This window comes from Brevundimonas sp., from assembly GCF_013912065.1.
Taxonomy (GTDB): domain Bacteria; phylum Pseudomonadota; class Alphaproteobacteria; order Caulobacterales; family Caulobacteraceae; genus Brevundimonas.
Window position 1 is genome coordinate 168957 of sequence record NZ_JACESA010000004.1, and the last position, 55257, is coordinate 224213.

Genomic DNA, 55257 nt, shown 5'->3' on the forward strand with positions numbered 1-55257 from the left:
ACCTGTGGACCAAAGCCGGCGCGCGCGCGGCGAACACTCGCCCTTGCGGCGTCGGCCGCAGCCTCGGCGGCGGCGATGTCCGGGCTGGATGCGGCAGCGGCGGCCAGATAGGCGTCGAGATCTCCGTTAAGCTCCGGCAAGTCGGGCAGAGGCGCGAGGGCGGAGGGGGCGCGCCCCACCAGACGTCGATATTCGGCCCGGGCGCCCTCCAGGCTCGATTGGGCCAGGGCGAGGCCGGCGGTCGCCTGGACCCGCCGCGCCGTCGCCTCGGCATAGTCCGAACGCGCGATCTCGCCGGCCTCGAACCGCTCCGCCGCCTGCCGGGCGATCTCCGCCATCAGGCCCGCCTGTCTGCGCGCCGTCTCCAGCCCCTGCTCGGCCAGGCGGACATTGGCGTAGGCCTGGGCCACGGCGACCGTCAGTTCCGCCTCGGCCGCGCGCAGAATCTGTTCCGCCCGACGCCGGTCCGCGACCGCCCCGGCCACGCCGGCGTCGAGGGCGCCGCTCGCGAACAGGGGCTGCACGGCCTCGATCGCGGCCGTCGAGGGCGTGACATCCGCCGCGTCGAACCCGAAGAAGCCGTCGAGATCGTTGCGCCCCTGGGCCGCCATGGCGTTCAGCGATACGGTCGGGCCACGGGCCGCCCGTGCCTTGGACAGGCGCGCCCGGGCGGCGTCGCCGTCGGCCGATACCGCCGCGAGACGGGGATTGCCGGCACGCGCGGAGGCGACCGCCTGGCCAAGATCATCAGCGGCCGCAGACGCGGGCGCACCGATCGCGATCAGGCCTGCAAGGACCGCCAGAGCCTTCACCGGAACACGCTGCCCGACTTCAGGCCCAGCGCCTTGAACGCCATGGCCGCCGGGCAGAAGCCGGTGAAGGCCGCCTGCATCATGTTCAGCCCCGCGAAGACCGTCAGCCCTATCCACCAGGGATGAACGGTCAGGCTAAGCCCGACGCCGATCAAGACCACGAGACCCGCGAAAGCAAGGACGGCGCGATCGATATTCATGGGAACCTCCTCTTGAGAGACCGCCGTACCGTCGACGGACACCACTGCGGAGGTCCGGCCTCCGCGCCGCGACTTCATTCCTTGAGCTTGTGGGCGCCAATCAGATCGAGCGCCATCCTCTCGTAGAAGGGCACGCTCTCGCCTCGCTTGATCTTGGAGATGAAGTATTTCTCGAAGCCGACCTTGGCGAGGTGCACCCATTTGCCGCTGGCCGCCCAGTTGATGTTACGCGGCGGAATCTGGGGCTGTGCGAAGAAGGCGACACCGCCGTCGCCGAAATCGGCCAGACATATGGCGTTCCAGGTCGCCTCGTTCGTCGGCGGCCTGCCGGCGATTTCTTCCGCGAGATTGTGCGCGATCGCGGTGACCATGCTCTCGATCATGAAACCGGTCTTCGGCACGCCCACCGGGACGGGGGTCGGGCCGAGGGGCGGAATGGCGACGCAGACCCCCAGGGAATAGACATTGGTGAAGGTCGGGTTGCGCTGGTGCTTGTCGGCGAGGATGAAGCCGCGTGGATTGACCAGGCCGTCGACACCGCGAACGGCCTCCACGCCGCGGAACGCCGGCAACATCATCGAGAAGGCGAAAGGCAGATCGTGCGTGGCCTTGACGCCGCCGCCCTCGGCCATCTCCTCAACGTGCATGAGGCCGGACTCGACAGAGGTCACCCGGGCGTTCGTCACCCATTTGATTGAGCGCTGTCGCAGCTCGCTCTCCAGCAGGCCCTTGGTGTCGCCGACGCCGTCCAGCCCGAGATGACCGATGTAGGGCTCCGAGGTAACGAAGGTCATGGGAACCCTGTCGCGGACCTTGCGCCGTTTCAGCTCCGTGTCGAGGATCAGCGCGAACTCATAGGCTGGACCGAAGCAGGACGCCCCCTGAACGGCGCCGATGATCACCGGTCCCGGATTGGCGGCCAAGGCGTCAAAGGCGTCGCTGGCCGACTCGGCGTGATCGACGTGACAGACCGACTGGGTGAATCCCCCATGCGGACCGAGGCCTTCGATTTCATCAAAGGCCAAGTCAGGTCCGGTCGCGATCACCAGATAGTCGTACGAGAGCGCGTCTCCGTTGCCGAGGTCGATCTGGTTGTCGGCGGGTCGCACGCGAGCGGCGCCACAGGCCACGAAGCCGATGCCCCGCTTTTTCATGACCGGCGCCAGATCGACCTCGATCGCCTCCCGGTCGCGCCAGCCGACGGCGACCCAGGGGTTGGACGGGACGAAATGGAAGGTGGAGCCCTTGTTCACCACCATGACCTGGGCGCGGTCCTTCACAGCGCCCTTGATTTCGAACGCGGCAATGGACCCGCCGAGGCCGGCGCCGAGGATGACGATGCGGGGCTTGGCGGCGTGGTTCATGTTGGTCCTCCCGTTTTTCTAGGTCGGAGCGCCGCCGCGCCGCGACCAATGTGACTTGACCCATACCTATTATATATAATATATGCAACTGTATAAATAATAACCCGCAACAGCAGGAGCGCCCAGTGACCGAAGCCGCAGATATCCTGAACATTCCCGCGCCAGACGCTCTCGCGGCCCAGGAGGCCGGCGCGGTGCTGATCGTCGATGTGCGCGAACCGGCCGAGTTCGCCGTCGAACGCATCGCCGGCGCGCTCAACCTGCCTCTGTCCAGCTTCGACCCCTCCAGCCTTCTAGCCGTGGTCGATCCTGGAAAGGTCATCTTTCAGTGCGGCTCGGGCATGCGCTCCATGAAGGCCGTGCTCGCCTGCCGCCTGTCCGGCCTTCCGGCGGATCGACATCTCGCGGGCGGCATCAACGCCTGGAAGCTGGCCGGCCTGCCGACCCTTCAAACCGACCCGGCCACCGGCCGGCCGCTCTGAACCCCGCCCCGGGAACGTCGACATGAACCGCACCACCGTCCGCCTCGTCGCCGCGGCCCTGCTCGCCGCCTCCCCGCTCGCCGCCTGCGGCAAGGGACCGGAGCCGGAGAAGGAGGCCTCGCCCGCCCCCGCGGCGAATTCGGTCACGGTCGTTCATCGGATGATCCCGGACATGAAGCCCGTCGCCGGCGAGATCACCACCCGCGACATGGGCCAGGCCGTCGCCCGCACGGGCGGCACCTTGATTCAGTTGAACGTCCGCGAAGGCGACAGGGTGCGGGCCCGCCAGGTTCTCGGCGTCGTGCGCGACGCCCGTACGGGTTTCGAAACGGCCAGCTATGCGGCCCTGGCGCGCGCCGCCGAGGCCGAGGCCGAACGCGCCCAGGCGGATCTGAACCGCACGCGCGGCCTGTTCGAAAAGGGCGTCTACGCCCAGGCCAGGCTCGACCAGGTCGAGGCCGCCGCTCGCGCCGCGCGCGGCAATCTGGACGCCGCGCGCGCCCAGCGCGCCGCCAGCGCCGAAATGGGCGCCCAGGGCGCCATACTTTCCCCCAGCGCCGGACGCGTCCTGCGCGCGGACGTGCCGGTGGGGTCGGTGGTGATGCCGGGCCAGGCGGTCGCGGTCGTCACCTCGGGCCCGGTCGTCGTCCGCGTCCAGTTGCCGGAGGGCCAGGCCGGCGCGCTTCGCGTCGGAACCCGGGTTCAGATGACCCCCGACGGACCGGACCAGGCGGTGGTCGAGGCGCCGGTCATTCAGGTCTATCCCGCGATCGAGGCTGGCCAGATCGTGGCCGACATCGACGCCTCGGGCCTCGACGCCTCTCTGATCGGGCGGCGGATCGGCGTTCGCCTACCCGTCGGAGAGCGCGAAGCCATAGTGCTGCCGCGCCGCCTCGTCGCGACCCGGTTCGGCGTCGATTACGTCCGCCTCGCCAACGGCCAGGAGACGCCGGTCCAGACCGCGCCCGGCCCAGACCCCGACTCGATCGAGATACTCAGCGGACTGCGGGTCGGCGACCGCGTCGCCCCGCCTGCCGCGCCCGCCGCGACCCATCGATAGGAAGCTTCCGATGAACCTGGGACTGTCGGGCCGGCTGACCTCCGCCTTCATTCGTTCGCCGCTCACGCCGCTGATCCTGATGGCGGCCTTGGCCATGGGTCTGCTGGCTGTGATGAGCATCCCGCGCGAAGAGGAACCTCAGATCAGCGTGCCGATGATCGACATCATCGCGCCTGCGCCGGGCCTGGCGGCGCCGGACGCGGTCGAACTGGTCGGCAAGCCGCTGGAGGCCATCGTCAAGGCGATCCCGGACGTCGATCACGTCTACACCTTCGCCGACGACGATCAGGTGATGGTGGTCGCGCGCTTCAAGGTCGGCACCCATCCCGACAACGCCGTGGTCCGCGTCCACGAGAAGCTGCGCGCCAGCATGGACCGGCTTCCGCAGGGCGTGCCGGAGCCGATCGTCAAGGCCAAGGGCATCAACGACGTGCCGATGCTGACCCTCACGCTCTCGGCCGACGCCGCGCACCAGGACCGCTGGGACCAGGCCACCCTGCGCACCATCGCCGACCAGCTCCAGACCGAGGTTGTCAAGGTTCAGGACGTCGGCCAGACCTTCATCGTCGGCGGTCAGCCCGAGGAAATCCGCATCGCGCCGGACCCGGCCCGCCTGGCGTTGAACGGCGTGTCGCTCGGCGGCCTGATGGACACGGTCCGTCAAGCCAACCGCGCGTTTCCGGGCGGCTATGTCCGGCAGGACGGGGGAGTTCGATCGGTTATCGCCGGCCGAACCCTGTCGTCCGTCAACGACATCGAGCTTCTGGAAATCCCGACCGCGAGCGGCGGGGTCGTCACCGTGCGCGACGTGGCTCAGGTCACCCGCGGGCCGGCCGACGACCAGTCGCGCGTCTCGCGCTGGTCGCGCGACGCGAATGGCCGCTGGACCGAGGCCCCGGCCGCAACCCTGGCCATTTCCAAGCGTGAAGGCGCCAACGCCGTGGTGGTCGCCGAGGCCGTGCTGCAACGGGTTGAAAGCCTGAAGGGCGACCTGCTGCCCGACGGACTGAACGTCGCCGTGACGCGCGACTATGGCGAGACGGCCAACGAGAAAGCCAATGAGCTACTGTTCCACCTCGCCCTCGCCACGGCCTCCATCGTCGCCCTGATCGGCTTCGCCATCGGCTGGCGCGAAGCCGCCGTCACGGCGGTCGTGATCCCCACCACCATCCTGCTGACCCTCTTCGCGTCCAACCTGATGGGCTACACCATCAACCGCGTCAGTCTGTTCGCGCTGATCTTTTCGATCGGCATTCTCGTCGACGACGCCATCGTCGTGATCGAGAACATCGCACGCCACTGGGCCATGAAGGATGAGCGACCCCGTATCCAGGCAGCCATCGAGGCGGTCGCGGAGGTGGGCAACCCCACCGTTGTCGCCACCCTGACTGTGGTCGCCGCCCTCCTGCCCATGTTGTTCGTCTCGGGCCTGATGGGACCGTATATGGCGCCCATCCCGGTCAACGCCTCGGCGGCCATGATCTTCAGCTTCTTCGTCGCCATGGTCATCGCGCCATGGCTCATGGTCCGGTTCGCCCGCAAGGCGCTGGTCGGCGACCATGACGCCGGGAGCCACGGACATGACGAGGGCTGGCTGGGGCGCGCCTATCGCCGCGTCGCCGGCGGGATCATCGCGACGCGCCGGTCGGCGTGGACCTTCCTGATCGTAGTCGGCATGGCGACCCTGCTGGCCATGTCGATGTTCTACTTCAAGGCCGTCACGGTGAAGCTGCTGCCCTTCGACAACAAGTCGGAACTGATGCTGGTGGCGGATCTTCCCGAGGGCGCCAGCCTGGAGGAGACCCAGCGGGTTCTGGGCGAAGCCTCGGCGGTGGCGCGCCGGACCCCGGAAGTCGAAGCGATCGACAGCTATGCCGGGACGTCGTCGCCGTTCAATTTCAACGGCCTGGTTCGGCATTATTTCATGCGCAGCCAGCCCGAGCAGGGCGATCTCTCGATCACCCTGGCCGCGAAGGGCGCGCGCAAACGCGCCAGCCACGCCATCGCGCTCGACCTGCGCGAACGGCTCGCCGACCTGCCCCTTCCCGCCGGCACGGCCCTGAAGGTGGTCGAAGCCCCGCCGGGACCGCCGGTCATGGCCACGCTTCTCGCCGAGGTCTACGGCCCCGACGCCGCGACCCGGCGCGCGGTCGCCGACAAGCTGAAGCAGCTGTTCGGGTCGGTGCCCTTCATCGTCGACATCGACGACAGCTACGGCGTCGCCCGTCCGCGCCTGCGCCTGACGCCGGATCGGACCCAGATCGAACGATTCGGAGCCAGCGAACGGGATGTGCTGGATTCCATCGGCGCGGTGGTGGGCGGACAGACCATCGGATACGCCCACCGCGGCGAGGGACGCGACCCCTTGGCGATCACCGTCAGACTGCCGCAATCCGCCCGCACCTGGGACGAGGCCCTGGCCTCGACACCGGTCGCCGCCGCCGGCCCAGGCGGGCGTCTGGTCGCTCTCGGCGAACTGGTGACGGCTCGGAACGAGGCGGGATCGACCCATATCTATCGTCGCGACGGCCGGGACGTGGACATGGTGATGGCCGAACTGGCCGGCCAGTACGAAGCCCCCATCTACGGCATGCTGGCGGTCGACAAGGCGGTGCGGAACGCCGACTGGGGCGCCCTGCCCCGCCCCGAAATCCGACTGAACGGCCAACCCGAGGATGAAAGCCGCCCGTCGATCCTGTGGGACGGCGAATGGGAGATCACCTGGGTGACCTTCCGCGACATGGGCGCCGCCTTCATGGTGGCGATCCTGGGGATCTACGTCCTTGTGGTGGCGCAGTTCAAAAGCTTCCGCCTGCCCCTCGTCATCCTGACGCCCATCCCCCTGACCCTGGTCGGGATCGTGATCGGCCATATGCTGTTCGGGGCGCCCTTCACGGCGACGTCGATGATCGGCTTCATCGCCCTGGCGGGGATCATCGTCAGGAATTCCATCCTGCTGGTGGATTTCATCCGGCACAGCACGACCGAGGACAAATCGCTGCGCGAAACCTTGCTCGAGGCCGGGGCCATCCGGTTCAAACCCATCGTCCTGACCGCGCTGGCGGCGATGATCGGCGCGGCCGTGATCCTGTTCGATCCCATCTTCCAGGGCCTGGCCATCAGCCTGCTGTTCGGCCTCGCCTCTTCCACGCTTCTGACCGTTCTGGTGATCCCCGCGATCTATGTGGTGCTGCGCGATGACCACCCCAGCTGATCCACAAGCCAGCGTCGATCTCCTGAAGGCCATGGCCAGTCCGGTGCGGTGGATGATACTCACCAGACTGGCCGAGGGATCCTGTGTCGTCGGACCCTTGGTGGAGATGACTGGCGAAGCTCAGTCGAGCGTTTCGCAGCACCTGCACCGCCTGCGGGCCAGCGGCCTCGTCTCGTGCCGGAAACGCTCGACCTGGCGAGAATACGCCCTCGCGACCGGTGTCGATCGATTGATCGACGAGGTGCGCCGCCTGGAACGAACGCTCAATCCCCAGACATGAGTCTGGCGAATTGGGCGGCGTCGCCCTGACGCTTTGGTATTGTCGCCTCGTCCGAATTCTTGGCAAGCCGCTGCGTCAGCGACCGGGCGTCCTTGCAGAAGATTTCATACAGCATCGCCATGACGGCCTCGGCGCGGTCATCGGCGATGGAATAATAGATCGAGCGCGACTCGCGACGGGTCTTCACCAGTCCGGACTGACGCAGTTCGCCCAGTTGCTGGGACAGCCCGGGCTGGCGGATGCCGAGGTCCTGTTCCAACTGCCCCACCGACCGTTCTTCCTGCGAGATGTGGCAGAGGATCAGCAACCGGTTGGCGTTGGCGAGCTGACGCAGCAGATCCGCCGCCTGGGGCGCCTTTTCCTTCAACTGCTCCATGACCGCCGGGTCGACGGGGCTCATTTCCGACGCTCCCGATAGTACCAGAGCTCCCCGTCCGCGAGCGCCCCGTCCACAAGCGTCGAATCCAGGTCGACTGCGGCGGGCTCCAGCAGGGCCTGCCCTTCGCTCCAGCCTTCCGGCGTGGAGGCGCCCTCGCGATCGGACGCCTGCAGGGCCTGAACCAGCCGCAGCAGTTCGGCGACCGATCGACCGACCGTCATCGGATACCAGCTGAGGGCCCGGATCACGCCCTGGGGGTCGATCACGAAGGTCGCCCTCACCGTGGCGCTGTCCGGCGAAGCGGGGTCCAGCATGCCGAAGGCCTGGCCGATCACCATCGACGGATCCTCGATGATCGGAAACTCGACCTTGACGCCCAGCCGATCGTGAATGTCCTTCAACCAGGCCAGGTGCGAATAGAGACTGTCCACCGACAGGGCCATCAGATCGCACCCGATCGCCGAGAAGTCCGCCTGCCGCCGGGCCAGGCCGATAAACTCGCTCGTGCAGACCGGCGTGAAATCGGCCGGATGGGAAAACAGAACCAGCCAGCGGCCGCGGTAATCGCTGAGGCGCTTCTGACCCTGTGTGGTGCGCGCCGAAAAGTCCGGCGCGCGATCATTGATCCGCAGGGGGCGGGTCGTCGGATTTTCGGTCATTGAGCTGTCATCCATGACGCATGGCTAAACCGGGTCGCGACGGAACGCCACGCCCAAAATACACACTTGCACGATATATGAAAAAATATATGTAATAGATCCAATCAAGAGGGATTTACGCCATGCCGACCTCTACTCGGAATCTCGCCCAGAACCATGCGGCGGCGATCATCAACAAGGCCCTGAACTCTCCCGCCGATCGCTCGGTTATCCGGTCCTTCTTTGATGAATCAACGTTCACCGTAAGTCATGTGGTCCGCGATCCCGAGTCCACCGTCTGCGCCGTCATCGACAGCGTTCTGGACTATGATCCCGCATCCGGCCGCACCTCCACCGTCTCGGCTGACGCCCTGATCGATTACGTGAAATCGGAAGGTCTCGTGGTGCAATGGCTGCTGGAGACACATGCCCACGCCGACCACCTGTCCGCCGCCCCCTATCTCCAGGAACAACTCGGCGGCCAGTTGGCGATCGGCCACGAAATCCTCACCGTTCAGCAGGTGTTCGGCAAAATCTTCAACGAGGGGACCGCGTTCCGCCGCGACGGCAGCCAGTTCGACCTGCTTTTCAGCGACGGCGACCGCTTCCAGATCGGCGGGCTCGAGGCCACGGCGCTGCATGTGCCCGGCCACACGCCGGCCTGTCTGGCCTATGTGATCGGCGATGCGGTCTTTCCCGGCGACACGATGTTCATGCCGGATTACGGCACTGCCCGCTGCGACTTTCCCGGCGGCGACGCCCGCACCCTGTACCGGTCGATCCATCGCCTGACGTCTCTGCCGGATGCGGCGCGCGTCTTCCTGTGCCACGACTACAAGGCGCCGCCCGGCCGGACGGAATACGCCTGGGAGACCACGATCGGCGCCCAGCGCGCAGGCAATGTCCATGTACGAGACGGGATATCCGAAGACGAGTTCGTGGCCATGCGCACCCAGCGCGACGCCGCCCTGGCCATGCCCCGCCTCATCCTGCCCTCGGTCCAGGTGAACATGAACGGCGGCCGCCTGCCCGCGCCCGAGGACAACGGCGTCAGTTATCTGAAGGTACCGGTCAACCAGTTTTGACGGGCCTACCGACGATCCCCGCGGCGCCCAAGATAAAATCCTGATGGAGCTGACACTCGCCCAATATGGTCTCGGAGCCGGCGCCGGGTCGCTGGTCGGCTTCTCGCTAGGCCTGGTCGGCGGCGGCGGGTCGATCCTGGCCGTGCCGCTGATGGTCTATCTGGTGGGCATCAAGGAGCCTCACCTGGCGATCGGCACCAGCGCATTCGCCGTCGCCGCAAACGCCTTCGCCAACCTGTTGAACCACGCCCGGCACGGGGCCGTGAAATGGAAGATCGCGGGCCTGTTCTCTGTCGCGGGCGTCCTCGGAGCCTTTCTGGGTTCGACACTCGGCAAGGCCGTGGACGGTCAGAAGCTGCTGTCGCTGTTCGCCGTCCTGATGCTGGGGGTCGGCGTACTGATGCTGAGAGGCCGCTCGGCCGAGGGCGATCCCGACGTGGTTCTGACCCGAAGCAACGCGCCTAAACTCCTGGGAACCGGCGTCCTGACAGGGGTCATGTCCGGCTTCTTCGGGATCGGCGGCGGCTTCCTGATCACGCCCAGCCTGATGTTCTCCACCCGCATGCCGATCTACTACGCCGTCGGTTCGTCGCTGGTCGGCGTGACGACGGCGTTCAATTACGCCCTGGATGGCTGGATCGACTGGCCCCTGGCCGCCGTCTTCATCGGCGGCGGAGTTTTGGGCGGCCTGCTGGGCGCACGCCTGGCAAAAGCGCTGTCGGGTCATAAGGGTGTTCTGAACACCATTTTCGCCATGCTGATCTTCGTCGTCGCCTTCTATATGCTTTCACGATCAGGCCTGACCGTTGGTATCGGCCATCTCTTTGAAACGGTCCTCTAGGGCGGCGAAACGGCGCGCCCCCCTTCAATCCCCGTCTGCCTTGCCGCCCTCTTCACCTTTGACCCTCGCCACCCTCCGGTGCGCGCTCGGTGCAAACGTTTGAGGGTCGATCCGGCGATACGGGCTGGCAGCGTAACGTAAAAGGATCTTGCGGACCTTTTATGCAAATGCGTCGCAATACTCTTGTCCTGAGCGTAGTTCTTGGTAGGAGTCGCGGATGCAACCGATACTCCTCGCCCTGCTGGGGTCGCTGACCGGCGTCGCCGCCGTGACCTTGCTTTACCTCAAATGGCGAGGCGACATCCGCCTTCCGGCCCTGGTGGCCTCAGCCTGGATCGGTATCGCGGGGTCGATCCTGATGTGGGGGGCGGCCTACAAGCCCGATGTCGGCGTACCGTTCGCCATCCTGGTGATGACGCTAACGGGACTTGGCCTTGTGCTGAGAGGCGCCGACCTGAAGACCCTGGCGAGATTTCCCACTGTCCGGTCTGCGCCTTCGGAACGCCCGGCGTCGGGATCAAGGTCATGGTCGGGTGCGGCGGCGCGCGCGCTCGCGGCGGTCCTGGCGGCGCCTGTCGTCGGCATGACCCTGGGTCTTCTGGCCTGGGTCTGGGCGCCGGGGCACGATTCGAACCGTTTCGTCTGGGCGGTGGTCTGTTTCCTAGTGTCGTTCGCGGCCCTTCAGGTCTGGGGGCTCAGCGCCGCGCGGCCGTGGCGTACGCTCTGCCTGATCGCTCTGGTCGGTCTGACTGCGGCCGTTCCGGTCGGTCTGGGGCTTTAGAATGACCCGTCCGATCTGGCCCAAGTCGTCCGCCGGTTTCGTCCGCCGCCTGCTCGAAGGACACAAGATACTGGGGCTCGCCCTGGCCGGCGTCCTCTACCTGATCTGCCTGACCGGCTGGATCGGGGTCTATTATGTCGAGTTCGAGCGCTGGGAGCAGCCCAATCTGCCGGAGTTCAGCGTCGTGACGCCGCAGGCCGCCGCCCTGGCGGTCGCCGACGGCCGCCGCGCCATGCTGGCCGATCCACACCGGGGGCCGCTGGACACCGATCTTTATGTGGGCATGCCCAGCGAGGCCATGCCGCGCCTGATCGGCGGATATGGCCACGAGGCGCGGGCCTATGACGCCGCCGGCCGCTATGCGGGCGACGCGCGTCACGATCTGACGCATTTCCTGACCGAGCTTCACTACTATCTGCATCTGCCGGAGACCTTCGGCATGATCGTCGTCTGCGTCTTCGGCGTGGGGATGATGGCGCTGCTGATCGGCGGAGCCCTGTCGCATCCCAAGATGTTCCGCGAGGCTTTTTCGCTCAGACCGCGCAAACAGGGGCAGTTGCCGCGCGTCGATGTCCACAACCGGCTGGGCACCTGGACCCTGCCCTTCGCACTGGCCATCACCCTGACCGGAACCATGATCGGCCTGGCCCAGCTTGTAGCCCTGGCCCTGGGAATGCTCGCCTATGACGGGAATCCGCTGAAGGCCTATGAGCCGATCTTCGGCTCCCAGGCCGAGATCGAGGCGGCTACGGGCGGACAGGCGCTACAGGGGGACCCGGCGATCCTCAACGCCATCCGGCAAATGAGGGCGGCCCAGCCCGATCAGCCGATCAGTTTCATCGCCATTCATCAAGTCGGAACGCCACAGGAATCCATCGAGATCACGACCAAGCCGCCGCATCGGCTGGTCTATGGCGAAACCTGGCGGTTCAATGCGGCCGGCGACCTCGTCGGCAGCCATAATATGTCGGACGGTCCCGCCGGGCGTCAGGTCGCGGCCAGCCTCTACAGCCTGCATTTCGGCGACTTCGGCGGCCAGCCGGTAAAGCTCATCTATGCCCTGCTCGGCCTGGCTCTCACCGTGATGATCGCCGCGGGCATGGACATCTGGCTGATCAAGTCCGCGGGCAAGGGGCGTCCGCGCCCCGCCTTGCACCGACTGTGGATCGCCCTGGTCTATGGAGCGCCGGCCGGCATCGCGCTGACCTTCGCGATCTCCATGCCGACGGGCCTTGATCCCGTGGCCCTATTCTGGAGCCAGATGGTCTTCCTCGGCGCGGCGTCGCTGATCAGCATGCGGTTCAGCGACGCGCCCGCCCCCGCCGCGTCGCGCCTGATGCGACTGGTCCTGGGTTTCTCGGTGACGGCGATGCCGGTCAGCCATCTTCTTGTTCACGGCTCGACCACGACGGCGGCCTTGCAACTGAACATTCCGCTCGCCCTGATCGGCTTCCTGCTCGCGGCGACGGCGGTTCGGGGATGGCCCAGCCTGCGTATGGGGCGCGCCGTACCGGCGGAATAGCGGCTTTCCAGCCACAGCCCATTGCGAACCGTTCTTCCCCTACGGCGAAGCATTGACCACCTCGCGTATCTTCCAATAATGCGATGCATTATCATTTGTACTTCGCGAGACGCCCGCCATGCTCCGATCCCTCCTCCTCGCCACCGCCTCGGTTTCCCTGCTTGCCACGGCGGCTGCTCCCGCCAGTGCCCAAGACAGCGAATCCGAGCTCAGCGAAGTCGTGGTCATGGGCAAGCGGGTGATCCGCGAATCCGCCGGCGCCACCGGCCTTGACCTGTCGTTGCGCGAGACGCCGCAGTCGGTGACCGTGGTGGGCGCCGCCCAGATCAAACAGTTCAATCTGACCGACGTGAACCAGCTGCTGGCGACGCTGCCGGGGATCAATGTCGAGGCGGTCGAGACGGATCGGACCTATTACAATTCGCGCGGCTTCGACGTGGTGAACTTCCAGGTCGACGGCGTCGGGCAACCTCTGGACTGGGGCCTTCAGGCGGGCGCCCTGGACGTCGCCATTTATGACCGTGTCGAGGCTGTCCGCGGCGCCAACGGCCTGATGACGGGCACCGGCAATCCCTCGGCGACCATCAACTACATCCGCAAACGCCCGACGCAGGATTTCCAGGCCTCGGCCTCGGCGGGTTACGGCACGTGGGACAATATGCGCCTGACCGCCGACGTGTCCGGTCCGCTGACCGAGGACGGAACTGTGCGCGGCCGGGTAGTCTACGCCAACACCGACAGCGACTCCTACCTCAACTATTACGGCGTCAACCGGAACGTCTATTACGGCGTCCTGACCTGGGACGTGACGCCCAAGCTGAACGCCACCGCCGGCTTCTCGCGCCAGGACAATCTGGCGACGGGCGTGAACTGGGGCGCCCTGCCGCTGGTCTATTCGGACGGGACGCCAATCGACTACGATCCTTCGGAAACGACGGGCGCGCCCTGGACCTATTGGGACACCCACCACGACATCGGTTTCGGCGAACTGTCCTATGGCTTCGACAACGGCTGGACGATCAAGGGCGTCTATACGCATCGCGAATCCAACGAGGACGCCAAGCTGCTGTACGCCTACGGCAACCCCGATCCCGAAACCGGGCTTGGCGTCGGCGGCATGAGCGGCATCTATCCCTCACAGATCGAGCAGGACATGTTCGACGTGATCGCCAACGGCGATTTCGGCCTGTTCGGACGGCGCCACCAGGTCGTGCTGGGCTTCAATACCTCGACCAACGACAGCCTGAAATGGGAAGCCTTCGCCGACTTCTTCGACTATCCGGCCTATCAGGGCGCGCACGTCGTGGCCCCTGCCGAGCCCGCCTATCCCGAGTCCTATCTGGCCGAAGAGATCGAAGATCGACTGACCCGCGCCTATGGCGCCGTACACCTGAACCTCTCCGACAGCCTGACCGCCGTGGTCGGCGTCAACGCCATCGAGGTGAAGACCACCGGCTATTCCTACAGCGTCTCCCAGGACCGGGACGAGAACAAGGTCAGCCCCTATGTCGGGGTCGTCTATGACGTGAACGACAACGTCTCGCTTTACGCCAGCTATTCGGACCTGTTCGCCCCCCAGTCCGAGAGCGACATCGACCGCAACCGCCTCGCCGCCGCCGAAGGCCGCAGCTATGAGGCGGGCGTGAAGACCGAGTGGCTGGACCGCCGGCTTTACGCCACGGCGTCGATCTTCAAGTCCGAACAGGACGGTCTGGCCGAATACGCAGGATACATCCCCGACACGCTCGACTCCTACTACATCGGCGTCGACACCATCGTCGAAGGCTACGAGTTCGAGGTCGCGGGTCGGATCACCCCCGCCTGGACCATCGGCGGCGGCTTCACCGACCTGTCGATAGAGGACGGCGACGGCGCCGACACGCGGTTGTATGTGCCGCGCCGGACCCTGAAGCTGAACACGACCTACACCCTGCCCCAGTACGCCAATCTGACGTTCGGAGGCGCAGTGCGCTGGCAGAGCGACATCTCCACGACCGACCTGGGCGTGACCGTGACCCAGGACGCCTACGCCGTGGTCGATCTGCTGGCAGGGGTGGATCTGACCGAGCACGTCCGCGCCACCATCAACGCCAAGAACCTGTTCGACGAAGCCTACTATGGCAGCCTGCAGTGGAGCCAAGCCTTCTACGCCCCGCCCCGCAGCGTCATGCTGACCCTGGATTATCGCTTCTAAGGGCCGGGTTCGCGGAGCGCCTGCGGGCGCGAAGGCGGCATGAAATTCGCCGCCTTCATATCGCATATGAAAATTATTTCATTGACAGAACGAGCCGGCGCCCGTTTTCTGCGACCCAAGGGGCCGGCCACAGGCCCCAGGGTTTCAGGGAGGCGCGGCGTTGGAGCGCAAGGATTCAGGTTTCACCGTCGATCGCCGTGTCCTGCTGCAGGGTGCGGGCGGGGTCGCCGTGGCGTCCGCCCTCGCGGGCCCTACCCGGGCTGACACGGCCTCGGACCCGAACGCCGGGCCGCGCCAGAGCGTCAAGCTGGCCTTCGACTGGAAGTTCGCACTTGGCCACGCGGCCGACGTCGAAAAGGACTTCGGCTTCGGCCGCGATCAACGCACCTACGCCAAGACCGGCGGCTCAGAGTCAACGCCCATCGCTGTGGCCGCCCTGGCCGGTTTCGACGATACCTCCTGGCGGTCTGTCCAGATCCCCCACGATTGGGCCATCGACCTACCCTATGATCCCGGCCCCGGCGGCTTCGGGCCCGACCAAGAAGATCCGCGTGCGGCGCACGGCTATCACGCCCTGGGGCGCGACCACCCCGAGAACAGCGTCGGCTGGTATCGTCGCCCGCTGGACATCCCGGCCGACTGGGCCGGGCGCCGGCTGAGCCTGGAGTTCGACGGGGCCTTTCGCGAGGTCGTGGTCTTCCTGAACGGCATCATCGTCGACGAACATGCGGGCGGCTATTCGCCCTTCTCGGTGGACATCACCGACGTCGCCCGACCCGGCGAGACCAACTGGCTGGTCGTGAGGGTCGATGCGAGCCTGGGCGAAGGGTGGTTCTACGAAGGCGCGGGCCTGTATCGCCATGTGTGGCTGACGGCGACCGACCCGGTGCACGTCCCCCCGCACGGCGTCTTCATCCAGGCCGCGCCGCGCGACGCGGGCGCCGCCGCCAAGATCCAGATCGAGGCCCGCAACCAGTCGGATCAGCCGCGCCACGCCCTGATCCGCGCCGTCGTCCTGGCGCCGAACGGTCTGGAAATGGCCCGGCGCGAGACCCCGTTGACTCTGCCGGCCTGGAGCGAGGACGCGGTGGAACAGGACCTGGCCTGGGACGCCGCTCCGCTCTGGTCGCCGTCCGACCCTCGCCTTCATCGCCTCGTCGTCGAGGTAGAAGCTGATGGCCGGGTGACGGACCGGACCGAGACGCCGTTCGGGGTCCGGTCAGCCGTATTCGACCCACAGCGGGGTTTCCTGCTCAACGGGCAGCCGCTGAAACTGCTGGGCGCCTGTTGCCACCAGGATCACGCCGGCGTCGGCGCCGCCATTCCCGACCGGCTGCAGGCCTGGCGTGTCGAACAGCTTAAGGCCATGGGCTGCAACGCCTATCGCGCCTCGCACAATCCCGCGACGCCCGAACTGATGGACGCCTGCGACAGGCTGGGGATGCTGGTCATCGCCGAGACGCGGCGGATGTCGTCGGACGAGGAGTCGATGGCGGAACTGGCGACCCTGGTCCGCCGCGACCGCAACCGGCCCTCGGTCATCGCCTGGTCGATCGGTAATGAGGAACAGGCGATCCAGGGCAATGAGACCGGTGCGGCGATCGCCCGCACCATGAAGCGGCTGGTCAACCGGCTGGACCCGTCCCGCCCCATCACCGCCGCCAAGGATCAGGATTTCGACACCGGGGTGTCGCGCGTGGTCGACGTGCTGGGCTTCAACTATCGCACGCCGCAGATGGAGGCCTATCACGCTCGATTCCCAGACCAGCCGATCCTGGGCAGCGAGACCGGCAGCACGGTGACCACGCGCGGCGAATATGTGCTGGACCCCGCCCGCCACATCGTCCCCGCATATGACCGCGAACATCCCTGGTGGGCCTCGACCGCCGAGGACTGGTGGACCATCGCGGCGGACCGTCCCTATATCGCTGGCGGCTTCATCTGGACCGGCTTCGACTATCGCGGCGAACCGACGCCCTACAACCGCTGGCCTAGCGTCGGCTCATACTTCGGCGCCATGGATTCCTGCGGCTTCCCGAAGGACAATTACTGGTATTACCGCGCCTGGTGGCGGCCGGAGCCGCTGCTGCACCTGTTCCCGCACTGGAACTGGGAAGGCCGTGAAGGCGAGGATATCGAGGTTTGGGTCCATTCCAATCTCGACCGCGTCGAACTGCTGGTCAACGGGCGCTCGGTTGGGGTCAAGGACGTGGTTCGCAACCGCCACCTGGCCTGGACGGTCCCCTATGCGCCCGGCGTGATCGAAGCGCGCGGGTTCAAGAACGGTCGGCGGGTCGCCACCCAACGGCGCGAGACCGCCGGACCGCCCGCCGCCCTGCGGCTTTCAGTCGATCGGGACCGTTTGACGGCCGACGGCGAGGACGTGGCCATGATCGCCGCCAGCGTCGTCGACGCCCGTGGCCGCCCCTGCCCGCGCGCCGGCGATCTGGTGGTCTTCGAGGTGGCCGGCGACGCCCGGGTCATCGGCGTCGGCAACGGCGATCCCGTCAGCCACGAACCGGACCGCAGCGACCGCCGACATCTGTTCAACGGACTGGCCCAGGCCATCGTCCAGGCCGGTCGCCGCGGCGGCCCGATCACCATCACCGCCCAGGCGGACGGGCTGCGGCCCGCCGTCCTTCGACTCGACGCCCGCACAACCAAACAATCGACCTGAAAATCAGGCGAGCACAGGGGGAGGTTCTCATGACCGCCAATCGCAAGACCATCGCCGCAGCCAGCGTTTCCCTGGCCGCCCTTCTCGCCGCCGCGCCTGTCTGGGCCCAGGAGGCGCCCGCCGACGACGCGGCCACGGTGGACGAAGTCGTCGTCACCGGCATCCGCGCCTCGCTGCGCGACGCGATCGCGGTCAAGCGCCGGTCCGACCTTGTGGTCGAGGCCATCTCGTCTGAGGACATCGGCCAGCTGCCGAACGTAACCATCGCCGAGGAACTGGTGCGCCTGCCCGGCGTCAACGGCACGCGCGATCGCGGCAACCAGAGCCAGGCCTCGATCCGCGGCCTGGGCCCGCGTCTGGTGCTGGGCCTCGTCAATGGTCGCGAAGTCGCCTCGTCTGAGCCGGACCGCAACGTCCGCTGGGAAATCTATCCGTCCGAGGTAGTATCGGGCGTCGAGGTCTACAAGTCCCAGTCCGCCGACCTGATTTCCGGCGGCATCGCGGGCACCATCAACATCCGCACCATCCGCCCGCTGGACTATCGCGGCCCGGCCTTCGTCGGCACGGCCGGCGCGGTCTACTACGACGCGGGCGACGACCTGCCTGACTATGATCCGCTGGGCTATCGCTTCAGCGCCAGCGTCACCCATCCGATCACCGACACGCTCGGCGTCAACATCGGCGTGACCCATCAGGAACAGAAGAACGGCTATTCGACCTTCGAGGGCTGGGGCTGGAACGATGAGAACACCGGCGGCACGCCCGGCGACGTCGACGGCGACGGCGATCTGGACGCGACCTTCTGGGGCGCCCAGAGCCAGGTCAAACGCCTGACCGAGACCCGTAACGGCGTCAACGGCGCCCTGCAGTGGAAGCCGTCCGACCAGTTCGAACTGAACCTGGACGCCCTCTATTCGAAGATCGAGATCGACGAGGACCAGAACCAGATCTGGTACGGCAACAACGGCGCCTATGGAAACTGGGACGGCTCATCCGCCTGGGCCTACGGCGATCCGGCGGCCTCCTACACTATCATCGACGGCACGGTGGTGGCGGCGACCCTGCCCTACGCCTCGGTCACCAACGTCATCGCCAAATACACCGAAGACAAGACGCTGCTGGCCACTGGCCTGAACGGCAAGTGGACGTCGGGCCCCTGGACCGTGAGCGGCGACGTCGCCTATTCGAAGGCCGAGCGCGAGAACCTGTGGCGCGCCATCTTCACCGAACACTATCCGGACCTAGCAGGCGTCGACATGACGCCGGGCCAGACGCCGTCGGCTTTCGCCAGCTATGATACGTCCGACCCCAGCTATCAGCCGCTCTATGACTATGTCCCGGGCCAGGCGGACGGCGGCAAGCTGACCGACGAACTGACGTCGGCTCAGTTCGACGTGTCGCACTATGGCGGCGAGACGGGCGTGACCGAGGTCTCGTTCGGCGCCCGCCTCTCCGATCGCTCGAAGGCCTACGAACGGGTGTTCTGGACCCAAGCGCCGATCGTCGCCACGCTTCCGGCCGAGTTGCTGAGCAGTTTCACGGTCTCCGACTTGGACACCCCGGCCTTCCTGAACGGCGACTTCAACGCCTTGGCCCAGGCGGCCTACGGCGGCTTCGTCCAGCCCGCCGATGCGGTGGACGAAGCTTCCGGGTGGTCGGTCGACGAGACGGTCTTCGAGGCCTATGTGAAGGTCGACTTTGCCGGCGACTTCGCCGGCCTGCCCGTCACCGGCAATGTCGGCATGCGCGCGGTTCAGACCGAGACCACCAGCGAAGGCTATGAATCGGTCAACAGCGGCGAACTGACGCCAATCTCGATCGACAACGACTATTTCCAACTGCTGCCCAGCCTGAACCTGACCTTCGCCCTCGCCGAGAACCGGCAGCTGCGGTTCGGTCTGGCCCGGACGATGGCGCGTCCGCCGCTGGATGAATTGCGCGCAGGCCGGACGCTGTACAACACCACCCCGCCGCCGTCGGGATCGGCCGGCAACCCGCTGCTGAAGCCCTATATCGCCAACCAGGTCGACCTGTCCTACGAGTGGTATTTCGCGCCCGAAGCCCTGTTCGCGGCCGCCGCCTACTACAAGGATGTCGAGACACACATCGGCTACTTCACCCAGCCGGTCACCATCGACGGCGTGACCTATAACGTCACCGGTCCGTTCAACGGCGACGGCGGCGGCATCAGCGGGATCGAGCTGACCTTCCAGACTCCGTTCCGCTTCGTTCCGGCCCTTGAGAACTTCGGCATCTACGCCAACTTCGCCTATGTCGATTCCGACGTGAAGGAGTTCTCGCCGGCCAATAATCCACTGGAGTCCACTGGCCTGGCCCAGGAAACGGCGACGGTCGATCTCTGGTACTCCGACGGCAAGTTCGAAAGCCGTCTCGGCTACAAGTACCACAGCCCCTTCACCGTCATCAGCGGCTGGGACGGGTCCGCGCTGCGGACGCTGGATAGCGAAGCCACCCTGGACTTCAGCGCCTCCTACCAGGTGACTTCGAACCTCGGCGTGCGCTTCCAGGCCAGCAATCTGACCGACGAAGAAGTCCGGACCTACTACGACAACGACGAGAACCGTCTGGCCAGCGAAACCCGCTTCGGCCGCCGGTTTAGCCTGGACGCCACCTTCCGCTACTGATCCGCACCGCGCCTCGCATACACGGAATTGCTCATGAAGATCCGCCGCCTCCTCCTTCCCGCCTTCGCCGCCCTGCTGGCCTTGCCCGCGCAAGCCCAGCAGGCGGTCCGGCCGACGCCCTTCTATTTCGGCGCCGACCTGTCCTATGTGAACGAGATGGAGGATTGCGGCGCGATCTATCGCAAGGACGGCCAGGCCCGCGATCCCTACGCCCTGTTCGCCGAGCTCGGGACCAATCTGGTGCGGGTGCGGATCTGGAACGACGCCGAATGGACCGACTACAGCGATCTGGACGACGTGCGGGAAACCATCCGTCGCGCCCGGGCGGCTGGCATGGAGGTCCTGCTCGACTTCCACTATTCCGACGACTGGGCCGACGGCGACAAGCAGATCGTGCCAAAGGCCTGGCGCTCGATCCGCGACGACACCCCGGCCCTGTCGAAAGCCGTCTACGACTATACGTTCGAGACCCTGCGCGCCCTGGACGCCGAGGGGCTGATGCCGGACCAGGTTCAGGTCGGCAACGAGACCAATCCCGAAATGATGGGCGAGCTTGACTGGAAGACTACCCGGCCGGGCATCGACTGGGAGCGCAACGCCGCCCTGTTCAACGCCGGGATCAAGGCTGTGCGTGACGCGGGCGCCCAGGCCAGCATCCAGCCCCTGGTCATGCTGCACATCGCGCAGCCGGAGAATGTCGAACCCTGGTTCGCCGACGCCTGGAAACACGGAGTCACCGACTTCGACCTGATCGGCGTCAGCTATTATCGCAAATGGTCGACCCAGGGTCTGGACGGGCTGGAGCAGACCATCAACCGCCTGCGCCACCGTTATCCGGCCGAGGTCGTGGTGGTCGAGACCGCCTATCCGTTCACGACGGACTCGGCCGACGACTCGCCCAATCTGCTGGGCGAAGACTCGCTGCTGCCCGGCTATCCGGCCACCTACGAGGGCCAGCGCCAGTACATGCACGACCTGACCCAGAGGGTGAAGTTCGCCGGCGGCGTCGGCGTCGTCTACTGGGAGCCCGCCTGGGTCTCGACCCCCTGCTCGACCCGCTGGGGCCAGGGATCGAACTGGGAAAACGCGACCTATTTCGACTGGCGTCGGGGCAATGAGCCGACGCCGGCCGCCTCATTCGCCCAGGAGGTCTATCAGGAGCCCGCTCCGGTCACCCTGACCGTCCAGCGGCCTCAGGGCGCGACCGGCCCGCTGTGGCTGTGGGGCGATTTCCTGGGCTCAAATGACATGATCGTCCGACTGTCGCCCGATCCGTCGGATCCAACCCTCTATCGGTTTGACACGACCCTGCGGCCCGACTCGACCGTGCGTTTCCAGGTCTATGATCGACGCCCCTTCGACAAGGGCGTGATCGGCTCCGGCGACCTGATCGAGACGAAAGTCGAATCGGAGGGCCTGACAGCAGCCTATACGATCGATCGGTAATAGACGCGGCGTGTCTGCCTTGGGATTAAACGCCCGTGCCTACTGGCTTTTTCGCGAGCTGTGCAATAATATTGCCATCTCCCGACGAAGTTTCGATTTTCTAGACTGACGCGGCGGACGTGATATTCGTGATCGCGGCCGTCCTTACCGACCATCGAGGATATGGCCGACACGACCAACAAGCTGGGGCACAAGATCGGCGTGCGCGGCGGCCGCACGCGCCAGGCCATCCTCGACGCGACCCGCACCCTGCTGAACGAGCGACATTACGGTGAAATCCGCGTCGCCGACCTGGCCTCGGCCGCGGGCGTGTCTCCGTCGAACTTCTACACCTACTTCAAGACGGTCGAGGAACCGGTTCTGGCCCTGTGCGAGACGGCGGCGACCGATTTCCAGGGCCTCACCGCCCATTTCCAGGCCGACTGGCCCGGCGACAAGGCCTTCGCCATCGCCCGCGCCTTCATCCTCGACGTCATGGCCATCTGGCGCGACCACGGCCAAGTCCTGCGGGTCGAGCACATGCTGGCTGACAACGGCGATGGCGCCTTCGTCGAGAGCCGGGTCCGCCGCCTGCGTCGCCTGCACCTGGCCATCGAACGCCGCGTCGCCCAGTCCCACGCGGCCGGACTGCATCCGAAAGACTACAACCCCCGCCTGGCCTCCTACCAGATCGCCTCCATCGCGGAATCGACGGCCGCCAGCTTCGACCTGCTGCGCCGCGCCGACACGCCGGAAGCCATTCTCGACACGGCCGCCATCATCATCGTCAAGCTGACGACAGGGCGATAGAGGCCCTCAGAGTCCCAGTGGACCGTAGAGCCAGGTCATCCAGATGCCGATCGCCAGGAAGACCCCAAACGGCAGTTTCTCGGTCGCATCGACAGAGCGGCGCACCACCAGCAAGCCGAACACCAGGCTGAGCCCAGCGGCCGAGGCCCACAACAGCACGCTGGGCAGGCCGATCCAGCCGACCCAGGCCCCGGCGCCGGCGAATAGAAACGGGTCGCCCCCACCCAGGCCGTCGCGCTTGCGGATCGCCTTGTAGAGCCAGGCCACCAGCCACAAACCCGCGAAACCGACCATCGCGCCGATCAGATGCGCCGGCATGGCCTCCCGGTCCAGCAAGGCCGCAGCGATCAGGCCGGTCGCCGCAAGGGGCCAGGTCAGGATATCGGGCAGCCAGAAATTCTCGCCATCGATCACGGCGATCAGCAGCAGCTGCCACCCCAGAACGGCGGTCGCCCCCATCATCAGCCATGAACCGCCGGCCAGGCCAGCCCAGACGCCGACCGCCGCCGCGCCCAGTTCGATAAGCGGATAGCGGAGAGAAATGGCTGTCTCGCACCGGGCGCACCGGGCGCGCAGCACCAGCCAACTGACCACCGGGATCAGTTCCCAGGGCCGCAAGATCTCGCCGCATCCCATACAGTGCGAGCGGGCGAGCACGATGTCCTCGTCGCGCGGCAGGCGAACGCTGACGGCCGCCAGGAAACTGCCGATGATCAGGCCCAGAAGGCCCAGGACGACGGCGGCGATCACGGGGGTCATGGACGGGTCCGGGCGTCAGGCATGGGCCCGCTTAGCCGCCCCCGAGCGCGACCGCCACATGATAGGTCGCGAAGGACGCCAGATAGGCCAGGCCGAACATGTAGCTGATCATGATCCAGGTCCATTTCCACGAGTTGGTCTCGCGCTTGACGACGCCCAGGGTCGCCACGCACTGGGGCGCGAAGATATACCAGGCCAGGAAGGACAGGGCCGTGGCCAGCGACCAGTGCGCCGACAGGGTCGAGGCCAGCAGGCCCGTGGCGTTTTCGGCGTCGGCAATGGCGTAGGTGGTGCCCAGGGCCGCCACCGCAACCTCGCGGGCCGCCATGCCGGGGATCAAAGCGATGACCATCTGCCAGTTGAAGCCGATGGGGGCGAAGATCGGCTCCAGCGCCCGCCCGAGCATGCCGGCGAACGAATAGTCGATGTCCGGCAGGGTCGCGTTCGCGGGCGGATAGGGGAAGGTCGCCAGAACCCACAGGATGATCACCGCCGGCAGGATGATCCGCCCTGCGCGGTTCAGGAAAATCTCGGCCCGGAGCCACAGGTTGAAACCGACGCTCTTGATGTCCGGCAGTTTGTAGGTCGGCAATTCCATCATGAAGGGCTCGACGGCGCCCCTCCAGAAGATCTTGCGGATGACCAGAGACACCACCAGGGCGCTGACGATCCCGGCGGCGTAGAGGCCGAACATCACCAGGCCCTGCAGATTGGCGAAACCCCAGACCGTCTCGTTCGGAATGAAGGCGGCGATGATCAGCGTATAGACTGGGATCCGCGCCGAACAGGTCATCAGCGGCGCGACCAGGATGGTGGTCATGCGGTCCCGCTTGGAATCGATCACCCGCGCCGCCATCACTCCCGGAATGGCGCAGGCGAAGCTGGACAGCAGGGGGATGAAGGCGCGGCCGTGCAGCCCCGCCCCGCCCATGATCTTGTCCATAAGGAAGGCCGCCCTGGCCATATAGCCGAAGTCTTCCAGAGCGATGATGAACAGGAACAGGATCAGGATCTGCGGCAGGAAGACCAAAACGCTGCCGACGCCGGAGATGATCCCGTCCACGATCAGGCTCTGAACCAGACCCCAGACGCCCGTGTCGGGCAGGATCGACGCGACCAGCCCGCCGATCCAGCCCACCCCGCCCTCGATCCCATCCATCATAGGCGCGGCCCAGCTGAACACGGCCTGGAACATGACGAACAGCAGGGCCATCAGTATGATCATGCCGCCCACCGGATGCAGCAGGACGGCGTCGATCCGGCCGGTCAGGGTGTCGGGTCGCTCGGGCGGCCGCACGCAGGCCTTCATGATCCGCTCGGCCTCTTGGGCGGCGGCGCGCAGTTCGGCCGAGTCCGGGCTGCGCCAGTGGTTCTCGCCCAGCGCCGCGGCCTCGGCCTGGGTCTCGATCTCGGCGATCAGATCGTCGATCCCGCGCTTGCGGGTCGCGACCGTGGTGATGATCGGCACGCCCAGTTCGACGCGGAGCCGTTCCAGGTCGATACGCAGGCCCTGACGCTGGGCGATATCGTACATGTTCAGCGCCAGGACCATCGGCCGCCCGACGGCCTTCAGCTCCAGAACCAGGCGCAGGACCAGGCGCAGATTGGTGGCGTCGGCGACGCAGACCACGACGTCCGGCGGCGTCTCTCCGGCCAGACGGCCCAGGACGGCGTCGCGCGTGACCTCCTCGTCCGGACTGCGGGCGCGCAGCGAATAGGTTCCGGGCAGGTCCAGCACCGACAGGGTCCGGCCGGAGGCGGCGCGGATCAGCCCCTGCTTCCGTTCCACCGTGACCCCGGCGTAGTTGGCGACCTTCTGATGGGCGCCGGTCAGGGCGTTGAACAGGGCCGTCTTGCCGCTGTTGGGATTGCCGACCAGGGCGACGCGGGCGGTCTTCAGGGCCACGTCCATCAGGCGGCTTCCAGCTTGCCGTTATCCAACTGGATCGTCAGGCTGGCGGCCTCGTGGCGGCGCAGGGCCACGCGCATGTCGTCGATCTTCATGGCGATGGGATCGCGGCCGAACAGACCCTCGTGCAGCAGTTCGACCCTGGCGCCTTCGACAAAGCCCAGTTCCAGAAGACGGCGCTCCAGCTCGACCTCGTGATCCTGATGGTGGCAGTGGGCGCCCACCTGGATGATGACGCCGCGATCGCCGCGGCGGGCCTGGCTCAGCTTGATGTTCTCGGTCAATTCAATGCTCGCACGGGCGGACGCCGCCCCCGACGACTCCGCGCTTCTTTGACACTGATTATCAGGTGCGCGGGGGCCGCGTCCAGCAGGACAGCTTGACCAATTGCCTCACTCTATATTTCTCCTATCCCGCTACCCTCTTTCGAGAGAAACCGGAGCTCCGATGAAACGTCTCGCCCTCGCCGCCCCCCTGGTTCTGACGCTCGTCGCCTGTGGACCCAGCGACCCCGCTGGGGGACGACCAGAGGACGGCGGCGCAGCAGCGCCGGCCAAACCGTCCCGAGGCTTGTCGGACGCGGAAAAAACGGTCCTGCTGGCGTCCCTGCCCGCGCCGTATGATGCGGCCGATCTGGCTAACGGTCGCCGCGTCTTCGCTCGCTGCCGGTCGTGCCACACCATCGGCGAGGGTGGACCAGACATGGCGGGACCCAATCTTCACGGGGTGTTCGGGCGCAAGGCGGGGGACCGACCGCGCTACAATTATTCCAACGTCATGCGGACGGCGACCTTCACCTGGGACGCCGAAAAGCTGGATCACTGGCTGCAGAACCCGCGAACCTTCTTGCCGGGCAACAAGATGAGCTTCCCCGGCCTGCCCGACGCCACCGACCGCCGCGACGTCATCGCCTTCCTGAAGGTGGAGACGGGCTACAGGCCCGAGACGCCGGCCACGCCCGCCTCCTGATCCTCAGCCCTCCTCGATCGGCTTGGGTCCGCCCTCGCGCATCTCCTGGGCTTCCCATTCCTCGATCTTGCGGGCGGTCCATTCCGGCGACTTGGTGAAGCGCGCCAGGACGCCATAGATCACCGGCACCACGAACAGGGTCAGGACGGTGGCGAAGATGGCCCCGGCGAAGATGACTACGCCGATGGTCTGGCGGCTTCCCGCCCCCGCCCCCTGCCACAGCACCAGCGGCAGGGCGCCGAAGGCGGTGGCGATGGAGGTCATGATGATCGGCCGCAGGCGCAGCGATGCGGATTCGATGATGGCCTCGCGGATCGACCGGCCCTGGTCGCGCAGCTGGTTGGCGAATTCGACGATCAGGATGCCGTTCTTGGCCGCCACCCCGATCAGGATGATAAGGCCGATCTGGCTGTAGATGTTCAGGCTGGACCCCGCCATCAGCAGGCCGAACAGGCCGCCCGCCGCCGCCAGCGGCACCGTCAGCATGATGACGGCCGGGGTGATCCAGCTCTCGAACTGGGCCGCCAGCACCAGGAAGACCAGCAGCAGGGCCAGGCCGAAGGCCGCCAGGACGGCGCCACCGGCTTCCTGCTGATCGCGGGCCGCCCCGCCCCACTGGGTCACGACCGCGCCCTGGGGCTGTTTGGCCGCCTCGGCGCGCAGGAACTGGATGGCGTCGTCCAGGGTCGTGCCGGGGTTCAGGTCGGCTTGAAGCGTGATCGCCCGCTGACGATCCAGACGTCGACGGTCCGGGGTGTCGCCCGAGGTCTGGGTCGTCACCACCGCCGACAACGGCACCAGCTGCCCCGCGCCCGTCGGGACGTAAAGCGCTTCCAGATCAGCGACTTCTCGACGGTTGTCGCGATCGGTCTGCAGGATGACATCATACTCCTGCCCGCCCTTGATATAGGTCGTGGCGGTTCGTGAGCCGAACATGGTCTCCAGCGTGCGGCCAATCGACTGGGCCGAGACGCCCAGGGCCGCCGCCTTCTGCGGATCGACGTCGACCAGCAGACGCGGCGAGTTGGGTTCGTAGTTCAGGCGCGGACGCGAGAAACCGGTATTGGCCTGGGCCGCCGCCAGCAGGGGTTTCAGCCAATTGTAGATCTGTTGATAGTCGGTGCCGGTCGCGATCAGTTCGACGGAGTTGGAATTGCCTCCGCCGCGCTGGAAGGCGCCGGGCGTGGAGGCGTTGACCTGGGCGTCCGTCTGGCCGCGCAGCTTGCCGTTAAGCTCCTGGGCGATCTCGGCGGCCGTGCGATCACGCTTGGACCAGTCGGAGAGGACCAGCACGCCGTTGCCGGTATTGAAACTGCCGCCGCCGAAGCCGGGCGCCGACACCAGATAGGAATCCGCCTCGCCGCTGGCCTTGTAGTCGGCCAACAAAGGCTCAAGCCCCATCATGATCTTGCGGGTGTAGTCAAAGCCTGCGCCTTCCGGTCCGGCGACGCGGACGGAGACCCGGCCCCGGTCCTCGTCAGGCACCAGTTCGTTGGGCAGGACCAGGAATATCCCCGCCGCCCCCGCCGCGATCAGGGCGATCAGGGCCGCAACGCCGATCACGGCGATGCGCCGCCCCAGCAACATGTCCAGCGACCGGCCGTAGGAGGTCTTCAGCCGATCCATGCCCCAGTCGACCCGGCGCGCCAGCCAGCCGCCGCCATGCGCCGGCTTCAGGATCTTGGACGCCAGCATCGGCGACAGGCTCAGCGCCAGGAAGGCCGAGAAGGCCACGGCCGCCGCGATGGCCGCCGCCAGTTCGACGAACAGCCGCCCGACGTAACCCGGCAGGAACAGCAGGGGCGCGAACACCGACAACAGGACGATGGTCGTCGCCACCACGGCGAAGAAGACCTGGCGCGCGCCTCGCTCGGCGGCGACCAGCGGCGGCTCGCCGTGATCCAGACGGCGCTGGATGTTCTCGACCACGACGATGGCGTCGTCGACGACCAGGCCGATGGCCAGCACCAGGGCCAGCAGGGTCAGAAGGTTCAGCGAGAAACCCAGGGGCGCCAGAACGATGAAGGTCGCCAGCAGACAGATGGGCGCCACGATGGACGGGATCAGCGCCGCCCGCAGACTGCCCAGGAAGATGAAATTGACCAGGGCCACCAGGGCCATGGAGATGCCGATGGTGATCCACACCTCGTCGATGGCGTGGGACGTAAAGACCGAGTTGTCGGACCCGACCTCCAGCGTCACGCCGGGCGGCAGGCTGGGCTGGATTTCTTCGATCATCGCATGGACGCCGTCCGAGATGGCCAGGTCGTTCGACTGGGCCTGACGCGTCACGGCCAGGCCGATCTGGTCCATGCTGTTGCCTCGGAACAGCCGACGGTCCTCCTCCGGCGCCTCCTCGACGCGGGCGACGTCGCCCAGACGGGTCACATAGGTCGGTTGACCCTGGATGATGGCCGAAGAGCCGCTGCCGGAACCGGTGGCCACGGCGGCGGAGGTCGAGGCCGAGCCCCGCGTGCCGATGGGCAGCTGGCGGAAGTCCTCGGGCCGGGCGTAGGTGCGGGCCACGCGAACAGTGTAGTCCTTGTCCGTCGATTCCAGCGAACCGGCCGGCAGTTCGACGTTCTGGTTGGTCAAGGCCGTCTCGACGTCGGTGACGGTCAGATTGCGCGCAGCCAGGGCGGCCGGATCCAGCCAGATCCGCATCGAATAGCGTTGCTCGCCATAGATATTGACCTGGGCCACGCCCGGCACGGTCGCCATCCGGTCGACCAGATAGCGGTCAGCATAATCTGTTAGCTGCAGCCGGTTCATCGTCGTCGAGCGCAGGAAGACGATGATGATGGGCTGGCTGTCGGAATCGGCCTTGGCCACCTCGGGCGGATCGGCCTGGTCCGGCAGACGACCGACGACGCGACTGACCCGATCGCGCACGTCGTTGGCGGCGTCGTCGATATTGCGATCCAGCGAGAATTCGATGTTGACGTTCGAACGGCCGTCGCGGCTGACGGAGTTGATCCGCTCGATCCCTTGGATGCCGGCGACCTGCTGCTCGATCGGCTCGGTGATCCGGCTCTCGATCACCTCGGCGGAGGCGCCGGCGTAGCTGGTGTTGACCGAGACGATCGGCGGATCGACGTCCGGCAGTTCGCGCACCGGCAGGAAGAAGAAGGCCGCGGCGCCGATCACGCACAGGACGATGGCGGCGACCGCTGCGAAGACCGGGCGCCGGACCGAGACATCGGACAGCATCATTTGGCGGCGGCCTCTTGGCGCTGGGCTCCCTCACGTGGGGCTCCCCCTCGCTGAGCTCCCCCCGGCTGGGCTTCGGGCACGCTGATCGGCGCCCCCGGCTGAATCCGATTCAAGCCTGAGCCGACGATGCGGTCGCCGATGTCCACGCCTGACAGGATTTCGACGAAGCCGTTTTCGACGGCGCCGGTCTCGACCTCGACCCGCTGGGCCGTAGATCCGTCGGCGGCGCCGGCGATGCGATAGACGAAGGCCCCCGCCCCCTCGTACTGGACCGCCGCTTCCGGCGCGGCCGGAGCCTGGCGCTGCCCCTGCTGGACGGCGACGCGCAGCAGCATGCCCGGGCGGATACGCCCGCCGGGATTGGGGAATTCGGCGCGGGCCGTGGCCGCGCGCGTGGTCTCGTTGACGCGGGTGTCGATCAGGGCGATCCGCCCCTGGAACGGCGTGTCGCCATAGGCGTCCGCCGTCGCGGTGATCGGCGTCCCGGGCCGCAGCACATTGAGGTAACGCTCAGGCAGGGGGAAGTCGACGCGGATGGTCGAGGTGTCGTCCAGGGTGGCGATCACGGCGCCCGGATTGATCAGGGTGCCCGGCGTCACTGTCGTCAGCCCCAGGGTGCCGGCGAAGGGCGCGCGGATGACCCGGTCGCCGCGACGGGCCTGGGCCGCCTCCAGCGACGCCCGCGCCGTCTCCAACGCGGTCTCAGCCTGTTCCAGCAGCACCTGGGGCGCGATCCCTCGGTCGGCCAAGGCCTTGTAGCGATCGTATTCGCGCTGCGCCTGGGCGACATTGGCCCGCGCCTCGATGATGGCGGCGTCCTCTTCACGGGCCTGCAGTTCGACCAGGGGCGCACCCGCCGAAACCGTCTGACCGTCCGTGAACAGAACACGGGTGATCAACTCCGTCGTGGAGGAGGTGATATTGACCGACCTCTGGCCGCGCGCGACGCCCAGAACCCGGATCTGGTCCGAGAACTCCCGCTGTGACACCGTCGCCTGCGACACCTGCTGACCGCCCCGGCGCCCGGCGCCGCCCCCCTGCTCGTCGTCTGCGAAGGCGACCTTCAGAACGGCGGCGAGGACCATGAGCCCCAGCAGCACGGCTGCGGCGACAAGGAAGAAGTGGCGTTTCACGCTACGGACTTTCGATTCGGAGGACACGCACGCTTAGCGGCTTCTATCCCGCGCGCAACATTACCTATCCGTAACGCCGTCGATGCCGAATTCCGTCGCAAAAATTTTGGCTCAGAACCTGCGCCAGATCGCCACAACCGGTCCCTGGACGACCGGCGTCTCGCGCCCCGCGACCGTTTGACGCCAACCGGCCTGGAGGCTCCATCGGCCGAAATCGCGCACAACCGATCCTTCCACCGAAAGCCAGCGCGCGCCGCCGTCCGCAGCCCCGCCGAAGGCCTGTCCCAGCAGCAGCCAACGCCCGTCGAGCCGCGCCCCGACAGTGGCGTCTATACGGGTCTCATGGGGCAGGCCGTCGCGCAGGCGGCGCGCGACCTGAAGCTCGACGAACGACTGGTCCATGCCCCAGCGCGCGCCTGCGTCGCCCAGGGAGCGACCGACCGACAGCCGCGCCTCCCAGTCGTGTTCGCCGACCCCAGGCGCGGCATAGCCGGCGTTACGCCCCTCGCCCGCCCAGGCGTATCCGCCATACAGGCTGACGGCATTGTGATTGTCGCGCCAGACCTGCCAGGTGGCTCCGACCTCGATTGGGCCCCGTCCCTCGTAGTCGACGAAGGCGTCCCCGCCGTCCTGCCAGTCCGTCTTCAGCACAAGGGTCGCACGGTCCGTCAGACCGTATTCGGCGAACAGACCCAGGGACGTATCCCTGCGGTCGCCCGGCAGAGGCCGTTCGTCGCCGGCGGGGTCGAAGCCCGAGTCCCCACGCATGTCCTCGTATTTGACGATCGCCTGCCCCTGGCCCTTCGGCTGGGTCCAGGCGCCGGCGGACGCCTGACCGGCCTGGCCGACGGCCAGAACGGCCAGGGCTGTGCTCAGGCGTCGTAGCCAGGCGACTTGCGGTCCAGCTGACGCAGGGCGCCGGGCCAGGCCAGGGCGGAGATGAAGCCGATGCCCCGCCCCTGTTCCTTGGTCTCGGCCTGGGCCTCGTCCGGCGCCATCAGCACATGTTCGCGCCCGCCCGACAGGGCGGCGACCTGCTGTGCGCAGGCTCTCTCCAGGAAGAAGATGCCGATCCATGCCTGCGCCGCCGTTTCCCCGACCGCGAGAGTGCCGTGATTTCTCAACAGCATCAGCGGCTTGTCCCCCAGGTCGGCGACCAGACGTTCGCGTTCGTCATGGTTCAGGGCCAACCCCTCGTACCCATGATACGCAACCTGATGCTGTAGTAAACACGCGTTCTGGCTAATGGGCAGCAATCCATGCTGTTGGGCGGCCACCCCGACCCCGTTGACGGTGTGCAGGTGGATGACGAATTTCGCGTCCTCCCGGGCCGCATGGACCGCCGAATGGATGGTGAAGCCCGCCGGATTGATGAAGTTGGTCGTCTCCTGGACGATGTTCCCCTCCAGATCGACCTTGACCAGGGACGAGGCGGTGATCTCGTCGAAATAATAGCCGTAGGGATTGATCAGGAAATGATGCTCGGGTCCCGGCACGCGGGCCGAGATATGAGTGAAGATCATGTCGTCCCACCCATTCAGCGCCACGAGGCGGTAAAGGGCGGCCAGTTCGACACGCGCCTGCCATTCGGCTTCGGAGACGCGGGATTTCAACGCGGGATTGGCGCCGTCGGCCATGGGGTTCCTCCTGGATGTCAACAGGCCTCTGATGGGCTTTGTCAGACCGTCCTCCCGCACCGCCTCCCCGTCAAGCGGCCAAGCCCCCGGCAGCGCCGATGTTAACCGTCGCGTTTCAGAGTTCGTTAACCGCGTCTTCACGTCGCGCCCGGCACAATAGCCGGGTGAATTTGCCGCGTCCGGAGTCGCCGTGTCCGCTGTCGTCCAACTGAGGCCGCCCCTGCACGCCGGGACCGACCTTTCCGCCCTGGATCTCGTCGACCTGGCCCGCAGCAAGGCCCCGGACGACCGTCAGCGTCTTTTGATCGGCGTCATCGGCCTGTGCGAGGCCACCCCGCCCTCGGCGCCGCTTCCGGCCGCGCTCGGCGAAATCTTCCTGACCCTGGCCACCCAGGCCGAACACGACATCCGCCAGCAGCTTTCGGAACGCCTCGCCGGCGCCGAATGGGCTCCTCCGGCCCTGATCGAGATGCTGGCGCTGGACGAAATCGACATCGCCGCCCCGGTGATCGCCGCCAGCCCTCTGCTCAAGGACGCCGCCCTGATCCGGGTCCTGCTGGAAACCACGCTGGAACACCAGATCGCCGTGGCTCGCCGCCCCAATCTGTCGGGCGGCGTCGTGGACGCCATCCTCGATCGCGCCGATCCTGTCACCATGACCGCCCTGGCCTCCAACCGCAGCGCCGACATCGGCGAGGCGGCGATGCATCGGCTGGTCGAGCATTCGCGACGGATCGCCGGCCTGCGCGCGCCTCTGACCCGTCACCCGCGCCTCGACGAAGCCCTGGCCCAGGAATTGTATCAATGGGTCGGCCAGGCGCTGCGCCAATCGATCGGCGAAAGGTTCCAGATCGACGACCGTCTGCTCAACGCCGCCGTCCGGGAAGCGGCCGCAAGCGCAGCCTGCTCCGCCGCCTGGCGGCCCTTGCCCGCAGGCCGCAGGGCCGAGGATCGTGAACGCCAGGAGATGGAACGTCGCCTGATCGACAAACTGCAGGCTGCGGGCCAGTTACGGCCCGGCATATTGATCCGCGCCCTGCGGGAGCAGCGCCTGGGCTTGTTCGAACAGGCGTTGGCCCAGCTCGGGAACTTCACCCCGGCTCAGATTCGCGGCGCCGTCCATTCGCCGACCGCCGAGCCTCTCTACCTCGCTTGTCTCGCGGTCGGTCTGGACAAGGCGGTCTTCCCGTCCCTGCTGGTCGAGCTTCGCAAGCTGACCGACGGCCTGCCCGCCGACGGCGGCTGGACCTCCACGCCGATGAACAGTCATTCGGCGGCCCGCGCCTTCCGTCAGATGATGGAAAAACCCGCGACGGTTTGACTTCGCGGTCAAGCTGGGGCTCACGTGCGGCCGTGAACCAGATCCCGCCCGATCCCGTCCTGGCCTTCGTCGCCTCCGACCGCCCCGAGGCCCAGGCAGCCCGCCAGACGCTGATCGCACGCTACGGCGCGGCGCCCGAGCATGAGGCCGACGTCATCGTGGCCTTGGGCGGCGATGGACATATGCTGGAGACCCTGCACGCCAATCTGCGTCGCCGGACCCCGGTGTACGGCATGAACCGCGGCTCGGTCGGCTTCCTGATGAACGACTACGACGAGGACGATCTGGTCGCCCGCATCATCGGCGCCGAACGAACGGTCATCCATCCGCTGCAGATGGACGCCTGGACCGAGAGCGGCGAGGTCCATACCGGCCTCGCCATCAATGAGGTCTCTCTGCTGCGCCAGACCCGCCAGAGCGCCAAGCTGAAGATCACCGTCGACGGTCGCGTTCGGCTGGAGGAGCTGTCCTGCGACGGATGCCTGGTGGCGACGCCGGCCGGATCGACCGCCTATAATCTGTCGGCCCACGGCCCGATCATTCCGCTGGACGCCCGCATACTGGCGTTGACGCCGATCAGCGCCTTTCGTCCGCGGCGCTGGCGCGGCGCCCTGCTGTCCCACGGCGCGACCGTGCGGTTCGATGTGCTGGAGAGCGACAAACGCCCCGTCTCGGCCACCGCCGACAACTTCGAGGTCCGCCGCGTGGCGCGGGTCGAGGTGCGCGAACGACGCGACGTCGCCCTGACCATGCTGTTCGACGCCGGCCGCTCATTCGACGAACGCGTCATGGCCGAGCAGTTCGCCAACTGACGGCCGTCGAGACCTACACCGCTTCTTAAGGGGGTGGGGATAGGCTTGGCAGAACTTCCATGGAGACCGCCATGAGCGACCCGGCGCACGTCACTCCCCCCATGCCCGCCCTTCGTCCGAAGCTGGGCGGCGGCTTCGGCATCAACGCCGACGCCATCGCCCGGGCGGAAGAAGCGCTGAAGGCCATGTCCGCCCAGTTCGGCCAGTGGCTGAACGACGAGATCGTCAAGCTGGATCAGGCCCAGGCCGATATTCGCGACAAGGGCTGGACATCGCAGACGGCCGAGACCCTCTATTTCCGCGCCCACGACCTGAAAGGCCTGGGCACGACCTATGAATATCCGCTCGTGACCCGTATCGCCGGTTCGCTGTGCCGGCTGCTCGACGACGCCGCCGCCCGCCTGGACGCGCCCATGGTGGTGGTCGACGCCCATATCGACGCCATCCGCGCCGTGGTTCGCGACCAGGTCAAGACCGACGAGAATCCCACCGGCCGCATCCTCGCCGAATCCCTGGAAGCCAAGGTCGCCGAACACAAGGCGCGCTGAGCCGCTCTATATCCTGAATGTCGAAAGGCCCGCCGTCAGGCGGGCCTTTTTCTTGGCGAAGCCGCGAGATCAGGCGGCGTCGGCCGCTGCCCGCATCGGGCGCGCCGGCGCCTGGTCCAGGCGATCCATCAGATAGGCCAGATCGTCGCGCGGCACGTTCGGCCTTTGCGTCATGAACCGTTCCAGCATCCGCTGGCGGAAGGCGTCGCTCGCCGTATCCACCCCCTCGGCCGACAGGGCGCGCCAGGTGTCCACCCCCGCGCGGAAGGCCTGGAACAGACGCGGCGGCAGGCCGGCCCGGTCATAGATGGCCTTCAGCCCCAGCGGCCCCGCATCATGGATCATCAACCAGGCACGGTGGTGCGGCGTATTGGCCAGTTCGGCCAGCCCATGTTCGAGCATGGTCATTTGCCCTCGCGCCAGCCCGCGCAGAAGCAGTGAGGCGTTCAGCACCCTGCGCTGGTTCAACTGGGCCATGAAGCCCGGCAGATCCACGCTGGACGCCGCCTGCTCGACTAGGTCCACGGTGGCCCGCTCGCGCGCATACTGCGCCAGCCGGATGGCGGTCTCGGGCGCCACGGCGTGTCGCGACACCAGATGTTCGCGCACCGTCTCGCTGGCCAGTTCAATCAGCCGTTCGGTGATGTGCAGCGGCAGAACCTGACGATAGGCGACCGCCGTGACCACGTCGGCCGAAGCCGGGAAACGATCGACGATGACGCCCAGGGCGCGTTCCGACAGATCGGCGTTGTCGTTGGCCGCCAGGATGCGAACCGCCTGTTCTCCGCCCTCGTCGGCCAGTACCTGGGCGACGTCGCGCGACACGCTGGGCCGCCCGGCGACGGCGATCTGGCGAAGATTCGAACCCGCGCGAACGATCTCGATCAGATCCTCATCGCTGAGCGCCGGCGAGGCGCCGATGATGGGCAGGGCGATACTATCGACGTCCGCCGCCAGTCGACGGGCTACGTCATTGGGGATCAGATCCGACGCTTTCAGCGTAACCGCCATCGCCCGGCGCACCAGTTCGGCCGCGTCATTGGCTAGCAGCCGCACGATCTTCTGCGCCGCCTCACGTTCTCGATCGTCCAGCTCGACCCGATCCATATTGCGGCACAGCTTGTGCGCCGCCTCCGCGCGCTCGTCGTCATCCACAGCCTTGACCAGGCGTTGGATGTCCAGTTCGGTCAAGCGGGCGCGATGGAAGGTCATGGACGGCTCGTCAGGGAATCGGACTCGTCCGACACGGTGAACCTGCCATGCTTAACGGTCGGTTTACCATGGACCGAATTGCGGGACGTCAGCTCTTTTCGTCGCCGGTCGGGGAAAAGGCGCGCCCGAATCCGGCGCCCGCCGATCCGTCCTGACCCAGCAACAGGGCGAGAAGCCCCTGCTCCTGCTTCAGCCGGTCCATGCGCGCCGCCAGCATCTGGTCGCGATCGCTGAGCTCCGGCGCGGTCGATCGCCCCTCCCCCACGCCGGCTGCGGGCGCGCCATCGCCCGCCGTTTTCTGTAGATTGGCGTGGACCTCGGCGACCGTCGCGGCGCGCCCGTTCTTGTAGAAGATGCTGCGGTTAGCCCGCGCGGCTTCGGGAAACAGGGCCGCAGCGCTACCGCCCGGATTGCGATCCATCGCACTCATCAGACTGGCGGCGCCGGCCGGGCCCAGGAAATGGGCGGCGTACAGATCCCCTGCGCCCGGCTCCTTGCCGGTGCGGCCACGCAGATAGGCGGCGTTCGACGCCGTCAGTTCGGCCGCCATGGCCGAGGCCGCATGGGGATCGAATCTCAGGTCCAGCACCACATTGCGCGCCGATCCCTCGACCCGCCAGCGCCCGTCCGACCCGCGATGGATCAGGTCGGCGTATTGGCCGTAGCCGTGCTGCGCTCCGTGCTGTTTGACCGTGCCCAGCCAAGTCTGCTCGATGAACTGGAACAGGCCAGCGGCCGAGGAAGTCGGCGCCTTGGCCGACGGGTTCATCGCGCTTTCGCGTCGCGCCGTCTTGACCAGGAAGTCGTAATCGACGCCCACGTTGGTCGAGGCGCGCCGGATGGCCGCTTCCACGCCGCCTGAAGATGGAATCGCTCGGATGCCCATGACGGGAGGAGCCTCGTCGAACGTGGTTAATCAAGCGTTAATCGTTAACGCCGGTATTAACCGTATGGCGGGAACCGACCTTGGTCGAACGGCGAACCGCCGCCGCAAAGCCGCCACAACCTGCGCGCTCACTTTCGGTTACGGGCGCTGCGGGGGCGGTGAACGAGGGAGTGCCGTCATGATGATCCGTGCCGCCGGGGGACCCGGCGCCGTCAGCCCCATCGACTTCGGGGAACGCAGGAAGCCTTTGCCGCGCTGGATGTGGGCCGCCATAGGGCTGTCCGTTCTGGCCCACGTCGGCGCCGGAATGGTGCTCTATAATCAACGGTTCGAGTTGAAAGCGCCGGACGCCGCTCCTCCGGAGCCGCCCCCGACCCTCGTCACCCTGGACCTGCCGCGTCCGAAACCACTGCCGAAGGTCGAGACCACGGCGCCGCCCGCGCCGCAGACCCCGACCCACAAGCCGCCGGTCGTCTTCCCGACGACCGAGGCCTCGCCCTTCCCGGCGCCTGACGTTCCTGTCGTCGGGACCACCCCGGGTCTGATCGTCAGCACGGCGCCCCAAGGCGTTGAGAGCGGGACGGCGCCCACGCAAACCCCCGTCCGCGCGATCTCGGTCATCAATGATCCGACCTGGGCCGGCCGCCCTTCGGCGGCGCAGATGGCGCGCGCCTATCCGTCGCGCGCGGCCGAGAATGGCGTCTCGGGCGCCGCGAACCTGTCCTGCATCGTCCGGATAGACGGGGGCCTGACCGCCTGCCGCATCGCCGGCGAAACCCCCAGGGGGCAAGGATTCGGACGGGCGGCCATGAGCCTGACGCGCGACTTCCGCATGAACCCGCGCACCGTCGACGGCCGCGCGGTGGATGGAGCGACGGTGAACTTCACCGTCCGCTTCGCGATGGAGGGCTAGAAGCGTCGAGGATCGAGGGCGCGGGCTTCCGGCGACGGCGTCCGCCCCTCGATCGCATCGGCCACGACGGCCCCGACCATCGGCCCCAGCAGCCAGCCGTTGCGGCGCGGCGCCAGGGCCAGGTACAGCGCCGTCCCGTCCGGCGCCGGCCCCGCCATCGGCAGTCCGTCCGCCGAGGCGCCGCGAACGCCCGCGCGCCATTCGATCTCCAGCGGTTCGGGCGGGCGACCCAACACCCGCCAGGCCGCCTGGGTCAACCGCTCGCCGACGGCCTCGTCCGGCGCCGTGTCCCGACGTCCCGGCTCCATCGTCGCCCCTATCACCGCTCCGCCCGTCATCGGGGCCACATAGGCCCCCGGCCCGCGCACGACGTGCGCCGTCAGATCCCGCGCCGCCGAGCCGATCTGGCCACGGATCGGCTGGATCCCGTCCACCAGGCGCCGCGTCGCCACGGGCGTTCCCACCAGCGCCGCCTCGGCCCCCGTCGCCAGAACCACGGCCGACGCCTGCAAACTGCGTCCATCCAGCTCCACGGACCAGCCGCCTCGATTGGCGGCGATCCCGGTCGCCCGCCCCACGACCACGGCCTCGCCCAGAACGGCGCGCAGAGCCGCCAGTCCCTGTTCCGGCTCGATCTGATAATCCTCTTCGGTGATCAGCCGGTCGCCGTCGCGACGCGCGGCGAACCCCAGCCGTTTCAGCCGCGCCTCGACAGCGTCGACATCGCCCCCGCGCCATTCCGCCGGGCGCCGCGCCAGGGCCACGCCTGACGCCTCGGCGAAGGCCGGCCACCGGTCGCGACCGGCGCGGAACAGGGCGGCCCTGTCGGCCGAGACATCGTCGATCGCCGCCTCCATGGCCGGCGCCACCATGCCCGCCGCGACCTGCGAGGCGTTGGCTGTTCCGGGATCGACCACGGTCACCACATGACCGCGCCGCTTCAGCTCGAAGGCCGTACTCAAGCCCAGCACGCCGGCGCCGATGATCACGATGGAGGGGGAGGACATCACGACCTCCAGATCGACCCCCGTCGCCGGGAATGCAAGCCGCCGTGACGGGACGTTTCGTCCTATCCCCCACAGCAAAACGGCCCCGGAGTTTCCTCCGGGGCCGTTCCGTTATGCGACTTGGTGATTACCGATTACTCGATGATCTTGGCGACGACGCCGGCGCCGACGGTGCGGCCGCCTTCACGAATGGCGAAGCGCAGGCCCTGGTCCATGGCGATCGGGGTGATCAGTTCGACGTTCAGCTCGGCGTTGTCGCCGGGCATGATCATTTCGACGCCTTCCTTCAGGTGAACGATGCCGGTCACGTCGGTCGTGCGGAAGTAAAACTGCGGACGATAGTTCGTGAAGAACGGGGTGTGACGACCGCCTTCTTCCTTGGTCAGGATATAGGCTTCAGCCAGGAACTTGGTGTGCGGGGTGATCGAACCCGGCTTGCACAGAACCTGACCGCGCTCGACGTCTTCACGCTTGGTGCCGCGCAGCAGAACGCCGACGTTGTCGCCCGCTTGACCTTGGTCCAGCAGCTTGCGGAACATTTCGACGCCGGTGCAGGTCGTCTTCTGGACCGGACGGATGCCGACGATCTCGACTTCTTCACCGACCTTGACGATACCCTTTTCGACGCGGCCCGTGACCACGGTGCCGCGGCCCGAGATCGAGAAGACGTCTTCGACCGGCATCAGGAAGGGCAGGTCGACCGGACGTTCCGGCTGCGGGATATAGGCGTCGACGGTTTCCATCAGGGCCAGAACGCGCTGTTCGCCGATTTCCGGGTTCACGCCGTCGGTCGCGGCCTTGGCCGAGCCCTTGGTGATCGGAATATCGTCGCCCGGGAACTGGTACGACGAGAGCAGCTCGCGCACTTCCATCTCGACCAGCTCCAGCAGCTCTTCGTCGTCGACCAGGTCGACCTTGTTCATGAAGACCACCAGGGCCGGCACGCCGACCTGACGGGCCAGCAGGATGTGCTCGCGCGTCTGCGGCATCGGGCCGTCGGCGGCCGAAACCACCAGGATCGCGCCGTCCATCTGCGCCGCGCCGGTGATCATGTTCTTCACATAGTCGGCGTGGCCGGGGCAGTCGACGTGGGCGTAGTGACGGTTCGCCGTCTCATATTCCACGTGCGCCGTGTTGATCGTGATGCCGCGCGCCTTTTCTTCCGGCGCAGCGTCGATGTCCGCATAGGCCATCGCCTTCGCGCCGCCGGCCTTGGCCAGCGTCATCGTGATCGCCGCCGTCAGCGTCGTCTTGCCGTGGTCAACGTGACCAATCGTGCCGATGTTGCAGTGCGGCTTCGTGCGTTCGAACTTTTCCTTGGCCATGGCCAAACTCCTGATGGCCCGGGTTGAGGGGCGCGATGCTGATCAAAAAACCTGGAGCGGGTAGACGGGATCGAACCGACATCCTCAGCTTGGAAGGCTGCTGCACTACCATTGTGCTATACCCGCGCGGAGACTGCGGAAGTTCTTTGGGAACGCCGCAGCCGGTTCCTCTCCGTCGTCCTGATCCGCCGTATCCGTCAAGGCGCGTGGTGGGGGAAGAAGGACTCGAACCTTCGAAGCTTACGCAGGGGATTTACAGTCCCCCCCCTTTGCCACTCGGGACATTCCCCCAGCGCGCCTTGTCGAACCGCGGACCCCTCGTTCCGCCCATAATCAAGCGGGACGAAACAAAAGCCTTCGGCTTGTCGCCTCCTCTAGGATAGAGGGGGCGCCCAGACCCGAAAGCCCTTGGGGCTCCAAATCGGAGGGCGTCTTATAGTGTCGTCGAAAACAGAACGCAACGACCGTAAAAGCGGTAAAAAACCGGTCTTCGGAAACCGGCCTTCCGGGCCGCGTGAAAAGGGCCAAAAACCTGTTTCGCAAGGATTTTCCGCACGTGAAGACGCGCCCCGCGCGCCGCGTTCGGCGGATAGAAGCAAGGCGGACGCCGATAATTTTCTCTGGGGCCGTCACCCGGTGCTCGCCGCCCTGGCGAATCCCGCCCGTCGCGGCATGGGCCGTCTGCTGGCGACGGCGGATCGGGCCACAGAGATCGAGGACGGCAAACTGGCCCACGGGCACAAGATCGAAGTGGTCGACGCCCCGACCCTGACCCGGATGCTGCCCGCCGGCGCGGTCCATCAGGGCCTGGCCTTCAAGGTCCAGCCGCTGGAAGGCGTGTCGCTGGAAGAGCTCGCTGATCCGGCCGAGGGAATCATCGTCATGCTGGATCAACTGACCGATCCTCAGAACGTCGGCGCCATTTTCCGCTCCGCCCTGGCCTTCGGGGCGCGGGGAATCATCGTCCAGGACCGCCATGCTCCGGCCCTGGCCGGCGCCCTGGCCAAGGCGGCGGTCGGCGCCACCGAACGCCTGCCCCATGCGCGCGTGACCAATCTGTCGCGAGCTCTCGAACGGCTTGCCGATCTGGGCTGGCGCGCCGTCGGCCTGGATGGCGCAGGCGAACAGACGCTGGAAGAGGCGCTGGATCGGCAGCCGACGGTTCTGGTCATGGGATCCGAGGGCGACGGCATCCGGCGACTGGTGGCCGAACACTGCGACGTCCTGGCCAAGATCCCCATGCCGGGCGGCTTCGAGAGCCTGAACGTCTCCAACGCGGCTGCCGTCGCGCTTTATGAGGCCGCGCGCGCGCAACGCGGCTGACAGAAGGCCGCGCCGGCGTTAAGGAGCGGGCATGGAATTCTTCTCTTCTCCCGAATTCGCCAGCCAGGCCACGGCCCTGGGCCAGGTCCTGCTGATGGACCTGGTTCTCGCCGGCGACAACGCCGTCGCCGTGGGCCTCGCCGCCGCCGCCCTGCCCCAGGATCAGCGTAAGAAGGCCATTCTGATCGGCCTGGCCGCCGCCGTGGTGATGCGGATCGGTTTCGCCCTGATCACCGTCCAGCTTCTGGCCATGGTCGGCCTGCTGCTGGCCGGCGGCCTGTTGTTGCTCTGGGTTTGCTGGAAGATGTGGCGCGAACTGCAGGAGCAGCGCACGCACGATCAGGCCGAGGCGGAAAAAGAGCTCGAACTGGCCCTGAGCATCGAACACGGCTCCGGTCCTTCGCCCGAAGAACTGGGGATCAAGCGCAAGAGCTTCGGCGCGGCCCTGCTGCAGATCATGATCGCCGACATCACCATGTCGCTGGACAATGTGCTGGCCGTCGCCGGCGCGGCCCACGAACATCCGTGGATCATGGTCTTCGGCCTGGTCATGTCGATCGCCCTGATGGGGCTCGCCGCCAGCTACATCGCCAAGCTGCTGCATCGCTATCGCTGGATCGGCTATATCGGCCTGGTCGTGGTTCTGTACGTCGCCCTGCACATGATCTGGGACGGCGCGCGCCAGGTGGTGGTCCGGACCGGCAATATGGAACAGTTCAACGCCTCCGCCCCCGCCTTCGTCGAGATCAGTCCCAAAGAAGCCGCCCACCACATGGGTGGTCAGCGGAGCGAGGACAGCCACGCCCCCGCCGGCGCAGGACCGACGGTCCCGGCGAAGTGACCGTCGCCACGGTAAGCGTAGAGGAGGCCGCCGCGTGGCTCCAATCCGGCGAGGCCGTGCTGGTCGATGTACGCGAGCCGGATGAGTTCGCCGCCGCCCGCATCGACGGCGCGATCCTGGCGCCGCTCAGCCAGATGCCGGCCGCCTGGGAGGCGCTGGATCTGCCGGCGGATCGCAAGGTCGTCGTCATGTGCCTGAGGGGCGGCCGCAGCCATCAGGTCTGCGCCTTCGTCGGTCCGGCCGGGCCGGAGGGTCAGCCCCTGTTCAACCTGACCGGCGGCATCCAGGCCTGGCACGTCGCCGGCCTGCCGATCATTGAAGACGCGGACTAGGCGTTTCGACGACTGTCGACTGGAGCGTCAGTGGAGGCCGGCGCTATTCCGCGCCGCCGAAACGTTCGGACCATTCGGCGACCTGGGCGTCCTCGATCTTGGCGAAGAGCACGCCCTGGGCCGCTACGGCCTGTCCCACTGGCAGCCGGTTCAGCACATCCTCGTCCGCGCCCGGCCAGCTGAGGTCGGTCGAACCGACGGAGGCCGCGATCTTCTCGGCCGAGAAGGGCAGGATCGGCGCCGCCAGTCGCGCGAACAGGGCCACGAGGTTCAGGCCGGTGCGTACGCCCACGGCCGCCTGGTCGCGGTCGGTCTTCAAGGCCGTCCAGGGCGCCGCGACCTGCAGATATTCGTTGCCCAGCACCCAGACGGCGCGCAGGGCCTGGGCCGCCTTGCGGAATTCCATGGCCTCGAACTGTTCGGTGGCCTCGGCGATCCCCGCGCGGATATCGGCTTCCAGCTTCAGCTCGACCGGCCCGGCCTCGCCGCCGTCCGGCACGACGCCGTCGAACTTCGACTCGGCGAACTTGACGATCCGGTTGACGAAATTGCCCAGCACATCGGCCAGATCCTTGTTGGTCGAGGCCTGGAAATCCTCCCAGGTGAAGGCCGAGTCCGCGTGTTCGGGGCCATAGGCCGTCAGACGCCAGCGCCAGTAGTCGGCGGGCAACAGTTCCAGCGCCTGGTCCATGAAGACGCCGCGCTTCTGGCTGGTCGAGAACTTGCCGCCGTACCAGTTCAGCCAGTTGAAGGCCTTCAGCTGGTCCACCGTCTTCCACGGCTCGCCCGAGCCGATGATGGTGGCCGGGAAGCTGACGGTGTGGAAGGCGACATTGTCCTTGCCCATGAACTGGACATAGCGGACGTCCTCGGCCCCCTCGTCCAGACGCCACCAGTCGCGCCACGAACCACCGGTCGCCTCGGCCCATTCCTCGGTCGCGGCGATATATTCGATGGGGGCGTCGAACCAGACGTAGAAGACCTTGTCCTCCATACCCGGGCGGGGGAAGCCGTCCTTCAGCACAGGCACGCCCCAGGCCAGGTCGCGGGTGATGCCCCGGTCGATCAGCCCCTCGTCCAGGTGTTTGTAGGCGATGGACTTGGCCAGGAGCTGCCAACCGGTCTTGCCGTCGACCCAGGCGCGGATCTGGGGCTCGATCTTCGTCTGCAGCAGATAGAGGTGCCGCGTGTCGCGCACCTCGAGGTTCCGCGACCCCGACACCGATGAATAGGGATCGATCAGATCGGTCGGGTCCAGCAGGCGTCCGCAGTTGTCGCACTGGTCGCCCCGCGCGCCGACGTGGCCGCAGTGGGGGCAGGTCCCCTCGACATAGCGATCGGGCAGAAACCGGGCATCGTCGATCGAATAGATCATCCGATCGACCCGCTCTTCGATCAGGCCGTTCTTCTCCAGCGCCTCGGCGAAATGCTGGGTCAGGCGATGGTTCTGCGGGTTCGAGGACCGGCCGAACCAGTCGTAGCTGAGGCCGAAAGCCTGGCCGGCTTTCTTCTGAATCTCGTGCTGTTCATCGCAATAGGTCCGCACGTCCTGGCCGGCGGCGGCGGCCGCCAGCTCGGCCGGGGTGCCGTGCTCGTCGGTGGCGCAGATATAGAGGACCTCATGCCCCTGGGCCCGCTTGAACCGCGCCCAGACATCGGCCGGCAGCATGGACCCCGCCAGATTCCCCAGGTGCTTGATGCCGTTGATGTAGGGCAGCGCCGAGGTGATGAGGATGCGGGCCATGATCGTCCAGGAGTTCGGGGAAGCGCAGGGATATAGAGCGGCGAACCCACGGCGTCACCTCCCTGCCCCCCATGGGGCCGAAAACCCTAAGCCATACGCCGGGCCACTCGCACGAACCGTCCCGTCAGAAGGGCAGACGACGCCAGGCTGGCGATGATCACCGCCCAGACCAGGCCGTCGACGCCCATCCGATGGCCAAGAACCCAGCCCAAGGGCATCATCACCGCGCCATAGGCGGTGAAATGCATGATCGTCGGCCACCAGACGTCGCCGGCCGCCCGGTTGGCCTGGGCGGCCACCACCTGAATCCCGTCCGCGACGAAGAACAGGGTGGCCAGCACCAGGGCCGGGGCGGCGATGGCCAGCAGGCCGGGATCGCGATTATAGGCGCCGACGATCAGATGGGCGCTGGGCCAGACGCTCAGGGCCACGACGAAGGTCATGGCGGTCACCACTGTCAGGCCGACCAGACCGGCCCTCAACACCCCGCGTCCGTCGCCTGCGCCATAGCTGCGCCCCACCAGCACCGCCGTCGCCGACGACAGGCCCATGGGCAGCATGAAGACGATGGCTGACACGTTCAGCACCACCGCCCAGGCCGCCGTCTCCACCGCCCCGATCTGGGCTGCGAAGAAGGTGAAGCCCGAGAAGGCCCCGACCTCGATGAAATAGGAGGCGCCCGCGCCCAGACCGACCTTGACCTGTTCATGCGCCGCCTTGGGATCGCGTGCAGGTCGGTCGAACACCCCCAGCGCCCGCGCCTCCGGCAGACGCAGGATATAGACCACCAGAAACAGGGCCAGGGCCGCGCGCGCGCCGAAGGTCGCCCAGGCCGAGGCGAAAGCGCCATCGAAACCCACGCCCAGCAGGTCCGGCACCAACAGTAGATTCAGCGCGAGATTGACGCCGTTGGCGATCCACATGGCCCACATGCCCGGCTTGGGCCGTCCCAGGGCCTCGAGGAAGAACTGGCCCGTCACCGAGATCAGATAGAAGGGCATGGACAGGGCGAAGACGATCAAGGCCGGTCCGGCGCCTTCCGCCAGTCCGTCTTCCAGGCCCATCCTGCTCAGTCCCCACGGACCGACGGCGATCAGGGCGACCATGGAGACCAGGCCGATCTGCAGCGAATAGACCATGCCCCGCCGCAGCACCGCGCCGACGGCGTGCCTGCGCCCCTCGCCCAGCATCCGCGCCGTCATGACCTGAACGCCCAGCATCAGCCCGACCGCCGTCGTCACCACGATCGAGGTCGGCGCCCAGGCCAGGGAGTGGAAGGCCAACTCCCGGCTGGAGAAATTTCCCACCACTATGGCGTCGGTCAGCCCCATGGTCATGATGCCGATGCGCGCCAGCACCACCGGCCAGGCCAGGGCCAGCAGGTCACGGAAGGCGGAACGGGTCTTGAGGCTGAGCGCGATCATCGGACGCGGCACAGGCCACGCCGTCCCGTCGCGGTCAACTCCCAAAAACTTTGTGGATTTGGCCTACCAGGCGCCCAGTTCGCGCAATTGGCGCACCAGTTCTTCCGGCGCCTCGCCCGCGTCCAGTTCGGTCATGTCCGCCGGGGCGTCCTTGGGTTCGAAATAGCGCCAGCCCTGGAAAGGCCGGCGCGCCATCGGAGCGGTGCGGATCACCTTGGGCTCAAGCGTGATCTCGCATCGGCTCTGCTTGCCCTCGCCCAGGGTGGCGATGTCCAGCACGGGCTGACGGCAGACGATCACACCCTTGACCACCCAGTACAGCGATCCGCCGTCCTCGATCTCGGTCGCCCGTTTCGGCGTCATCCGCGTGTGGACCACCAGGGGACCGCCCCTCGCCGCGCGGGCTTCCAACCATTCGACGTCAGACACGCCGACGCACAGTTTGATCATGTGAAGCGGCATGACGGCGATCTAGGCGTTCGCCGTCACGACCGCCAGGACGGTCGCCTCGGTCACCTGATCGCCGACGGTCGCGACGCTTTCGACCACGCCGTCGAACGGCGCGGTCAGGGCGTGCTCCATCTTCATCGCCTCCAGCACCACCACCGGCTGGCCTTTCGTCACGGCGTCACCGACCTTGGCGGGGGCGGCGACGATCTTGCCGGGCATCGGGGCGCGCAATGAGCCGTCGGAGACCGCGCCGACCCCGACCGTGGCAGCGCGATAAGGGGTCACGCGGCGCGCCTCGCCATCGACGAACAGAACGAAGCCGTCATCAAGGGCCTGATAGCTGAACAATCGCTCGCCCGCCTGAACCTGGTCGAACCCGACATGCGCCACGCCGCCATCTGCCCCTTGCCACCCCGTCTCGACCGGCGTCACGGACGCGGAGACGCCAACGCCGTCGACCTGGGCCCAGACTGTCGTTTGCAACGGCGCGTTCAGACGCACCCCATAGGACAGCCCCGGTTGACCGCCCCACGGGCTGAATAAATCGGAGGACCGGGCCTCGCCCCCTTCCGCCGCCGCCTCCGCAATCAGGGTTAGGGCCGCCAGCGTAGCCTCGTCGGACGCGGCGGGCTGCAAGGCCGCCTCCTCCGCCGCAATGAAGCCCGTGTCTACATCCCCCGACACGAAACGCGGATGCTGCAGGCAGCGCTTCAGGAAGCCGGCGTTGGCCTTTACCGGCCAGACCTCGACCTCGCCCGCCGCCTCGGCCAACCGCGCCGCCGCGGCCTCGCGCGTGTCTTCATGGACGATCAGCTTGGCGATCATCGGGTCGTAGAACTGGCTGACCTCGCCGCCCTGCTCCACGCCCGTATCGACGCGGATTCCGTCCGGCATGACGAAATGGTCCAGACGACCGATGGACGGGAGGAAGCCGTTCGCCGGGTCCTCGGCATAGAGGCGCGCCTCCATGGCCCAGCCGTTCAATCGGATTTCGTCTTGTTTCAGCGGCAGGGGTTCGCCCGCCGCCACGCGGATCTGCCATTCGACCAGATCGACGCCGGTGACGCTCTCGGTCACTGGATGTTCGACCTGCAGCCGGGTGTTCATCTCCATGAACCAGATCCCGTCAGACTTCAGCCCATCCGAGGCGTCGGCGATGAATTCGATGGTCCCGGCGCCGACATAGTCGACCGCCTTGGCCGCCTTGATGGCCGCCTCGGTCACCGCCCCCCGCACCGCGTCGCTCATGCCCGGCGCCGGAGCCTCTTCGATCACCTTCTGGTGACGGCGTTGCAGCGAACAGTCGCGTTCGAACAGGTGGACGACATCACCGTGCCGATCCCCGAACACCTGGACCTCGATATGGCGCGGCCGGGTGATGTAGCGTTCGATCAGGACCCTGTCGTCGCCGAAGGCCGCCGCCCCTTCCCGCTTGGCGCTGGCCAGGCCGGCGGCGAAATCCTCCGGCGCATCGACCCGTTTCATGCCCTTCCCGCCGCCACCCGCGACCGCCTTGATCAGCACCGGATAGCCGATCCGCGCCGCCTCGGCCGCCAGGGTCTCTTCCGACTGATCGGCGCCCTGATAGCCCGGCGTCACCGGCACCCCGGCTTCGATCATCAGCTGTTTGGCCGCGTCCTTCAGCCCCATGGCCCGGATCGAAGCGGGGTTCGGCCCGATCCACACCAGACCCGCCGCTGTAACAGCTTCCGCGAAGTCCGCGTTCTCGCTCAGAAAACCATAGCCGGGATGGATCGCCTCGGCTCCCGCAGCCTTGGCGGCCGCCAGGACCTTGGCGCCGTCCAGGTAGGATTCGCGCGCCGCCGCCGGGCCGATCAGCACCGCCTCGTCGGCCTCGCGCACATGCAGGGCGTTGGCGTCGGCCTCGGAATAGACGGCGATGGTGCGGATTCCCATCCGCTTGGCGGTTCGGAAGACGCGACAGGCGATTTCGCCGCGATTGGCGACCAGGACAGACTTGAACATGTCCCGGTCTTAGCTGGATCGTGCGGGTCAGGCGAGAGGGCGCACGCCCACTCGCGTGCTGCCAAAGACGGGGGAGTTTCCGTCGCCCTCGCCTTCCGCTATCCCCCCTCCATGTCCCTGCGCCCCCTCTTCGTCACCCAGGTCTATGAAGCCTCTCTCGCGGAGAGCCGAGGCTGGGCGGAGTTGAATCAACAGCTGATCGACGTCGTCCGCATGATGGCCGAGGAGGACGCGGCCGGCCGACGCTGGTGCCGCGACAACGCCTATCGCGGCTACACCTCCTACGCCTCGTTGAACGACCTGCCCCTGCGTTTTCCGGAGTTCGCCGATCTGAAACGTCATCTGGACCGGCACGCCGTCGCCTACGCCAAGGCGCTGAACTTCGATCTGGCCAGAAAGCCCCGGCTGGACAATCTGTGGGTCAATATCCTGAAGCCCGGCGGCGGCCATACCGGCCATATCCACCCCCATGCCTTCCTGTCGGGCACCGTCTATGTTGAGGTTCCCGACGGCGCTTCGTCGCTGAAGCTGGAAGACCCGCGCCTGCCCTTCATGATGGCGCGCCCCTCGGTCTGCGACGACGCCTCCGAAGCCGAACGCCCGTTCGTCTACCTGACGCCGCGCGCGGGCACGGTCCTGATGTGGGAAAGCTGGCTGCGCCACGAGGTCCCGACCAATCAGGCCAAGTCCGACCGCATCTCGATCAGCTTCAACTACGCCTAAGCCTGGCGCGTCAGCGGCTCCCAAGCCGCCATGGCCGCATCGACCAGCTTCTGCAGATCCGTCTCGGTCACGCCCTCGCGCGCTTGCAGACTCATGCCCTGGTGCACGGCCACATAGAAACGGGCCATAGCCTCCAGGTCGGCGGCCTCTGAAATCTCTCTCTCCGCCTGACCGCGTTTCAGACGCTCCAGAAACGTCGTCAGGCCCGCCCCTCGCCGCGCGGCCATCTCGGCGCAGAGTTCGGCGCCCAGGTCGTCGGGCTGCGCCGCGCTCAGCGAGGCCATGCAGCCGGCTGGCTGCCCTGGCTGCGTCATGACGCGCGCCGCCTCCCGCAGCACCGCCTCCACGCTGCCCCGCGCCGTCGGCTGCTCGAGTTGGGCCCAGACGCGACCGCCCGAGGTGGCGATGTAGCGATCCATCGCCTCGCGATAGAGATCGGCCTTGCCGCCGAAAGCCGCATAGAGGCTGGGCGCGGCGATACCCATGGCCTGGGTCAGTTCCGCCACGGACGCGCCCGCATAGCCGCGCGCCCAGAACAGCTCCATGGCCTTCTGCAGAGCTTGATCGCGATCGAAACTGCGGGGGCGTCCACGTTCGGACACAGGTATTCTCCTTTTTTTTAGCGATCGATAGATAAGCCCCTTGCGGCGGCCGGACAACGCACCACCTTTTTTGTATCGATCACTACAAATAAGGTTCTCTCGCATGTCCCTTCCCCTTTCCGGCAAACGCGCCCTCGTCACTGGCGCCAGCCGAGGCATCGGCGCCGCCATCGCACGCAGGCTGGCCGCGGACGGCGCCGATGTGGCGATCACCTATGAGAAGTCCGCCGACAAGGCCGAGAGCCTGGCCGCCGAACTGCGCGCGCTGGGCCGCAAGGCCGTCGCCGTCCAGGCCGACGCAGGTTCGACGGAGGGCGCCAATGCCGCCGTGGACGGCGCGGTCGCGGGCCTGGGCGGGATCGACATCCTGGTCAACAACGCCGGGGTCGCGCGCATGGGCGATTTCGCCGAACAGCCGCTCGAGGACATCGACGCCCTGTTGAACGTCAATGTGCGCGGTGTCCTTCTGACCACACAGGCGGCGCTGAAACATATCCCTGACGGCGGCCGGATCATCACGATCGGCAGCAATGTCGGCCAACGCGTCCCCTTCGGCGGCCTGACCGTCTATTCGGCGTCCAAGTCGGCCCTCGAATCCTTCAATCGCGGCCTCGCCCGTGAACTGGGTCCGCGCGCCATCACGGTCAATATGGTCCGCCCCGGCCCGATCGATACCGACATGAACCCGGCCGACGGCCCGCTGGCCCCCGCCGTTTTGCCTTCGGTCGCCGTGGGCCGTTACGGGCGAGGCGAGGAAGTCGCCGCCGCCGTCGCCTTCCTGGCCAGCCCTGACGCCGGCTTTATCACCGGCGACGGCATCCTGGTGGACGGCGGCGCCAACGCCTGATCTGAAGGAACGAGGCGGCGGCGGTCAGTTCTCCGTCGCCGCCAGCGTATCCTCGACCCGGCCGTCGCCCTTCGGCGCCGTGACGCCCAGCATTCGGGCGATGAAGGGCTGGACGTCGACGCTGTCGAGATCGGTCAGACGACGGCCGGCGACCACGCCGGGCCCGTGGACGATGAAGAGGGCCTGCATCTCGGGCGCCTGGTTGTCATATCCGTGTGCGCCGCCGGGGCGAGCGACCGGCCGGTCGCGGGTCGCCGCCAGCCATCCGGTCTCGATCAGACAGACGATCTGGGCCACGCGCGGGTTGGAGCCGTACACCAGCCGCGCGGGGACGTCGGCCTTGTTCCAGCATTCCATATGGGGGTGGCGACCGACCAGTTTCTGCTGCACCTCGGTCTCGCGGCCCGGCGCGGCATCGGTGGTCAGGACCGCGCCGGAGTAGCCGATCCGCAGCGCGGCCGGGTCTATGATGTCGTCGATCCACACCACCCGGTCCGGCGAGGTCGCGGCCATGCCGTGGTCGGATGTCAGGACCAGCAGTGTGCGTTCAAAGAGCCCCCTCGCCTTCAGTCCCTCGACCAGCCGACCGATGGAGGCGTCGACCGAGGCCGCAGCGGCGCGGGTTTCACGCCCTTCGGGTCCGTAGCGGTGGCCGGCGGTGTCGACGATGTCGAAATAGAGGGTCTCCAGCTTCGGCCGCTCCGCCGCCGGCAGGTCCAGCCAGGACAGGACGCGGTCCACGCGGGCGTCGCCCGGCATCGACTGGTCGAAGGGAACCCACTGGCTGGGTCGAACCCCGTGGATCTCGACCTCGGAGCCTGGCCAGAACATGGTCCCGGTGCGGATTCCCGCCTTTTCCGCCGTGACCCAGATCGGCTCGGCCTGATCCCAGAAGCCGCTTTCCTTGCTGGCCATGGTGAAGACGCCCAGCTGAGCGTCGGTGAAGCGGTTGCCGACGATTCCGTGGTGGTCCGGATGCAGGCCCGTCACCAGCGTATAATGGTTGGGGAAGGTCACGCTTGGGAAGGACGGACGCATGGGGCCAAAGGCGCCCCCAGCCACAAGACCGTCCATGACCGGCGTCGCCCCCTGCCCCAGATAGTCCGGGCGGAAGCCGTCAATGGAGACCAGGATCACCAGATCCGGACGCCCCGTCTGAACCGGGGACGAGGAGACGGCCACCGGGGCGACCGGCGGAGTCTCTACCGCCGGAGCGGCGCAGGCGGCGGCGAACAGCGCGAGAGCCAGAGGCCAAGAGCGATGCAGGGGGCGGGACAAAGGCGAACTCCGAAGCGACACGGAACCATTGCCTAAACTTAATGGACGACAGCCGCGCGACGACTTGTGGGAACGGCGTTCTCGCGCCAAGCTTGCATCATGGAAACCGTCATCGAGATACAAGGCCTCACCAAGACCTATGGGACGGTGAAGGCCCTGGACGGCCTGACCCTCTCGATCCCACGCGGCGGGGTCTATGGCATTCTCGGCCCCAACGGCGCCGGCAAGTCGACCCTGTTCCGTACCCTGCTGGGCCTGATCAGACCGACCGAAGGCACGGCCACGGTCATGGGCGGGCGGATCGGCGATCCGGCGGCGACGCGCCGCATGGGCTCGATGATCGAGACCCCGCGCTTCCCTCCTTTCATGACCGCGCGCCAGGTTCTGGTCTGGCTAAGCCACGCCCACGGCGGCGTGCCGGCCGCCGAGATCGAGGCTTGGCTGACGCGCGTCGGCTTGGCCGAGGCGGCGAACCGCCGGGTGCGCGGCTTCTCGGTCGGCATGTTGCAGCGACTGGGCGTGGCGGCGGCCCTGATGACCAAGCCCGACCTCGTCATCCTCGATGAACCGACCAGCGGCATGGACCCGCCCGGCATCCAGGAGATGCGAGCCCTGATCCGCAGCCTGGCCGACAACGATGGTGTCACCGTCATTCTGGCCAGTCACCAGTTGCAAGAGGTCCAGCGCGTCTGCGACCGCGTCGCCATCTTCAATAAGGGCAAGGTGATCACCGAGGGCCGGGTCTCCGACCTCACCGCATCCGGCGAACGGCTGCGCTTGTCGGTCACGCCCCTGGCCAAGGCGATGGCGCTGCTGGGCGATCGGGCCAGCCTGGACGGCGACGCCCTGATGGCCGCCGTGCCGCGCGCCGAGGCCGCCGCCGTCATCCGCGCCCTGGTCGAGGGCGGCGTCGACATCGACGAAGCCCGCTGGGTCGGCGCCGATCTCGAGGACGTGTTCATGAGCGAAACCGGATGGACCGGCGTGAAGAGCGTTTCCGTTACGGGCGCTTCTGTTCAGGGAGGCGACTATGCTGGCTGACGCGCTCAAGTCCGAAGCCTATCGCCTGTCCAAGAACCGCGTCGCGGTGTTCTGCAGCGTGCTTCTGACACCCCTGTTGTTCGCCTTCGGGGGGCTGTTCTACCACATCATGGTCAAGTCCAAGGGCGACGCCCTCGCGGCCAAGGCCAACCTGCCCGCCGCCGTCGGAAACCAGCCGGTAAACCTCGCCGAGAGTTTCGAATTCGCCGCAAGCAACGGAGCCAACGGCGTCCTGCTGGTCTTCATGCTACTGGCGGCGGCGGCGGTCTACGCCGGCGACTATCGTTGGGAGACCTGGCGGTTGATCAGCGCCCGAAACGGCCGGCCCTGGCTGCTGCTGGGCAAGATCGGGGTGATGAAGGTTCTCGCCATGATCGCCATGCTGGCCATGCTGGTCGCCGCCTTCGCCTTCCATCTGTCCGAAGCCCTGGTGGCCGGTCGCCCGATAAGCTTCGACCTGTCCGACTTCGAGCTGGGCCGTTTCCTGCTGCTGTGGCTGCTGTCCTATATCCGCATCGTCCAGTACGGGCTGATCGCGCTGCTGGCGGCGGTGGTCAGTCGATCGCTGCTGGCCGCCCTGTTCGTGCCCTGGGCCCTGGGATTCGCCCAATCCATCCTCGGCGGACCGCTGCTGCCCCTGATCGGATGGGAGCCCAGCGACTGGGCCGCCCAGCTGCTGCTGCCGGGCCTCGCCTATGACAGCCTGAAGGCCGCTGTCGCTCCCGCCGGCCAGCCCCTGCCCGAAGGCGTGGTGCTGAAGGCTATCGTCAGCCTGATCCTATGGAGCCTCGTACCCGTCCTCGCGGCCATCGCCTGGTTCCAGCGTCAGGATTTGTCGAAGGAATGAACAGGCGGCGGAGGGCTTCGTTCGCCCTCAGCCACCAGCCAGTCGCGAAACGCGTCCACCGCCGTATCCCTGCGCCCCTCGGGTCGCAGGAAGGCGAACCAGGATGGTCGCTCCACAAAGCCGAAGGGCGCCGCCAGACGCCCCGCGATGACATCCGGCGCGACAAAGGCCCAGGGCGCGATGGCCACGCCCATGCCGGATACCGCGGCCTCGACCATCGAATGATTATGGGCGAACTCCCGCTCCACCGTCGCCGCGGGCAGGTTCAGACCCATTAGCTCGGCCCAGGCCGACCAGGCCCGCCGGAAGGTGGCCGAGCGTAGCCGGGGCGCCTCGCTCAGGGCGGAAAGCGTCGGCAAGGTCGCCATCAGATTCGGCGCGCCGACGGGGCCTTGATACTGAGGCATGAAGCGGGTGGCTTCGGCCCTTGGATGAAGTTCATCCGATTCGATGATGCGGATGGCGCCGTCGAACCGATCACGGCGATAGTCGACCGACTGGTAGGATTCCGACAGCCTAACCCGCACCTCCGGGTGCGCCTCCAGAAAGCCCGGCAGACGGGGGATCAACCATTTCAGCGCGAAGGTGCCCAGACAGGAAATCTCGATCTCGCGGGCCTCGCCCTGTCGCGTCGTCTGGACCGCATTGATTATGGAGCTGAAGGCGGGTGTCAGGCGCTCGGCCAGCTGAACGCCCGCGTCGGTCAACATAAGGGCGTGACGAGGGCCCGAAACCAGAACCACGCCCAAGGACGCTTGCAGGGCCGCGATCTGGCGGCTGACGGCGCCGTGGGTGACGCACAGTTCGGCGGCGGCGCGGGTCATGCTTCCATGACGGGCGAAGGCCTCGAAGGTGCGCAAGGCGTTCAGCGGAGGTAGCGCGGCGGACTTGATGTGACTTCCCCTCACAGACCTCCGCCCTCCTAATCGATTTCGACGTTCGAGGAAATCGGCTCCAACCCAGCCATGCCATTTCTCGATCCGCCCCCACGCCCGCCTCGCCGCACCCCATTGGACAAGATCGCCTACGGCCTGTGCATATTTCTCATCTGGATCCTGGCCCTAAGCGAAGTCTTCGCCCGCTAGAGACGCTTCTCCATGAAGACGTCGGCGCGGGCGTAGGGGGTCGGGCGGGCTGGCAGGTGGACGAAGCCGAAGCTTTCGTACAGGGCGATGGCGGGGGTCAGGGCGCTGTTGGTTTCGAGATAGAGCAGCGCCGCCCCCGCTTGCCGCGCGGCCTCCTCGCAGGCCTGAAGCAGACGCCGCGCCAGGCCCAGGCCGCGCGCGGCGGGCGTGACGGTCATCTTCGACACCTCGAAGCCGTCGGGGATACGGATCAGGGCGCAGCAACCGACCGCTTCCCCTTCCCGCTCGGCGATGAAGATTCGGCCGCCGTCCGCGATGAAGACCCCATGCGGATCGTCGATGGAGCGCCGGTCCTTGGCCTCGATGGCGAAGCCGCCTTCGGTCAGCCAGGCTTCGTTCAGCCGCGCCCAGGCGGCGGCGTGGTGGGGGCGGTAATCGACGATGGCGACGGACATGGCCGCCTCTTGCCCCATGTCTCGACAAAGCAAAAGGGCGGCCGGATCGCTCCGGGCGCCCTTTCGGCGTTCAGTCTTGTCGAAAACGCGAGGCTCAGGCCTCGCCGTCGCCTTCATAGGCCATGACCGGACCGGAGTCCTTGCCCTTGGCTTCGACGTCGCGATCGACGAACTCGATCACGGCCATCGGGGCGTTGTCGCCGTGGCGGAAGCCGGCCTTCATGAT

Annotated in this window: 49 protein-coding genes, 2 tRNA genes and 1 pseudogene (1 of these 52 cut by a window edge); 25 read left to right on the forward strand and 27 right to left on the reverse strand. The window is 67.0% G+C overall.

All coding sequences use genetic code 11. The features are described from left to right. The 3 genes from H2037_RS05220 to H2037_RS05230 form a co-directional block, all read right to left on the reverse strand. Positions 1-812: the 5' portion of a TolC family protein gene (locus H2037_RS05220; protein WP_292118631.1), read on the reverse strand. The gene continues 472 nt to the left of window position 1, outside the view; only the first 812 of its 1284 coding nucleotides appear in the window; its start codon is at positions 810-812; the stop codon falls past the left edge of the window. Further along, entirely contained in the window at positions 809-1012 is a 204-nt protein-coding gene (locus H2037_RS05225; RefSeq protein WP_292118637.1) for a DUF2892 domain-containing protein, read from the reverse strand. The genes H2037_RS05220 and H2037_RS05225 overlap by 4 nt, the downstream gene beginning before the upstream one ends. Before the next feature lie 74 nt (positions 1013-1086). Continuing rightward, on the reverse strand, positions 1087-2376 hold the full coding sequence (locus tag H2037_RS05230) for an FAD-dependent oxidoreductase (protein WP_292118640.1): 1290 nt from the start codon (positions 2374-2376) through the stop codon (positions 1087-1089). Positions 2377-2501: 125 nt separating this feature from the next. Here H2037_RS05230 and H2037_RS05235 point away from each other — a divergent pair, with 125 nt between their 5' ends. Genes H2037_RS05235 through H2037_RS05250 form a run of 4 tightly spaced genes read left to right on the forward strand, consistent with a single transcriptional unit; the run spans position 2502 to position 7412 of the window. Next, on the forward strand, positions 2502-2858 hold the full coding sequence (locus H2037_RS05235) for a rhodanese-like domain-containing protein (protein ID WP_292118643.1): 357 nt from the start codon (positions 2502-2504) through the stop codon (positions 2856-2858). 22 nt (positions 2859-2880) lie between these two features. Continuing rightward, complete coding sequence (locus H2037_RS05240; RefSeq protein ID WP_292118646.1) at positions 2881-3918, forward strand: efflux RND transporter periplasmic adaptor subunit; 1038 nt, start codon at positions 2881-2883, stop codon at positions 3916-3918. Between the two features lie 10 nt (positions 3919-3928). Next, positions 3929-7132: an efflux RND transporter permease subunit gene (locus tag H2037_RS05245; protein WP_292118649.1), complete on the forward strand. Its 3204-nt coding sequence runs from the start codon at positions 3929-3931 to the stop codon at positions 7130-7132. Then, entirely contained in the window at positions 7116-7412 is a 297-nt protein-coding gene (locus H2037_RS05250) for a metalloregulator ArsR/SmtB family transcription factor (RefSeq protein ID WP_292118651.1), read from the forward strand. The genes H2037_RS05245 and H2037_RS05250 overlap by 17 nt, the downstream gene beginning before the upstream one ends. On the opposite strand, the gene H2037_RS05255 is transcribed toward H2037_RS05250, so the two are convergent. After that, positions 7396-7812 carry a metalloregulator ArsR/SmtB family transcription factor gene (locus H2037_RS05255; protein ID WP_292118653.1) on the reverse strand — a complete coding sequence of 139 codons (417 nt, stop codon included), beginning with the start codon at positions 7810-7812 and terminating at the stop codon, positions 7396-7398. The two genes, H2037_RS05250 and H2037_RS05255, sit on opposite strands and share 17 nt — an antisense overlap. Then, positions 7809-8450, reverse strand: coding sequence for a peroxiredoxin (locus H2037_RS05260; protein WP_292118654.1), 642 nt, complete (start codon positions 8448-8450; stop codon positions 7809-7811). The genes H2037_RS05255 and H2037_RS05260 overlap by 4 nt, the downstream gene beginning before the upstream one ends. Before the next feature lie 122 nt (positions 8451-8572). Here H2037_RS05260 and H2037_RS05265 point away from each other — a divergent pair, with 122 nt between their 5' ends. The 9 genes from H2037_RS05265 (at position 8573) to H2037_RS05305 (ending at position 22409) form a co-directional block, all read left to right on the forward strand. Beyond that, a complete protein-coding gene (locus H2037_RS05265) occupies positions 8573-9514 on the forward strand; it encodes an MBL fold metallo-hydrolase (RefSeq protein ID WP_292118656.1) in 942 nt (313 codons plus the stop codon). 43 nt (positions 9515-9557) lie between these two features. Continuing rightward, complete coding sequence (locus tag H2037_RS05270; RefSeq protein ID WP_292118659.1) at positions 9558-10355, forward strand: sulfite exporter TauE/SafE family protein; 798 nt, start codon at positions 9558-9560, stop codon at positions 10353-10355. A gap of 217 nt (positions 10356-10572) precedes the next feature. Continuing rightward, the gene (locus tag H2037_RS05275) at positions 10573-11136 is read left to right on the forward strand and encodes a hypothetical protein (RefSeq protein WP_292118661.1); all 564 of its coding nucleotides are present in this window, start codon (positions 10573-10575) and stop codon (positions 11134-11136) included. A gap of 1 nt (position 11137) precedes the next feature. Beyond that, positions 11138-12658, forward strand: a complete 1521-nt coding sequence (locus tag H2037_RS05280; RefSeq protein WP_292118663.1) for a PepSY-associated TM helix domain-containing protein — start codon at positions 11138-11140, stop codon at positions 12656-12658. Positions 12659-12776: 118 nt separating this feature from the next. After that, complete coding sequence (locus H2037_RS05285) at positions 12777-14852, forward strand: TonB-dependent siderophore receptor (protein ID WP_292118667.1); 2076 nt, start codon at positions 12777-12779, stop codon at positions 14850-14852. A gap of 160 nt (positions 14853-15012) precedes the next feature. Further along, positions 15013-17529 (forward strand): beta-galactosidase GalA, encoded by a 2517-nt coding sequence (galA, locus tag H2037_RS05290; protein WP_292118669.1) that lies wholly within the window; start codon positions 15013-15015, stop codon positions 17527-17529. Positions 17530-17558: 29 nt separating this feature from the next. After that, complete coding sequence (locus tag H2037_RS05295; protein ID WP_292118671.1) at positions 17559-20174, forward strand: TonB-dependent receptor; 2616 nt, start codon at positions 17559-17561, stop codon at positions 20172-20174. Positions 20175-20207: 33 nt separating this feature from the next. Next, a complete protein-coding gene (locus tag H2037_RS05300; protein WP_292118675.1) occupies positions 20208-21620 on the forward strand; it encodes an arabinogalactan endo-1,4-beta-galactosidase in 1413 nt (470 codons plus the stop codon). A gap of 162 nt (positions 21621-21782) precedes the next feature. Beyond that, positions 21783-22409, forward strand: coding sequence for a TetR/AcrR family transcriptional regulator (locus H2037_RS05305; protein ID WP_292118678.1), 627 nt, complete (start codon positions 21783-21785; stop codon positions 22407-22409). Between the two features lie 6 nt (positions 22410-22415). Here H2037_RS05305 and H2037_RS05310 read toward each other — a convergent pair whose 3' ends face one another. The 3 genes from H2037_RS05310 to H2037_RS05320 are packed head-to-tail and all read right to left on the reverse strand — an operon-like array spanning position 22416 to position 25361. Continuing rightward, positions 22416-23168 carry an A24 family peptidase gene (locus tag H2037_RS05310; protein ID WP_292118681.1) on the reverse strand — a complete coding sequence of 251 codons (753 nt, stop codon included), beginning with the start codon at positions 23166-23168 and terminating at the stop codon, positions 22416-22418. Between the two features lie 31 nt (positions 23169-23199). After that, positions 23200-25080, reverse strand: a complete 1881-nt coding sequence (locus H2037_RS05315) for a ferrous iron transporter B (RefSeq protein ID WP_292118684.1) — start codon at positions 25078-25080, stop codon at positions 23200-23202. Next, positions 25080-25361, reverse strand: coding sequence for a FeoA family protein (locus tag H2037_RS05320; protein ID WP_292118685.1), 282 nt, complete (start codon positions 25359-25361; stop codon positions 25080-25082). The genes H2037_RS05315 and H2037_RS05320 overlap by 1 nt, the downstream gene beginning before the upstream one ends. A gap of 163 nt (positions 25362-25524) precedes the next feature. On the opposite strand from H2037_RS05320, the gene H2037_RS05325 reads away from it, so the two are divergent. After that, a complete protein-coding gene (locus tag H2037_RS05325) occupies positions 25525-26046 on the forward strand; it encodes a cytochrome c family protein (RefSeq protein WP_292118687.1) in 522 nt (173 codons plus the stop codon). A 3-nt stretch (positions 26047-26049) separates the two neighbouring features. Here the strand turns inward: H2037_RS05325 and H2037_RS05330 are convergent, their stop codons facing one another. From H2037_RS05330 to H2037_RS05345, 4 genes are all read right to left on the reverse strand, one after another. After that, positions 26050-29256, reverse strand: a complete 3207-nt coding sequence (locus H2037_RS05330; RefSeq protein WP_292118755.1) for an efflux RND transporter permease subunit — start codon at positions 29254-29256, stop codon at positions 26050-26052. Beyond that, entirely contained in the window at positions 29256-30344 is a 1089-nt protein-coding gene (locus H2037_RS05335; protein ID WP_292118758.1) for an efflux RND transporter periplasmic adaptor subunit, read from the reverse strand. Before H2037_RS05335 ends, H2037_RS05330 begins: the two co-directional genes overlap by 1 nt. A gap of 159 nt (positions 30345-30503) precedes the next feature. Beyond that, on the reverse strand, positions 30504-31160 hold the full coding sequence (locus tag H2037_RS05340) for a hypothetical protein (RefSeq protein WP_292118689.1): 657 nt from the start codon (positions 31158-31160) through the stop codon (positions 30504-30506). Between the two features lie 104 nt (positions 31161-31264). Next, positions 31265-32029, reverse strand: a complete 765-nt coding sequence (locus H2037_RS05345; RefSeq protein ID WP_292118691.1) for a class II aldolase/adducin family protein — start codon at positions 32027-32029, stop codon at positions 31265-31267. A gap of 190 nt (positions 32030-32219) precedes the next feature. Between H2037_RS05345 and H2037_RS05350 the strand changes: the two genes are divergently transcribed. The 3 genes from H2037_RS05350 to H2037_RS05360 all read left to right on the forward strand — a co-directional run bounded on the left by H2037_RS05350 (position 32220) and on the right by H2037_RS05360 (position 34710). Beyond that, positions 32220-33350 carry a DUF2336 domain-containing protein gene (locus H2037_RS05350; protein WP_292118692.1) on the forward strand — a complete coding sequence of 377 codons (1131 nt, stop codon included), beginning with the start codon at positions 32220-32222 and terminating at the stop codon, positions 33348-33350. A gap of 32 nt (positions 33351-33382) precedes the next feature. Beyond that, on the forward strand, positions 33383-34162 hold the full coding sequence (locus H2037_RS05355; RefSeq protein WP_292118693.1) for an NAD kinase: 780 nt from the start codon (positions 33383-33385) through the stop codon (positions 34160-34162). A 71-nt stretch (positions 34163-34233) separates the two neighbouring features. Continuing rightward, positions 34234-34710: an Hpt domain-containing protein gene (locus tag H2037_RS05360; protein WP_292118695.1), complete on the forward strand. Its 477-nt coding sequence runs from the start codon at positions 34234-34236 to the stop codon at positions 34708-34710. Between the two features lie 69 nt (positions 34711-34779). Here H2037_RS05360 and H2037_RS05365 read toward each other — a convergent pair whose 3' ends face one another. Next, positions 34780-35922: a DUF2336 domain-containing protein gene (locus H2037_RS05365; RefSeq protein WP_292118697.1), complete on the reverse strand. Its 1143-nt coding sequence runs from the start codon at positions 35920-35922 to the stop codon at positions 34780-34782. Positions 35923-36010: 88 nt separating this feature from the next. Further along, positions 36011-36808, reverse strand: coding sequence for a transglycosylase SLT domain-containing protein (locus H2037_RS05370; RefSeq protein ID WP_292118699.1), 798 nt, complete (start codon positions 36806-36808; stop codon positions 36011-36013). A 178-nt stretch (positions 36809-36986) separates the two neighbouring features. On the opposite strand from H2037_RS05370, the gene H2037_RS05375 reads away from it, so the two are divergent. Then, the gene (locus H2037_RS05375; RefSeq protein WP_292118702.1) at positions 36987-37721 is read left to right on the forward strand and encodes a TonB family protein; all 735 of its coding nucleotides are present in this window, start codon (positions 36987-36989) and stop codon (positions 37719-37721) included. Here the strand turns inward: H2037_RS05375 and H2037_RS05380 are convergent. The 4 genes from H2037_RS05380 to H2037_RS05395 form a co-directional block, all read right to left on the reverse strand. Beyond that, on the reverse strand, positions 37718-38728 hold the full coding sequence (locus tag H2037_RS05380; protein WP_292118705.1) for an FAD-binding oxidoreductase: 1011 nt from the start codon (positions 38726-38728) through the stop codon (positions 37718-37720). The genes H2037_RS05375 and H2037_RS05380 overlap by 4 nt on opposite strands. Before the next feature lie 134 nt (positions 38729-38862). Next, positions 38863-40053, reverse strand: a complete 1191-nt coding sequence (gene tuf / locus H2037_RS05385) for an elongation factor Tu (RefSeq protein ID WP_183194884.1) — start codon at positions 40051-40053, stop codon at positions 38863-38865. 52 nt (positions 40054-40105) lie between these two features. Next, a tRNA-Gly gene (locus tag H2037_RS05390) sits at positions 40106-40179 on the reverse strand. A gap of 81 nt (positions 40180-40260) precedes the next feature. After that, positions 40261-40344 (reverse strand) — tRNA-Tyr (locus tag H2037_RS05395). A 147-nt stretch (positions 40345-40491) separates the two neighbouring features. Here H2037_RS05395 and rlmB point away from each other — a divergent pair. The 3 genes from rlmB to H2037_RS05410 are packed head-to-tail and all read left to right on the forward strand — an operon-like array spanning position 40492 to position 42549. After that, positions 40492-41376, forward strand: a complete 885-nt coding sequence (gene rlmB, locus H2037_RS05400) for a 23S rRNA (guanosine(2251)-2'-O)-methyltransferase RlmB (RefSeq protein ID WP_292118710.1) — start codon at positions 40492-40494, stop codon at positions 41374-41376. A gap of 31 nt (positions 41377-41407) precedes the next feature. Then, a complete protein-coding gene (locus tag H2037_RS05405) occupies positions 41408-42217 on the forward strand; it encodes a TerC family protein (protein ID WP_292118712.1) in 810 nt (269 codons plus the stop codon). Further along, entirely contained in the window at positions 42214-42549 is a 336-nt protein-coding gene (locus H2037_RS05410; protein ID WP_292118714.1) for a rhodanese-like domain-containing protein, read from the forward strand. Before H2037_RS05405 ends, H2037_RS05410 begins: the two co-directional genes overlap by 4 nt. Before the next feature lie 43 nt (positions 42550-42592). Here the strand turns inward: H2037_RS05410 and metG are convergent, their stop codons facing one another. The 4 genes from metG to H2037_RS05430 all read right to left on the reverse strand — a co-directional run bounded on the left by metG (position 42593) and on the right by H2037_RS05430 (position 48153). Continuing rightward, positions 42593-44293, reverse strand: a complete 1701-nt coding sequence (metG, locus tag H2037_RS05415; RefSeq protein WP_292118717.1) for a methionine--tRNA ligase — start codon at positions 44291-44293, stop codon at positions 42593-42595. A gap of 86 nt (positions 44294-44379) precedes the next feature. Further along, positions 44380-45729 carry an MATE family efflux transporter gene (locus H2037_RS05420; protein ID WP_292118718.1) on the reverse strand — a complete coding sequence of 450 codons (1350 nt, stop codon included), beginning with the start codon at positions 45727-45729 and terminating at the stop codon, positions 44380-44382. A gap of 51 nt (positions 45730-45780) precedes the next feature. Beyond that, complete coding sequence (locus H2037_RS05425) at positions 45781-46179, reverse strand: DUF1489 domain-containing protein (RefSeq protein WP_292118720.1); 399 nt, start codon at positions 46177-46179, stop codon at positions 45781-45783. Between the two features lie 9 nt (positions 46180-46188). Continuing rightward, positions 46189-48153, reverse strand: coding sequence for an acetyl/propionyl/methylcrotonyl-CoA carboxylase subunit alpha (locus H2037_RS05430; RefSeq protein WP_292118724.1), 1965 nt, complete (start codon positions 48151-48153; stop codon positions 46189-46191). A gap of 111 nt (positions 48154-48264) precedes the next feature. On the opposite strand from H2037_RS05430, the gene H2037_RS05435 reads away from it, so the two are divergent. Further along, positions 48265-48876, forward strand: coding sequence for a TIGR02466 family protein (locus tag H2037_RS05435; protein ID WP_292118726.1), 612 nt, complete (start codon positions 48265-48267; stop codon positions 48874-48876). Here the strand turns inward: H2037_RS05435 and H2037_RS05440 are convergent. Further along, positions 48873-49478 (reverse strand): TetR/AcrR family transcriptional regulator, encoded by a 606-nt coding sequence (locus H2037_RS05440; protein WP_292118728.1) that lies wholly within the window; start codon positions 49476-49478, stop codon positions 48873-48875. The genes H2037_RS05435 and H2037_RS05440 overlap by 4 nt on opposite strands. A 103-nt stretch (positions 49479-49581) precedes the next feature. Here H2037_RS05440 and H2037_RS05445 point away from each other — a divergent pair, with 103 nt between their 5' ends. Beyond that, complete coding sequence (locus H2037_RS05445) at positions 49582-50325, forward strand: 3-oxoacyl-ACP reductase family protein (RefSeq protein WP_292118731.1); 744 nt, start codon at positions 49582-49584, stop codon at positions 50323-50325. Between the two features lie 24 nt (positions 50326-50349). On the opposite strand, the gene H2037_RS05450 is transcribed toward H2037_RS05445, so the two are convergent. Further along, on the reverse strand, positions 50350-51603 hold the full coding sequence (locus tag H2037_RS05450; RefSeq protein ID WP_292118733.1) for an ectonucleotide pyrophosphatase/phosphodiesterase: 1254 nt from the start codon (positions 51601-51603) through the stop codon (positions 50350-50352). 99 nt (positions 51604-51702) lie between these two features. On the opposite strand from H2037_RS05450, the gene H2037_RS05455 reads away from it, so the two are divergent. Next, positions 51703-52644: an ABC transporter ATP-binding protein gene (locus tag H2037_RS05455; protein ID WP_292118736.1), complete on the forward strand. Its 942-nt coding sequence runs from the start codon at positions 51703-51705 to the stop codon at positions 52642-52644. Beyond that, entirely contained in the window at positions 52634-53491 is an 858-nt protein-coding gene (locus H2037_RS05460) for a hypothetical protein (protein ID WP_292118739.1), read from the forward strand. The genes H2037_RS05455 and H2037_RS05460 overlap by 11 nt, the downstream gene beginning before the upstream one ends. Here H2037_RS05460 and H2037_RS05465 read toward each other — a convergent pair. The 3 genes and pseudogenes from H2037_RS05465 to H2037_RS05475 all read right to left on the reverse strand — a co-directional run. Continuing rightward, positions 53470-54399 carry a LysR substrate-binding domain-containing protein gene (locus tag H2037_RS05465; RefSeq protein WP_292118742.1) on the reverse strand — a complete coding sequence of 310 codons (930 nt, stop codon included), beginning with the start codon at positions 54397-54399 and terminating at the stop codon, positions 53470-53472. The two genes, H2037_RS05460 and H2037_RS05465, sit on opposite strands and share 22 nt — an antisense overlap. Before the next feature lie 173 nt (positions 54400-54572). Next, a complete protein-coding gene (locus H2037_RS05470) occupies positions 54573-55031 on the reverse strand; it encodes a GNAT family N-acetyltransferase (protein ID WP_292118745.1) in 459 nt (152 codons plus the stop codon). Positions 55032-55125: 94 nt separating this feature from the next. Continuing rightward, positions 55126-55257, reverse strand: a pseudogene (locus H2037_RS05475) (50S ribosomal protein L17); the annotation flags it as partial.

Bases quoted from the DNA above. Each gene is read 5' to 3' on its own strand.
- H2037_RS05225 (WP_292118637.1), bottom strand. From the start codon at position 1,012: ATGAATATCGATCGCGCCGTCCTTGCTTTCGCGGGTCTCGTGGTCTTG.
- H2037_RS05230 (WP_292118640.1), bottom strand. From the start codon at position 2,376: ATGAACCACGCCGCCAAGCCCCGCATCGTCATCCTCGGCGCCGGCCTC.
- H2037_RS05240 (WP_292118646.1), top strand. From the start codon at position 2,881: ATGAACCGCACCACCGTCCGCCTCGTCGCCGCGGCCCTGCTCGCCGCC.
- H2037_RS05245 (WP_292118649.1), top strand. From the start codon at position 3,929: ATGAACCTGGGACTGTCGGGCCGGCTGACCTCCGCCTTCATTCGTTCG.
- H2037_RS05250 (WP_292118651.1), top strand. From the start codon at position 7,116: ATGACCACCCCAGCTGATCCACAAGCCAGCGTCGATCTCCTGAAGGCC.
- H2037_RS05255 (WP_292118653.1), bottom strand. From the start codon at position 7,812: ATGAGCCCCGTCGACCCGGCGGTCATGGAGCAGTTGAAGGAAAAGGCG.
- H2037_RS05260 (WP_292118654.1), bottom strand. From the start codon at position 8,450: ATGACCGAAAATCCGACGACCCGCCCCCTGCGGATCAATGATCGCGCG.
- H2037_RS05265 (WP_292118656.1), top strand. From the start codon at position 8,573: ATGCCGACCTCTACTCGGAATCTCGCCCAGAACCATGCGGCGGCGATC.
- H2037_RS05270 (WP_292118659.1), top strand. From the start codon at position 9,558: ATGGAGCTGACACTCGCCCAATATGGTCTCGGAGCCGGCGCCGGGTCG.
- H2037_RS05275 (WP_292118661.1), top strand. From the start codon at position 10,573: ATGCAACCGATACTCCTCGCCCTGCTGGGGTCGCTGACCGGCGTCGCC.
- H2037_RS05280 (WP_292118663.1), top strand. From the start codon at position 11,138: ATGACCCGTCCGATCTGGCCCAAGTCGTCCGCCGGTTTCGTCCGCCGC.
- H2037_RS05285 (WP_292118667.1), top strand. From the start codon at position 12,777: ATGCTCCGATCCCTCCTCCTCGCCACCGCCTCGGTTTCCCTGCTTGCC.
- H2037_RS05295 (WP_292118671.1), top strand. From the start codon at position 17,559: ATGACCGCCAATCGCAAGACCATCGCCGCAGCCAGCGTTTCCCTGGCC.
- H2037_RS05300 (WP_292118675.1), top strand. From the start codon at position 20,208: ATGAAGATCCGCCGCCTCCTCCTTCCCGCCTTCGCCGCCCTGCTGGCC.
- H2037_RS05305 (WP_292118678.1), top strand. From the start codon at position 21,783: ATGGCCGACACGACCAACAAGCTGGGGCACAAGATCGGCGTGCGCGGC.
- H2037_RS05310 (WP_292118681.1), bottom strand. From the start codon at position 23,168: ATGACCCCCGTGATCGCCGCCGTCGTCCTGGGCCTTCTGGGCCTGATC.
- H2037_RS05315 (WP_292118684.1), bottom strand. From the start codon at position 25,080: ATGGACGTGGCCCTGAAGACCGCCCGCGTCGCCCTGGTCGGCAATCCC.
- H2037_RS05325 (WP_292118687.1), top strand. From the start codon at position 25,525: ATGAAACGTCTCGCCCTCGCCGCCCCCCTGGTTCTGACGCTCGTCGCC.
- H2037_RS05330 (WP_292118755.1), bottom strand. From the start codon at position 29,256: ATGCTGTCCGATGTCTCGGTCCGGCGCCCGGTCTTCGCAGCGGTCGCC.
- H2037_RS05335 (WP_292118758.1), bottom strand. From the start codon at position 30,344: ATGGTCCTCGCCGCCGTTCTGAAGGTCGCCTTCGCAGACGACGAGCAG.
- H2037_RS05340 (WP_292118689.1), bottom strand. From the start codon at position 31,160: ATGCGTGGGGACTCGGGCTTCGACCCCGCCGGCGACGAACGGCCTCTG.
- H2037_RS05345 (WP_292118691.1), bottom strand. From the start codon at position 32,029: ATGGCCGACGGCGCCAATCCCGCGTTGAAATCCCGCGTCTCCGAAGCC.
- H2037_RS05360 (WP_292118695.1), top strand. From the start codon at position 34,234: ATGAGCGACCCGGCGCACGTCACTCCCCCCATGCCCGCCCTTCGTCCG.
- H2037_RS05365 (WP_292118697.1), bottom strand. From the start codon at position 35,922: ATGACCTTCCATCGCGCCCGCTTGACCGAACTGGACATCCAACGCCTG.
- H2037_RS05370 (WP_292118699.1), bottom strand. From the start codon at position 36,808: ATGGGCATCCGAGCGATTCCATCTTCAGGCGGCGTGGAAGCGGCCATC.
- H2037_RS05375 (WP_292118702.1), top strand. From the start codon at position 36,987: ATGATGATCCGTGCCGCCGGGGGACCCGGCGCCGTCAGCCCCATCGAC.
- H2037_RS05380 (WP_292118705.1), bottom strand. From the start codon at position 38,728: ATGTCCTCCCCCTCCATCGTGATCATCGGCGCCGGCGTGCTGGGCTTG.
- tuf (WP_183194884.1), bottom strand. From the start codon at position 40,053: ATGGCCAAGGAAAAGTTCGAACGCACGAAGCCGCACTGCAACATCGGC.
- H2037_RS05405 (WP_292118712.1), top strand. From the start codon at position 41,408: ATGGAATTCTTCTCTTCTCCCGAATTCGCCAGCCAGGCCACGGCCCTG.
- metG (WP_292118717.1), bottom strand. From the start codon at position 44,293: ATGGCCCGCATCCTCATCACCTCGGCGCTGCCCTACATCAACGGCATC.
- H2037_RS05425 (WP_292118720.1), bottom strand. From the start codon at position 46,179: ATGCCGCTTCACATGATCAAACTGTGCGTCGGCGTGTCTGACGTCGAA.
- H2037_RS05430 (WP_292118724.1), bottom strand. From the start codon at position 48,153: ATGTTCAAGTCTGTCCTGGTCGCCAATCGCGGCGAAATCGCCTGTCGC.
- H2037_RS05435 (WP_292118726.1), top strand. From the start codon at position 48,265: ATGTCCCTGCGCCCCCTCTTCGTCACCCAGGTCTATGAAGCCTCTCTC.
- H2037_RS05445 (WP_292118731.1), top strand. From the start codon at position 49,582: ATGTCCCTTCCCCTTTCCGGCAAACGCGCCCTCGTCACTGGCGCCAGC.
- H2037_RS05455 (WP_292118736.1), top strand. From the start codon at position 51,703: ATGGAAACCGTCATCGAGATACAAGGCCTCACCAAGACCTATGGGACG.
- H2037_RS05460 (WP_292118739.1), top strand. From the start codon at position 52,634: ATGCTGGCTGACGCGCTCAAGTCCGAAGCCTATCGCCTGTCCAAGAAC.
- H2037_RS05470 (WP_292118745.1), bottom strand. From the start codon at position 55,031: ATGTCCGTCGCCATCGTCGATTACCGCCCCCACCACGCCGCCGCCTGG.